The sequence below is a fragment of the Citrobacter sp. XY323 genome (assembly GCF_025106035.1).
In the GTDB taxonomy this organism is placed as follows: Bacteria; Pseudomonadota; Gammaproteobacteria; order Enterobacterales; family Enterobacteriaceae; genus Citrobacter; species Citrobacter braakii.
Map to the genome: position 1 here is coordinate 57,672 of NZ_JANYUK010000003.1, position 57,544 is coordinate 115,215.

55 protein-coding genes and 2 tRNA genes (1 of these 57 running past the window's edge) are annotated in these 57,544 nt (G+C 52.1%); 32 read left to right on the forward strand and 25 right to left on the reverse strand.

All coding sequences use genetic code 11. The features are described from left to right. Positions 1-17: the end of a YdiH family protein gene (locus tag N0B36_RS06085; protein WP_029139522.1), read on the forward strand. It extends 172 nt beyond the left edge of the window; 17 of the gene's 189 nt are visible here — the last part of the coding sequence; its start codon lies off the left edge, out of view; the stop codon is at positions 15-17. Between the two features lie 67 nt (positions 18-84). On the opposite strand, the gene N0B36_RS06090 is transcribed toward N0B36_RS06085, so the two are convergent. Next, positions 85-936, reverse strand: coding sequence for a Vmh family MBL fold metallo-hydrolase (locus N0B36_RS06090; protein ID WP_101700835.1), 852 nt, complete (start codon positions 934-936; stop codon positions 85-87). A 122-nt stretch (positions 937-1,058) separates the two neighbouring features. Between N0B36_RS06090 and N0B36_RS06095 the strand changes: the two genes are divergently transcribed. Beyond that, entirely contained in the window at positions 1,059-1,946 is an 888-nt protein-coding gene (locus N0B36_RS06095) for a LysR family transcriptional regulator (RefSeq protein ID WP_029139523.1), read from the forward strand. Positions 1,947-2,647: 701 nt separating this feature from the next. On the opposite strand, the gene N0B36_RS06100 is transcribed toward N0B36_RS06095, so the two are convergent. After that, positions 2,648-3,127 (reverse strand): DUF2778 domain-containing protein, encoded by a 480-nt coding sequence (locus N0B36_RS06100; RefSeq protein ID WP_181220490.1) that lies wholly within the window; start codon positions 3,125-3,127, stop codon positions 2,648-2,650. Further along, positions 3,124-3,606: an Hcp family type VI secretion system effector gene (locus N0B36_RS06105; RefSeq protein WP_016156368.1), complete on the reverse strand. Its 483-nt coding sequence runs from the start codon at positions 3,604-3,606 to the stop codon at positions 3,124-3,126. Before N0B36_RS06105 ends, N0B36_RS06100 begins: the two co-directional genes overlap by 4 nt. Before the next feature lie 724 nt (positions 3,607-4,330). Here N0B36_RS06105 and sufA point away from each other — a divergent pair. The 7 genes from sufA (at position 4,331) to N0B36_RS06140 (ending at position 10,973) form a co-directional block, all read left to right on the forward strand. After that, entirely contained in the window at positions 4,331-4,699 is a 369-nt protein-coding gene (sufA, locus tag N0B36_RS06110; protein WP_016152905.1) for a Fe-S cluster assembly scaffold SufA, read from the forward strand. Between the two features lie 8 nt (positions 4,700-4,707). Next, entirely contained in the window at positions 4,708-6,195 is a 1,488-nt protein-coding gene (sufB, locus tag N0B36_RS06115; protein ID WP_016152906.1) for a Fe-S cluster assembly protein SufB, read from the forward strand. A 16-nt stretch (positions 6,196-6,211) separates the two neighbouring features. Continuing rightward, on the forward strand, positions 6,212-6,958 hold the full coding sequence (gene sufC, locus N0B36_RS06120; protein ID WP_016152907.1) for a Fe-S cluster assembly ATPase SufC: 747 nt from the start codon (positions 6,212-6,214) through the stop codon (positions 6,956-6,958). Then, entirely contained in the window at positions 6,933-8,204 is a 1,272-nt protein-coding gene (gene sufD / locus N0B36_RS06125; RefSeq protein ID WP_200046535.1) for a Fe-S cluster assembly protein SufD, read from the forward strand. Before sufC ends, sufD begins: the two co-directional genes overlap by 26 nt. Then, the gene (gene sufS / locus N0B36_RS06130; protein WP_259686192.1) at positions 8,201-9,421 is read left to right on the forward strand and encodes a cysteine desulfurase SufS; all 1,221 of its coding nucleotides are present in this window, start codon (positions 8,201-8,203) and stop codon (positions 9,419-9,421) included. Before sufD ends, sufS begins: the two co-directional genes overlap by 4 nt. Positions 9,422-9,433: 12 nt before the next feature. Next, positions 9,434-9,850: a cysteine desulfuration protein SufE gene (sufE, locus tag N0B36_RS06135; RefSeq protein ID WP_103766237.1), complete on the forward strand. Its 417-nt coding sequence runs from the start codon at positions 9,434-9,436 to the stop codon at positions 9,848-9,850. A 118-nt stretch (positions 9,851-9,968) separates the two neighbouring features. Beyond that, positions 9,969-10,973, forward strand: a complete 1,005-nt coding sequence (locus tag N0B36_RS06140) for a L,D-transpeptidase family protein (protein ID WP_016152911.1) — start codon at positions 9,969-9,971, stop codon at positions 10,971-10,973. Positions 10,974-11,041: 68 nt separating this feature from the next. On the opposite strand, the gene lpp is transcribed toward N0B36_RS06140, so the two are convergent. Then, positions 11,042-11,278, reverse strand: coding sequence for a murein lipoprotein Lpp (gene lpp / locus N0B36_RS06145; protein ID WP_003029373.1), 237 nt, complete (start codon positions 11,276-11,278; stop codon positions 11,042-11,044). A 309-nt stretch (positions 11,279-11,587) separates the two neighbouring features. After that, the gene (pykF, locus tag N0B36_RS06150) at positions 11,588-13,000 is read right to left on the reverse strand and encodes a pyruvate kinase PykF (RefSeq protein WP_016152912.1); all 1,413 of its coding nucleotides are present in this window, start codon (positions 12,998-13,000) and stop codon (positions 11,588-11,590) included. A gap of 576 nt (positions 13,001-13,576) precedes the next feature. Between pykF and N0B36_RS06155 the strand changes: the two genes are divergently transcribed. From N0B36_RS06155 to N0B36_RS06165, 3 genes are read left to right on the forward strand one after another with little or no spacing between them, the layout of a single operon-like run. Then, a complete protein-coding gene (locus tag N0B36_RS06155; protein WP_016156371.1) occupies positions 13,577-14,599 on the forward strand; it encodes a methionine ABC transporter ATP-binding protein in 1,023 nt (340 codons plus the stop codon). Then, positions 14,592-15,260 (forward strand): methionine ABC transporter permease, encoded by a 669-nt coding sequence (locus N0B36_RS06160; RefSeq protein ID WP_016152914.1) that lies wholly within the window; start codon positions 14,592-14,594, stop codon positions 15,258-15,260. The genes N0B36_RS06155 and N0B36_RS06160 overlap by 8 nt, the downstream gene beginning before the upstream one ends. 21 nt (positions 15,261-15,281) lie before the next feature. Next, positions 15,282-16,094 (forward strand): MetQ/NlpA family ABC transporter substrate-binding protein, encoded by an 813-nt coding sequence (locus N0B36_RS06165; RefSeq protein ID WP_003029358.1) that lies wholly within the window; start codon positions 15,282-15,284, stop codon positions 16,092-16,094. A 74-nt stretch (positions 16,095-16,168) separates the two neighbouring features. Here N0B36_RS06165 and ttrA read toward each other — a convergent pair whose 3' ends face one another. Genes ttrA through ttrB form a run of 3 tightly spaced genes read right to left on the reverse strand, consistent with a single transcriptional unit; the run spans position 16,169 to position 20,990 of the window. Further along, the gene (gene ttrA, locus N0B36_RS06170; protein ID WP_259686193.1) at positions 16,169-19,240 is read right to left on the reverse strand and encodes a tetrathionate reductase subunit TtrA; all 3,072 of its coding nucleotides are present in this window, start codon (positions 19,238-19,240) and stop codon (positions 16,169-16,171) included. After that, positions 19,233-20,255, reverse strand: coding sequence for a tetrathionate reductase subunit TtrC (ttrC, locus tag N0B36_RS06175; RefSeq protein ID WP_200049857.1), 1,023 nt, complete (start codon positions 20,253-20,255; stop codon positions 19,233-19,235). Before ttrC ends, ttrA begins: the two co-directional genes overlap by 8 nt. Continuing rightward, positions 20,256-20,990, reverse strand: a complete 735-nt coding sequence (gene ttrB, locus N0B36_RS06180) for a tetrathionate reductase subunit TtrB (protein WP_019076686.1) — start codon at positions 20,988-20,990, stop codon at positions 20,256-20,258. A gap of 227 nt (positions 20,991-21,217) precedes the next feature. On the opposite strand from ttrB, the gene ttrS reads away from it, so the two are divergent. From ttrS to ydhT, 9 genes are all read left to right on the forward strand, one after another. Then, complete coding sequence (gene ttrS / locus N0B36_RS06185) at positions 21,218-22,951, forward strand: tetrathionate respiration histidine kinase TtrS (protein ID WP_259686200.1); 1,734 nt, start codon at positions 21,218-21,220, stop codon at positions 22,949-22,951. Further along, positions 22,926-23,510 carry a tetrathionate respiration response regulator TtrR gene (ttrR, locus tag N0B36_RS06190; RefSeq protein ID WP_016152919.1) on the forward strand — a complete coding sequence of 195 codons (585 nt, stop codon included), beginning with the start codon at positions 22,926-22,928 and terminating at the stop codon, positions 23,508-23,510. The genes ttrS and ttrR overlap by 26 nt, the downstream gene beginning before the upstream one ends. A 92-nt stretch (positions 23,511-23,602) precedes the next feature. Then, a complete protein-coding gene (gene fumD / locus N0B36_RS06195) occupies positions 23,603-23,812 on the forward strand; it encodes a fumarate hydratase FumD (RefSeq protein ID WP_003029345.1) in 210 nt (69 codons plus the stop codon). 482 nt (positions 23,813-24,294) lie between these two features. After that, the gene (locus N0B36_RS06200) at positions 24,295-24,921 is read left to right on the forward strand and encodes a ferredoxin-like protein (RefSeq protein ID WP_038640293.1); all 627 of its coding nucleotides are present in this window, start codon (positions 24,295-24,297) and stop codon (positions 24,919-24,921) included. A gap of 119 nt (positions 24,922-25,040) precedes the next feature. Then, positions 25,041-27,143: an aldehyde ferredoxin oxidoreductase gene (locus N0B36_RS06205; protein WP_019076689.1), complete on the forward strand. Its 2,103-nt coding sequence runs from the start codon at positions 25,041-25,043 to the stop codon at positions 27,141-27,143. A gap of 10 nt (positions 27,144-27,153) precedes the next feature. Further along, entirely contained in the window at positions 27,154-27,819 is a 666-nt protein-coding gene (locus N0B36_RS06210; protein WP_016156378.1) for a YdhW family putative oxidoreductase system protein, read from the forward strand. A 64-nt stretch (positions 27,820-27,883) separates the two neighbouring features. Continuing rightward, positions 27,884-28,552, forward strand: a complete 669-nt coding sequence (locus tag N0B36_RS06215) for a 4Fe-4S dicluster domain-containing protein (RefSeq protein ID WP_016152923.1) — start codon at positions 27,884-27,886, stop codon at positions 28,550-28,552. Continuing rightward, positions 28,549-29,334, forward strand: coding sequence for a thiosulfate reductase cytochrome B subunit (gene phsC, locus N0B36_RS06220; protein WP_259686194.1), 786 nt, complete (start codon positions 28,549-28,551; stop codon positions 29,332-29,334). Before N0B36_RS06215 ends, phsC begins: the two co-directional genes overlap by 4 nt. Positions 29,335-29,385: 51 nt before the next feature. Then, complete coding sequence (gene ydhT / locus N0B36_RS06225; protein WP_369707199.1) at positions 29,386-30,150, forward strand: protein YdhT; 765 nt, start codon at positions 29,386-29,388, stop codon at positions 30,148-30,150. A gap of 9 nt (positions 30,151-30,159) precedes the next feature. On the opposite strand, the gene N0B36_RS06230 is transcribed toward ydhT, so the two are convergent. The 5 genes from N0B36_RS06230 to N0B36_RS06250 form a co-directional block, all read right to left on the reverse strand. Further along, positions 30,160-30,837: an amino acid ABC transporter permease gene (locus N0B36_RS06230; RefSeq protein WP_016156380.1), complete on the reverse strand. Its 678-nt coding sequence runs from the start codon at positions 30,835-30,837 to the stop codon at positions 30,160-30,162. After that, positions 30,827-31,612 carry an amino acid ABC transporter permease gene (locus N0B36_RS06235; RefSeq protein WP_259686195.1) on the reverse strand — a complete coding sequence of 262 codons (786 nt, stop codon included), beginning with the start codon at positions 31,610-31,612 and terminating at the stop codon, positions 30,827-30,829. Before N0B36_RS06235 ends, N0B36_RS06230 begins: the two co-directional genes overlap by 11 nt. Next, positions 31,612-32,430, reverse strand: a complete 819-nt coding sequence (locus N0B36_RS06240; protein ID WP_200051752.1) for an amino acid ABC transporter ATP-binding protein — start codon at positions 32,428-32,430, stop codon at positions 31,612-31,614. Before N0B36_RS06240 ends, N0B36_RS06235 begins: the two co-directional genes overlap by 1 nt. A gap of 1 nt (position 32,431) precedes the next feature. Continuing rightward, positions 32,432-33,265 (reverse strand): ABC transporter substrate-binding protein, encoded by an 834-nt coding sequence (locus tag N0B36_RS06245; protein WP_200079907.1) that lies wholly within the window; start codon positions 33,263-33,265, stop codon positions 32,432-32,434. 204 nt (positions 33,266-33,469) lie between these two features. Next, entirely contained in the window at positions 33,470-33,610 is a 141-nt protein-coding gene (locus N0B36_RS06250) for a hypothetical protein (protein WP_016152930.1), read from the reverse strand. 331 nt (positions 33,611-33,941) lie between these two features. On the opposite strand from N0B36_RS06250, the gene N0B36_RS06255 reads away from it, so the two are divergent. Continuing rightward, the gene (locus tag N0B36_RS06255; RefSeq protein ID WP_016152931.1) at positions 33,942-35,423 is read left to right on the forward strand and encodes an APC family permease; all 1,482 of its coding nucleotides are present in this window, start codon (positions 33,942-33,944) and stop codon (positions 35,421-35,423) included. Between the two features lie 21 nt (positions 35,424-35,444). Here the strand turns inward: N0B36_RS06255 and N0B36_RS06260 are convergent, their stop codons facing one another. Then, the gene (locus N0B36_RS06260; RefSeq protein WP_016152932.1) at positions 35,445-36,143 is read right to left on the reverse strand and encodes a cache domain-containing protein; all 699 of its coding nucleotides are present in this window, start codon (positions 36,141-36,143) and stop codon (positions 35,445-35,447) included. 24 nt (positions 36,144-36,167) lie between these two features. After that, the gene (locus tag N0B36_RS06265) at positions 36,168-36,893 is read right to left on the reverse strand and encodes a FadR/GntR family transcriptional regulator (protein WP_016156385.1); all 726 of its coding nucleotides are present in this window, start codon (positions 36,891-36,893) and stop codon (positions 36,168-36,170) included. A gap of 315 nt (positions 36,894-37,208) precedes the next feature. Here N0B36_RS06265 and N0B36_RS06270 point away from each other — a divergent pair, with 315 nt between their 5' ends. The 4 genes from N0B36_RS06270 (at position 37,209) to N0B36_RS06285 (ending at position 42,314) form a co-directional block, all read left to right on the forward strand. Continuing rightward, the gene (locus tag N0B36_RS06270; RefSeq protein ID WP_259686196.1) at positions 37,209-38,636 is read left to right on the forward strand and encodes a gamma-aminobutyraldehyde dehydrogenase; all 1,428 of its coding nucleotides are present in this window, start codon (positions 37,209-37,211) and stop codon (positions 38,634-38,636) included. 11 nt (positions 38,637-38,647) lie between these two features. After that, a complete protein-coding gene (locus tag N0B36_RS06275) occupies positions 38,648-39,121 on the forward strand; it encodes an ester cyclase (RefSeq protein ID WP_016152935.1) in 474 nt (157 codons plus the stop codon). A gap of 88 nt (positions 39,122-39,209) precedes the next feature. Then, positions 39,210-41,102, forward strand: coding sequence for an NAD(P)/FAD-dependent oxidoreductase (locus N0B36_RS06280; RefSeq protein WP_053389351.1), 1,893 nt, complete (start codon positions 39,210-39,212; stop codon positions 41,100-41,102). A gap of 3 nt (positions 41,103-41,105) precedes the next feature. Beyond that, entirely contained in the window at positions 41,106-42,314 is a 1,209-nt protein-coding gene (locus N0B36_RS06285) for a cytochrome c (protein ID WP_259686197.1), read from the forward strand. A 47-nt stretch (positions 42,315-42,361) separates the two neighbouring features. Here the strand turns inward: N0B36_RS06285 and N0B36_RS06290 are convergent, their stop codons facing one another. Further along, entirely contained in the window at positions 42,362-43,837 is a 1,476-nt protein-coding gene (locus N0B36_RS06290) for a PLP-dependent aminotransferase family protein (RefSeq protein ID WP_216404134.1), read from the reverse strand. Positions 43,838-43,943: 106 nt separating this feature from the next. Here N0B36_RS06290 and puuE point away from each other — a divergent pair, with 106 nt between their 5' ends. The 4 genes from puuE (at position 43,944) to N0B36_RS06310 (ending at position 48,177) form a co-directional block, all read left to right on the forward strand. Beyond that, complete coding sequence (puuE, locus tag N0B36_RS06295; protein ID WP_016152939.1) at positions 43,944-45,206, forward strand: 4-aminobutyrate transaminase; 1,263 nt, start codon at positions 43,944-43,946, stop codon at positions 45,204-45,206. A gap of 175 nt (positions 45,207-45,381) precedes the next feature. Next, a complete protein-coding gene (locus tag N0B36_RS06300; RefSeq protein WP_216404135.1) occupies positions 45,382-46,437 on the forward strand; it encodes an ABC transporter substrate-binding protein in 1,056 nt (351 codons plus the stop codon). After that, the gene (locus N0B36_RS06305) at positions 46,424-47,428 is read left to right on the forward strand and encodes an iron ABC transporter permease (protein ID WP_216404033.1); all 1,005 of its coding nucleotides are present in this window, start codon (positions 46,424-46,426) and stop codon (positions 47,426-47,428) included. Before N0B36_RS06300 ends, N0B36_RS06305 begins: the two co-directional genes overlap by 14 nt. Next, entirely contained in the window at positions 47,425-48,177 is a 753-nt protein-coding gene (locus tag N0B36_RS06310; protein ID WP_103766252.1) for an ABC transporter ATP-binding protein, read from the forward strand. Before N0B36_RS06305 ends, N0B36_RS06310 begins: the two co-directional genes overlap by 4 nt. Here the strand turns inward: N0B36_RS06310 and N0B36_RS06315 are convergent. The 6 genes from N0B36_RS06315 to N0B36_RS06340 all read right to left on the reverse strand — a co-directional run bounded on the left by N0B36_RS06315 (position 48,146) and on the right by N0B36_RS06340 (position 52,262). Further along, positions 48,146-48,886: a substrate-binding domain-containing protein gene (locus N0B36_RS06315; RefSeq protein WP_216404032.1), complete on the reverse strand. Its 741-nt coding sequence runs from the start codon at positions 48,884-48,886 to the stop codon at positions 48,146-48,148. The genes N0B36_RS06310 and N0B36_RS06315 overlap by 32 nt on opposite strands. Positions 48,887-49,085: 199 nt before the next feature. Continuing rightward, positions 49,086-49,162 (reverse strand) — tRNA-Val (locus N0B36_RS06320). A 4-nt stretch (positions 49,163-49,166) separates the two neighbouring features. Continuing rightward, a tRNA-Val gene (locus N0B36_RS06325) sits at positions 49,167-49,243 on the reverse strand. 199 nt (positions 49,244-49,442) lie between these two features. Further along, a complete protein-coding gene (locus N0B36_RS06330; protein WP_016152944.1) occupies positions 49,443-49,925 on the reverse strand; it encodes a glutathione peroxidase in 483 nt (160 codons plus the stop codon). 267 nt (positions 49,926-50,192) lie between these two features. Continuing rightward, a complete protein-coding gene (gene gap, locus N0B36_RS06335) occupies positions 50,193-51,203 on the reverse strand; it encodes a type I glyceraldehyde-3-phosphate dehydrogenase (protein ID WP_046274911.1) in 1,011 nt (336 codons plus the stop codon). A 78-nt stretch (positions 51,204-51,281) separates the two neighbouring features. Continuing rightward, on the reverse strand, positions 51,282-52,262 hold the full coding sequence (locus N0B36_RS06340) for a GlxA family transcriptional regulator (protein WP_103766255.1): 981 nt from the start codon (positions 52,260-52,262) through the stop codon (positions 51,282-51,284). A 248-nt stretch (positions 52,263-52,510) separates the two neighbouring features. Here N0B36_RS06340 and N0B36_RS06345 point away from each other — a divergent pair, with 248 nt between their 5' ends. Continuing rightward, on the forward strand, positions 52,511-52,981 hold the full coding sequence (locus tag N0B36_RS06345; protein ID WP_046274913.1) for a GNAT family N-acetyltransferase: 471 nt from the start codon (positions 52,511-52,513) through the stop codon (positions 52,979-52,981). A 98-nt stretch (positions 52,982-53,079) separates the two neighbouring features. On the opposite strand, the gene N0B36_RS06350 is transcribed toward N0B36_RS06345, so the two are convergent. Together N0B36_RS06350 and N0B36_RS06355 are read right to left on the reverse strand one after the other, a co-directional pair. Beyond that, a complete protein-coding gene (locus N0B36_RS06350) occupies positions 53,080-54,273 on the reverse strand; it encodes an MFS transporter (protein ID WP_259686198.1) in 1,194 nt (397 codons plus the stop codon). Positions 54,274-54,414: 141 nt separating this feature from the next. After that, entirely contained in the window at positions 54,415-55,551 is a 1,137-nt protein-coding gene (locus N0B36_RS06355; RefSeq protein ID WP_259686199.1) for an alpha/beta hydrolase, read from the reverse strand. 172 nt (positions 55,552-55,723) lie between these two features. Here N0B36_RS06355 and N0B36_RS06360 point away from each other — a divergent pair, with 172 nt between their 5' ends. Further along, positions 55,724-56,614, forward strand: a complete 891-nt coding sequence (locus tag N0B36_RS06360) for a LysR family transcriptional regulator (RefSeq protein WP_181628704.1) — start codon at positions 55,724-55,726, stop codon at positions 56,612-56,614. Positions 56,615-56,665: 51 nt separating this feature from the next. Here the strand turns inward: N0B36_RS06360 and N0B36_RS06365 are convergent, their stop codons facing one another. After that, a complete protein-coding gene (locus N0B36_RS06365; RefSeq protein ID WP_016156401.1) occupies positions 56,666-57,178 on the reverse strand; it encodes a GNAT family N-acetyltransferase in 513 nt (170 codons plus the stop codon). Between the last annotated feature and the right edge of the window lie 366 nt (positions 57,179-57,544).

Genomic DNA, 57,544 nt, shown 5'->3' on the forward strand with positions numbered 1-57,544 from the left:
GCATGGGCGTTCATTGATTCCGGTATGCTTATCGTAATGAAACCCCGACACGCGTTCGGGGTTATTTTTTGCGTTAAATCTCGATCACCACTTCATCTCACCAGTATTAACCTTCGCACTTAGCTCCAGAGAACTTGCGTCTGCAAGACCTGGCCATGCCGCGGTGATGGTTTTAATCACATAATCCGAACCTTTCTTCGCCCCTAACGCCTGCTCAAACGATTGCAGATAGTCCTGTGTGAAGCGAATCGCTTTATCGCCCGCAGGGCGTTCGCCGATGTAATGCCCCGGGACCACCTGGGTGGGTTGTAACTTCTGCATTTCGCTCAGTACGCTACGCCACGCGCTACGCTGTTCTGCAGATTGCGTATCCGCCGTCCAGACGTGTATACCAGACGCCACGCCGGTACCGCCAATAATGGCACGGTTCGCCGGGATCCAGACGTAGGCTGCATAATCATTAGGGTGGCGCAGCTCCAGCGTTTCACCATCAACCGTGAAATGCGTTTGCGTTGTCGCTTGCGGAACGGTGAGCGATGTTGGCGCACCATCCTTCATTTGCGGACCCCAGAATTGCAGTTTGGCCTCTTTGGTGGCACGGATATGGTCTACTACGTGCGGTGTTGCCAGGACTTTTACCTGTGGGAAGGCTTTGACGATAGGCTGCAGTCCGAAATAGAAATCCGGATCGCCGGAGGTGATCACGATGGCCTTCAGCGTTTTACCGCTGGCGCGAATCATCTGCACCAGCTGTTCACCATCTTTAGTACTGAACTGTGCGTCAAACAATATTGCTTCTTTCGGTCCTGAAACCAGCGTTGAAGAGACCGGGAAAATAGCCTTGTCCTGTGGATTGTAGACGTCCAGCTGTAGCGTCGCGGCAAAGGCTGAAGAGGCGAACAGAGGTAACAGCAGGGCCAGCGTTTTAACTTTCATGCCAGGTATCCTTGTGCAGGAAATTGTCTTTTGATAGTTCCTGTATTTTAAGGAAATTCGGATCTGTTAGAATTCCCTTATTAGGACATGCTGAGTTTCATAAAACGATCGGATGGGATGCAATGGACAGAGTGATGGCGGCAACGGTATTCAACCATATCTGTGATTTGGGCAGTCTGAGCGCCGCCGCGCGTGCGCTGGGGCTTTCCCGTCCGATGGTCAGTCGTTACCTCGACGAGATGGAGAAATGGGCGGGTGCAAGGCTTATCCATCGCTCGTCGCGCCGTCTGACGATCACGCCAGCGGGTGAAGAGGCATTAGTGAAAACGCGTTCTCTGGCGCAGCTTTCGCTGGATATTGGTGCCGCCAGCGCCGCGCAAACTCCCTCTGGCACGCTACGTGTGGCCTGTGCGCATTTTACAGCTATGCATATTTTAGCGCCGGTACTGCCCGCGTTTCTGACGAAGTATCCGCAACTGCGTATCGAGGTGGAGATCAATAATCAACCGGTAAGCCTTGTGGGAGAACGCATTGATGTGGCGATCCGTATAACGGAAAATCCTGAACCTGGAACTATCGCCCGTCGCCTTGGCGACTGTAAATCGGTACTGTGCGCGTCTGTAGAGTACCTGCATCAGCATGGCACCCCTGAGACTATCGACGACCTTACGCGGCATAATTGTCTCTACTATAGCGGGTTTGCCGGAAAATCCTGGCACTTTCTGGATGCCCAGGGGCGGGCTGCCGCTGTTGCGATTAAAGGCAATTTGAGCGCCGGGATCTCTTCGTTGCTCTGTGAGTCGGCGTTGGCGGGAACGGGTATTGCGCTGGTGCCGGAACTGGAGGCGCGGGAAGGGCTGGCACAGGGAAAGCTGGTTAGACTCTTGCCCGAGCTTCAACCAAAAAGCCTGCCAATTTATGGTTTATATCTTTCGCGGGAGCATCAGCCTGCAGGACTGCGCCTGTTGCTGGACGCGCTCAGTGAAAAACAGCGCCTAATAATTGATTGAATACGCTTATAAAATAGTCAAATCGCAATTTGTGTTAAACAAAACATATCCGGAAGTGAGATTATTCTTATCGCCCCTTCAAGAGCTAAGCCATCGTGAGTGCCGGAGATAAGCGCCGGATGGGGCCGGAACCCTTAAGCCTGCCAGCAAGCAGCCTTAAGGGTTTTTTGTTGTTTGTTCATAATTTGAATTTTTTCCCTCCCGTCATTCCTACGTATCTCTAAATAGATAGTAATTCTGTAAAATGAGTATATATCTAAATCTAAAGAATTTTCTTTAACCAGCCTTGCGATTGAGGACAGTGCTGTAGGCAACTGGCTATCAACGACGCATACTGACTAGATGACCTTGTTGCCAGCCAGTAGAGTTGTGGAATGTGAACTCGCCTAAATTGGCAGTGGGGTAGGTTCGATACTGAAAACAGTGGGACTGAAGTCCCACTGTTAAGCATTTTCATTTAATTTTTGCATCTTTCCATTATCATCGACATGAACAATATAAAAATTCCGTTCAATAATAATGCGCCCATAAAGATAACGGTCATGTGTGTATTGTCCCAGACGCTGGGGTCCATCTCTTTCACATCGGGATAGATTAAATCAAATAATTTATTTTCAGGTAAATATTTGAAAATAAATAAAAAAAACAAACCCAAGATATTGCAAATAAATACCATGTGATGACTTTTTTAATATGTTTCATTAATACACCTGAATAGTGCCGTATGCACGAAGGCTGGGGGTAATCAGCATTTGTGGAGTACTTAAAAGTGCTTCCCGGAGTATGTTGTAATGAGCTCTACTGGGAAGAGTTATACAGCCATTACTGACGCCATTATACCCCGCTGGGTGCAATCTGAAATACCCACGGCTGACCTTGTTATAGAACGTAACGTCATCTAATTTTTCATCCTCTCTGAATAATCCGAACCAGATATCGCGGTCTGAACCGCTAATCTCTGACGCAGTATAATCTTTAATTGCGCTGAAAATCCCGCCTTTCGGACGCGAAACAATATAGTATTTACCGGGAGGAAGCGGCCCGATATCCTTAATTGCTACCGATTCAGGGTTGTTTCTATGCTCCCCACTGTTACCTGAATATGCAGGGAAGAAGCCAACTCCGGGGCAGCTAAGATTTGATAGCTGCCCACCGTTTAAATGAAATGTGCAACGAATCACCGTTCACTCCAGGAATCAGAAAATATTATATTCCCGTCGCAGTGTTTCCAGGTTATTCGTTCATATCTAAGAGCAATACTTTCAAGGTGATTGTGTTTTTCAGTGGCTGCGTTTTTCACGTCATGCATTAGAGGACAAATTGAAACCACCTTCACTGTTTCGAGTAGCATATTGAAGTATTCAACTTCCTGTCCTGCATCATTGATTTTGTACCATTTAAATTCGGCCTCTTTAAGGGTTTGTCCAGTGGCTACTGCTTTGTAAAAATATGGACTGGAGCTATCAAACTCCTTTTCAAATATAAGAGCGGTGTGTACTCGTGTTCCTGTTATTTTCCCTGTGTTGTTGTCGGTAGGGAGGTGCAGGCCATGACTAAACCCTAAGATCTCAATGCTCCCCACACGGTCGCGAACATCTACAGAACCCTTGATGTCTGCTCCTCCATCATCTTTTAACCACAAATACGCAGGTATAGCCATTTAAAACTCCATTTCACATACGCAAGGAAACTGTAATAAACGACATGACGCATGAATACGCAAGGCAATAAATGTCATACATTTTTATTATGTTTTATTGATATTTATGATAGAAATAAAAAGCTTAGAATTAAAAAAGAATAGTAATGGTGCACATATAAGAATAGTGAGATTTTGAAGCGAAATATATTGCTTAATTCTGATATTGAGAAAGTCTTTGTAATGCTATCAAGCAGGATCTTAAAAGTAGACGCGCAAACCGTACTGTCGATTTTGTTCGGAAGGCGTTGTGGTGTTTTGGATAAATCACGCGCAGAGGGCGCATGAAAAAGGGTGAAGTTTGGGGGGCAAAAACGCGCTGGGGCGCAATTTAGAGGATTAACTAGTCCGTTTTTGTCTATAACAAGAAGAGATTAAGTTAATGATTATACAATAGTCGTATGATTTCATTAAATTTTTAAAACTTATCACTTAAATAGACATTATCTATACATCTTTTAGCCTTTGACCTGTCTGTACGATTCAATTGTTAAAATCCATTATTAATCAATGCATTGAACAAAAAAATCCATCCCTGTTAACCCACGCAGCAGGGTCTATGCTTAGTAAAAGGGGGCAAAAAGGGCGATTAACCCGAATGCCCCTGCTGTTGAGGGGTTGAAGTGATAATCATTATCACTAACATGTTGTTATAGCTTGAAAGCTAGTGACTCGAGGTAACCCTATGGAATTGCATTCAGGAACATTTAACCCGGACGATTTTGCCTGGCGTGGTCTGACGTTAACGCCAGCGGCTGCGGCGCACATCCGCGAGCTGGTGGCAAAGCAACCCGACATGTTAGGCGTGCGTTTAGGCGTGAAGCAAACGGGATGCGCGGGATTTGGCTACGTGCTGGACACCGTTCGCCAGGCGGAAAAAGACGATCTGCTGTTTGAAACGGAGGGGGCCAGACTTTATGTACCGTTACAGGCGATGCCGTTCATCGACGGCACAGAAGTCGATTTCGTGCGCGAAGGATTAAATCAGCTATTTAAATTTCATAACCCGAAAGCCCAGAACGAATGCGGCTGTGGCGAAAGTTTTGGGGTATAGGCGGTACTATGTCTCGTAATACTGAAGCAACTGACGATGTCAACACCTGGGCTGGCGGGCACCTTAATTACAAAGAGGGCTTCTTCACCCATCTACAAACCGATGAGCTGGCGAAAGGGATTAACGAAGATGTCGTGCGCGCGATTTCGGCAAAACGTAATGAACCCGACTGGATGCTGGAATTTCGCCTGAATGCCTTTAAAGCGTGGCTGACCATGGAAGAGCCGCACTGGCTAAAAGCGCATTACGATAAGCTGAACTACCAGGAGTACAGTTATTACTCCGCGCCGTCCTGCGGTAATTGCGATGAAACCTGCGCGTCTGAGCCGGGCGCGGTGCAGCAAACGGGGGCGAATGCGTTTTTAAGTAAAGAAGTTGAGGACGCATTTGAGCAGCTTGGCGTGCCGGTCCGCGAAGGCAAAGAGGTGGCGGTTGATGCCATTTTTGACTCGGTGTCGGTGGCGACAACTTATCGCGATAAACTGGCGGAACAGGGCATTATTTTCTGTTCGTTTGGTGAGGCGATTCACGATCACCCTGAGCTGGTAAAACAATATCTGGGTACGGTTGTCCCGGGTAATGACAATTTCTTTGCGGCGCTGAATGCGGCGGTGGCCTCCGACGGCACGTTTATTTATGTCCCGAAAGGTGTGCGTTGCCCAATGGAACTGTCGACCTATTTCCGTATAAATGCGGAAAAAACCGGTCAGTTTGAACGCACCATTCTGGTTGCGGATGAGGGCAGTTACGTCAGCTATATCGAAGGCTGTTCAGCCCCGGTACGCGATAGCTACCAACTGCATGCCGCGGTGGTGGAAGTCATCATCCACAAAGATGCCGAAGTGAAATACTCGACGGTACAAAACTGGTTCCCTGGTGACGGTAACACCGGCGGCATTTTGAACTTCGTCACCAAGCGCGCTCTGTGCGAAGGCGAAAACAGCAAAATGTCGTGGACGCAGTCGGAAACCGGCTCGGCCATTACCTGGAAATACCCAAGCTGTATTCTGCGCGGCGACAACTCTATCGGCGAATTCTACTCCGTCGCGTTGACCAGTGGTTACCAGCAGGCCGATACCGGCACCAAGATGATCCACATCGGCAAGAACACCAAATCGACCATTATCTCGAAAGGGATCTCTGCGGGACACAGTCAAAACAGCTATCGCGGCTTAGTGAAGATCATGCCGACCGCAACCAACGCCCGCAACTATACCCAATGCGACTCGATGCTGATTGGCGCGGATTGTGGAGCGCACACCTTCCCGTATGTGGAGTGTCGTAACAATAGCGCCCAGCTTGAGCATGAAGCCACGACCTCGCGCATTGGTGAAGACCAACTGTTTTACTGTTTGCAGCGCGGCATCAGCGAAGAGGATGCCATTTCGATGATCGTCAATGGTTTCTGTAAAGACGTGTTCTCTGAACTGCCGCTGGAATTTGCCGTTGAAGCGCAAAAACTTCTCGCCATAAGTCTTGAACACAGCGTCGGTTAAAATTTAAGGAAAGCACATGTTAAGCATTAAAAATTTACAGGTCAGTGTGGAAGATAAGGCGATCCTGCGTGGGCTGAGCCTGGATATTGGCCCAGGAGAGGTACACGCCATTATGGGGCCGAACGGCTCCGGGAAAAGTACGCTTTCCGCAACGCTCGCCGGGCGCGATGACTACGAAGTCACCGGCGGGACGGTAGAATTCAACGGTAAGGATTTACTGGAACTGTCACCCGAAGACCGGGCCGGTGAAGGGATCTTTATGGCATTTCAGTATCCGGTAGAAATCCCCGGCGTCAGTAATCAGTTTTTCCTGCAAACGGCACTGAATGCGGTGCGCAGCTACCGTGGCGAAGAGTCGCTGGACAGGTTTGACTTCCAGGATCTGATGGAAGAGAAAATCGCGTTATTGAAGATGCCGGAAGATTTGTTAACGCGTTCGGTCAACGTTGGTTTCTCCGGTGGCGAGAAAAAGCGTAATGACATTTTGCAAATGGCGGTGCTGGAACCTCAGCTGTGCATTCTTGATGAGTCGGACTCCGGGCTGGATATCGACGCGCTGAAAGTCGTTGCGGATGGCGTGAACTCGCTGCGCGACGGGCAACGTTCATTCATTATTGTCACCCACTATCAGCGCATCCTGGATTACATCAAACCCGATTATGTGCACGTTCTCTACCAGGGGCGAATTGTGAAATCCGGCGATTTCACGCTGGTCAAACAACTGGAGGAGCAAGGTTATGGCTGGCTTAGCGAACAGCAGTAACGTGCTGCAACAGTGGCATCATCTGTTTGAAACGCAAGGGGAGACGCGCTCGCACCATGCCCAGCAGCACCTGCAGCAGATGCTGCGTCTGGGACTGCCAACGCGTAAGCATGAGGACTGGAAATACACGCCGTTGGAAGGATTAACCAACAGCCAGTTTGTCAGTCATGTCACTGAGATAACGTCCGCCCAGTGTGAAGCGTTAGCGCCGGCTATTGATGCTGTCCGCCTGGTGTTTGTTGACGGGCAATTCTGTCCAACGCTCAGCGACAGCGCAGAAGGTAGCGGGTTTAACATTACCGTTGATGATGTGCGCCAGTCGCTACCGGCGGCTATCCAACCGGAAGTCTTTCTGCACCTGACCGAAAGCCTCTCCCGCAGCGTAACGCACATTCAGGTGAAGCGTAACCAGCGACCGGCAAAACCGTTGCTGCTGCTGCACATTACCCAGGGGCTGGCGGGCGATGAGGTGAATACGGCGCACTATCGCCACCATCTGCACCTGGCAGAAGGCGCAGAAGCCACCGTCATTGAACACTATGTCAGCCTCAGCGAATATCGCCATTTTACCGGTGCACGATTAACGATGAACGTCGCGGCAAACGCACACTTGCGTCACATCAAACTGGCGTTTGAGAATCCGCTCAGCCACCACTTCGCGCATAATGATATTCAGTTGGGCGCTGATGCCACGGCCGCCAGCCACAGCTTTTTACTCGGTGATGCGGTGTTGCGCCATAACACCAGCACCCAGCTTAACGGCGAAAACACCACGCTTCGGCTTAACAGCCTGGCGATGCCGGTGAAAAATGAAGTCTGCGATACCCGCACCTGGCTTGCGCACAACAAGGGATATTGCAACAGTCGACAACTGCATAAAACGATTGTCAGCGATAAGGGGCGCGCGGTATTCAATGGCCTGATCAACGTCGCTCAGCACGCCATTAAAACCGACGGTCAGATGACCAACAATAATTTGCTGCTCGGAAAACTGGCGGAAGTGGATACCAAGCCGCAGCTTGAAATTTATGCCGACGACGTGAAATGCAGCCACGGGGCGACGGTAGGGCGGATCGACGACGAGCAGATGTTCTATCTGCGTTCGCGGGGGATCGGCCAGCAAGATGCCCAACAAATGATTCTCTATGCGTTTGCCGCTGAGCTGACGGAAGCCCTGGGCGAGGAAACGCTGAAACAACAGGTCCTGGCACGGATCGCCCAACGCTTGCCGGGAGGCGTAGCATGACATTTCCCATTGAAAAAGTGCGGGCTGATTTTCCGGTCCTGACGCGCGAAGTGAACGGTTTACCGTTGGCGTATCTGGATAGCGCCGCCAGTGCGCAAAAGCCCAACCAGGTGATTGATGCCGAAGCCGAGTTTTACCGTCACGGCTATGCCGCGGTCCACCGCGGGATCCATACGCTGAGCGCGCAGGCCACGGAAAAAATGGAGAATGTGCGCAAGCTCGCCTCGCTGTTTATCAACGCCCGTTCAGCTGAAGAACTGGTGTTTGTTCGCGGCACAACGGAAGGTATCAACCTGGTAGCTAACAGCTGGGGCGGCAGCAATGTGCGGGCGGGCGATAACATTATCATCAGCGAAATGGAGCACCACGCCAATATTGTGCCCTGGCAAATGTTGTGCGCCCGCGTAGGTGCAGAACTGCGCGTTATTCCGCTCAATACAGAGGGTACGTTGCAACTGGAAACGCTGCCGACGCTGTTTGACGATCGCACGAAACTGCTGGCGATTACCCATGTGTCTAACGTGCTGGGCACGGAAAACCCATTGGTTGAGATGATTGAGCTGGCGCATCAATACGGTGCGAAAGTGCTGGTGGATGGCGCACAGGCAGTTATGCATCATCAGGTGGATGTGCAGGTGCTGGATTGCGACTTCTATGTTTTCTCTGGGCACAAGCTCTACGGGCCAACCGGTATTGGCGTTCTGTATGCCAGAGAGTCGTTGCTGCAGGAGATGCCGCCGTGGGAAGGCGGTGGGTCGATGATTGCGACGGTGAGCCTGAGCCAGGGGACGACGTGGGCCAAAGCCCCCTGGCGGTTTGAAGCCGGAACGCCAAACACCGGGGGGATTATTGGACTCGGCGCGGCTATTGAATATGTTTCCGCGCTGGGGCTTACTGAAATCAGCGAATATGAACAATTCCTGATGCGCTATGCGCTGGAACAGTTGTCGGATGTGCCGGATTTAACGCTCTACGGGCCGGATAATCGTCTGGGGGTGATTGCGTTTAACCTCGGCAAACATCACGCCTATGACGTCGGGAGTTTTCTTGATAACTATGGCATCGCCGTGCGGACAGGGCATCACTGCGCCATGCCGCTGATGGCCTACTATAACGTTCCTGCGATGTGCCGGGCGTCGATTGCCATGTACAACACCCACGAAGAAGTGGATCGCCTGGTAACGGGCCTCAAGCGTATTCATCACTTACTGGGATAACAGGGAGGCGTTATGGCTGCGCTACCGGATAAAGAAAAGTTGTTGCGTAATTTTCTGCGTTGCGCTAATTGGGAAGAGAAATACCTGTACATTATTGAACTGGGTCAGCGTTTGCCGGAATTAAACGACGTCGATCGTAATACGGAAAATAGCATCCAGGGCTGTCAAAGTCAGGTATGGATTGTCATGCGTCAGAATGCTGAAGGAATTATTGAATTACAGGGCGACAGCGATGCGGCAATTGTGAAAGGGCTTATCGCTGTCGTATTCATTTTATATGACCGCATGACGGCCCAGGATATTGTGAATTTTGATGTGCGTCCGTGGTTTGAAAAAATGGCGCTCGCACAGCATCTCACACCGTCTCGTTCACAAGGGCTGGAGGCGATGATTCGGGCTATTCGCACCAAAGCCGCAACTCTTAGCTAAACTGATAAAACACGTCAATTTTCAGCTCGACGTGAAAGAGTGAGGTAGTGCAACGCAGTGACTCGTAGGCCGGATCGGGCGCTCGACGCCGTCCGGCAGGAACGCCAGGGGGGTGAGTATGAAACGCGCGTCTGTTATTACGTTAATGCTAATCGGCGCTTACAGCGCTATTCAGGCCGCATGGGCGGTCGATTATCCTTTGCCTCAGGCGAACAGCCGTCTTGTTGGGCAAAATCAAACTTACACCGTGCAGGAAGGCGATAAAAACCTACAGGCGATTGCCCGTAAGTTTGATACCGCCGCAATGCTGATCCTTGAAGCCAATAATACGATTGCCCCCGTACCTAAACCCGGAACGCTGATTACTATTCCCTCGCAATTACTGCTACCGGATGCACCACGAGAAGGCATTATTGTGAATCTGGCGGAACTGCGTCTGTATTACTTCCCGCCGGGAGAGAATATTGTTCAGGTTTTCCCAATTGGTATCGGTTTGCAGGGGCTGGAAACGCCGGTAATGGAAACCCGGGTTGGGCAGAAAATCCCGAATCCGACCTGGACCCCTACAGCAGGCATCCGTAAACGCTCTTTGGAGCGCGGCATAACATTACCGCCGGTAGTACCTGCCGGGCCAAATAACCCGTTAGGACGCTTTGCACTGCGTCTGGCGCATGGAAACGGTGAATATCTGATCCATGGCACCAGTGCGCCTGACAGCGTGGGACTGCGCGTAAGTTCTGGGTGTATTCGCATGAACGCGCCGGACATCAAAGCACTGTTTGCTCAGGTCCGGACAGGAACGCCGGTTCGGGTGATTAATGAGCCGATAAAATATTCGATAGAGCCGAACGGAATGCGCTATGTCGAGGTGCATCGACCGCTGTCGCCGGAAGAGGAGCAAAACGTCCAGACCATGCCGTATGTGCTGCCAGCCGGTTTTACCCAGTTTAAAGACAATAAAGCCGTGGATAACAGTTTGGTGGAAAGAGCCTTGTATCGTCGTGCGGGCTATCCGGTCACCGTAACGGCCGGGCAAGCGTCGGTCGTAAGCAATGGCGCGGAAGTGAAGTCTGCACAGAATGGCGTGCCGGGAGAGGATGCAGAGGTGCGCGCTACGCAATAACAGGGAAGGGAAATTCAGAGCAAAAAAAATGGCGCACAATGTGCGCCATTTTTATTACACAGATACTATTACTTGCGGTATTTAGTAGCTGCGTTGTCCAGACGCTGGTTAGCGCGAGCTGCGTCATCTTTAGCAGCCTGAACGTCGGAACGCATTGCGTTCACGTCGTTGCTCAGCTGGTCAACTTTAGCGTTCAGAGTCTGAACGTCAGAAGACAGCTGATCGATTTTAGCGTTGCTGGAGCAACCTGCCAGCAGAGTAGAACCCAGGATTACCGCGCCCAGTACCAGTTTAGTACGATTCATTATTAATACCCTCTAGATTGAGTTAATCTCCATGTAGCGTTACAAGTATTACACAAAGTTTTTTATGTTGAGAATATTTTTTTGATGGGAATGCACTTATTTTTGATCGTTCGCTCAAAGAAGCATCGAATTGTGCAAAAACGGCTAAAAACCCGAGTGAAAACAGAAAGCTTCCATCGGATTCATCTTAGATAATCACGGATTAGATAGTGAAATCCGATTTGATTTTTTATTAATTGTAGCTATCGATAAAATAAAAAAAGCGCCACCAGGGCGCTTTTTTAAGCAAATTAATTCGCGTTGGAATTATTACAGCACGTGAACGGATGCCGTGTTGGTCGTGCCGCTCGGAACCAGTGCACCGGAAACCATCACCACAACGTCACCTTTCTGAGCCAGACCGCTTTCCAGAGCGACTTCTTTACCCAGACGATAGAAATCATCGGTAGAGCTGATTTCTTTAACCACCTGTGCAACTACGCCTTTGCTCAGCACCAGCTGACGCGCGGTAGTTTCGTTGGTGGTCAGCGCCAGGATGGTGGCATCCGGGAAGTATTTACGTACTGCGCGAGCAGATTTACCGCCCTGGGTTGCTACAACGATCAGCGGAGCATCCAGTTTTTCTGCAGTTTCAACCGCGCCACGGCAAACGGCTTCGGTGATGCGCAGTTTACGGCTGTCGTTGTTGAAGTCCAGACGGCTGGTCATCACGCGGTCGGTACGCTCACAGATGGTTGCCATGATGGTGACGGCTTCCAGCGGGTATTTACCTTTTGCAGACTCGCCAGACAGCATTACTGCATCGGTACCGTCGAGGATGGCGTTCGCTACGTCACCGGCTTCAGCGCGGGTCGGACGCGGGTTTTTGATCATGGAGTCCAGCATCTGGGTCGCAGTGATAACGACTTTACGTGCACGGATACATTTTTCGATGATCATCTTCTGCGCGAAGATAACTTCTTCAACCGGGATCTCAACGCCCATGTCGCCACGAGCAACCATGATGCCATCAGATGCTTCGAGGATTTCGTCGAAGTTGTTCAGGCCTTCCTGGTTTTCGATTTTGGAGATGATCTGGATGTTTTCGCCGCCGTGCGCTTTCAGGTGCTCACGGATTTCAACGACGTCAGAACGTTTACGGATAAAGGATGCTGCAACGAAGTCAACGCCTTGCTCGCAACCGAAGATCAGGTCCTGTTTGTCTTTTTCAGCCAGTGCTGGCAGCGCGATGGAAACGCCCGGCAGGTTAACGCCTTTGTTTTCGCCCAGGTCGCCGTTGTTCAGCACTTTACAGATAACTTTATTACCTTCGATAGCGGTAACTTCCATGCCGATCAGACCATCGTCAACCAGAACGGTATTGCCGACGGACAGATCTTTAGTGAAGCCTTCATAAGTAACAGCAACGATTTCGTTGTTGCCGACCACAGATTTGTCGGTGGTGAAGGTGAAGGTCTGGCCCGCTTTCAGGGAAACGTCGTTACCGCCTTCCAGTTTGATGGTACGGATTTCCGGACCTTTGGTGTCGAGCAGGATTGCGGCTTTCTTGCCGGTTTTGCTCATGACGTTGCGCAAATTCTTGATGCGCTGACCGTGTTCTTCATAGTCCCCATGGGAGAAGTTCAGACGCATGACGTTCATGCCCGCGTCCAGCATTTTGGTTAACATCTCTTCGGATTCGGTTTTCGGACCGATGGTGCAAACAATTTTCGTCTTTTTCATGACAGTCTTAGTCTTTAAGTTGAGAAGGATATGGAAATCTGGCTCCCGCCGCGCACGGACGGGAAGCTAAACCTGAGTTACGAAAGTTGTGATGCCTCGCACTAAGGATAGGTGACATCGAAAGAGCGTGCAGAGGAATGTGTGCTTGTGTTTCAGCCCAACGGGATGGTGAGTTTTGTAGTCGTTGAGTTTTACAGGTCAATGTGCTGAAACCATTCAAGAGACAATTGGCGCGCATTATACGCTGAAAATTATCAAAAAGGAAAATGGAAACATCGTTTCAAAACACTTCTGTGCAGTTTTACAGAAAATATTCATTAATTTGTTTCCAGGTATGGATAAAGAGGTTATTCGCAGCAGCATTTGTTGCGCAACAAGGTGTAATTGTCATCCCAATCCCTGACTTTTTGTGTATAACGCCGACCAAACCAACATATTTCTAAAAGTTATATCAAATGCGTTTTAATTCATTTTAAAAGCCAATCTCACTGATTACACTCGTTTGGACATCCATACTGCTAAACAGCCAAAAGCGCTAGCAGCAGAACAATAAGCAGCAGCGGATACCTAAACGACATGATTGTCCTGAAAAATATTTCGAAAGTGTTTACGCCAGGCAGGCTTGCCATTACCGCTGTCGATAACGTCAACCTGACGGTTGAACAGGGACAGATTTACGGAATTATTGGTTACAGCGGGGCGGGGAAAAGCACCTTAATACGCTTACTTAATGGTCTGGAAAAACCGACTTCAGGCAGCGTAACGATTAACGGCCACGATATCTCTGCCGCCCGTGGGGAATCTTTACGTCAGGCGCGACTGAAAATCAGCATGGTGTTTCAACACTTCAATTTGCTGTGGTCACGAACGGTTAGTGAAAATATTGCGTTCTCTATGCAAATTGCTGGAGCACCAAAAGCATCAATTAAAGCGCGAGTTGCTGAACTGATTTCGCTGGTGGGGCTGAGCGGTCGTGAAAATGCGTATCCGTCCCAGCTTAGCGGTGGGCAAAAACAGCGGGTAGGAATTGCCCGTGCGCTGGCGAACAATCCTGACGTTCTGCTGTGTGATGAAGCCACCTCGGCGCTGGATCCGCAAACTACCGATCAGATCCTCGATTTGCTGCTCGATATTAATCGCCGCTTCAAATTAACCATTGTGCTGATCACGCATGAAATGCACGTGGTACGCAAAATCTGCGATCGCGTCGCGGTAATGGAAAACGGCAGGGTCGTTGAGGAAGGCGACGTGCTCAACGTCTTTACCCATCCCCAACAGCCGATCACCCGACAGTTCGTTCGTCAGGTGAGTCAGTACACCGAAGAAGACGAGTTTAACCCACAGTTGGCCCGCGAGCTGGGCGGTGTGGTGATCAAGCTAACGTTTACCGGGCAACGTACGCATCGGCCTGTGGTTGGCGAATTGACCCTGCGCTATGGCCTGCCGTTTAACATTTTACACGGCAAGATGACGCAAACCGCACACGGTGTGTTTGGTCAGCTTTGGGTGCACGTTGTGGCCTCTGAGGAACAATTGAACAATATTTTGGCCGATCTGCGCCAGAGCGACATTGAAGGCGAGGTGATAAACCATGGCTGAAGAACTGTTTCCTCATCTGAAGTGGGAGCAACTGCTGGCAGCAACCCAGGAAACGCTCTACATGACGGTCCTTTCTGGCGCAGCGACCTTTGTCCTGGGCGTTGCACTTGGTCTGGCGCTGTTCCTGACCGCACGCGGCGGACTGTTTCACAATCGCGCGGTGTATAGCGTTATTTCGCTGGTGGTGAATATCTTTCGTTCCATCCCGTTCATCATTTTGATCGTGCTGCTGATCCCGTTTACCAAAGCGATGGTTGGCACCATTCTCGGCGCTAATGCCGCGTTGCCTGCGCTGATTGTAGGGGCGGCACCGTTTTATGCGCGTCTGGTCGAAATTGCCCTGCGTGAAGTCGACAAAGGGGTTATTGAGGCGACGCGTTCGATGGGCGCACGGCTAAGCACGCTTATTTTTCGGGTTTTACTGCCGGAATCCTCTCCTGCTCTGGTGTCCGGGATCACCGTGACGCTGATTGCGCTGGTCAGCTACAGCGCGATGGCAGGGGTGATTGGTGCCGGTGGTTTAGGGAATTTGGCCTATCTGGAAGGATTCCAGCGCAACCACAGCGACGTCACGCTGGTGGCGACGGTGACGATTTTGCTCATTGTCTTCATCATCCAGCTTTGCGGCGATGTGATCACCTCTCTGTTAGATAAACGCTAATAAAATACGGAAACCATTATCATGAAAAAATCACTGACGTTACTCGCCGCAGCAACCTTAAGCGCCCTGAGCTTTGCCTCCTGGGCCGATACTCTGACCGTTGGCGCCTCAAACGTGCCGCACGCGGAGATCCTTGAGCAGGCTAAGCCTATTCTGGCGAAGCAGGGGATCGATTTAGAGATTAAACCGTTCCAGGATTACATTCTGCCCAACACCGCGCTGGCTGGCCGTGAGATTGATGCTAACTACTTCCAGCATATTCCGTACCTGAACAGCGTGATTAAAGATCATGCGGGCGATAAAACCTATGATTTCGTCAGCGCCGGAGCGATTCACATCGAGCCAATTGGGATCTATTCGAAAAAAGTGAAATCGCTTAAAGATCTGCCGGAAGGCGGCAAGGTCATCATGCGCGATGCGGTATCTGAGGAAGGCCGTATTCTGTCGATTTTCGAAAAAGAGGGCGTAATCAAGCTGAAGCCGGGCGTGGATAAAGTCACCGCGCGCATTAGCGATATAGTCGAGAACCCGAAAAAACTGAAGTTCCTGCCTAACGTGGAAGCCGCGCTGTTACCGCAGATGTATAACAACGACGAAGGCGATGCGGTGGTGATTAACGCCAACTACGCCATCGACGCCGGGCTGGATCCGGTAAAAGATCCTATCGCCGTCGAAAGTGGTGAAAACAACCCGTATGCCAACATCATTACAGTGCATCGTGGCGACGAGAAGAAAAAAGATATCGTGGCGCTGGTTGATGTCCTGCACTCAAAAGAGATCCAGGACTGGATCCGCACCAAATATAAAGGTGCGGTGATCCCGGTAAATAACTGATCCGCTGGCGTTGCCTTATCCGGCCTACGACGTTCTGTAGGCCGGATAAAACGCGTTGGCGTGGCCATCCGGCGCTAGAGTTTCACTCGCTCAATCCTCGCTGGTAAACCCTGGCGCACCGCTGCACCTGACACCCAGTCAAGCCAGGTATTGGCTACCTGCCGGGTAGGATCCGCAAAGCCCAAATCGTTGAGATTAATCCCCGACCTTATTTGTGCGTCAAACGCCATCGGCTTGCCGTCGAGCGTATGCTGCGACGCGCCCATTTCTTTATGCCCATAACCGTGTTCAATGGCGATCACGCCCGGCATCACGCCATTAAGCAGGCTTATCTGCGCCTGCGCCTGACCGCCAGGCGTGGTGATACGCACCATATCGCCATGCGCTAAACCATATCGTTGACCATCCTGCGGATTAAGCGCCACCAGATTAACCGGCTTCAGATGATGCAAACGAGGGATCACCGCCGTGGCGCTGGACATGGTATTGGATTTAAAAGAAATCAGTTTCAGCGGCCACTCTTGTTCCGGGAACAACTCCTCGACCGCACGCCCATCTGACAGTCGTGAAGGATACCAGGCCGGGCAGCCGCTGTAGCGCTCGCCGGTAATTGCATGGCGGTGCGCGGCGACGTCCGCATTCCAGATTTGTAGCGGTTTTCCCCACGCATTGCCTATCCGATTCTCAACCCGCCCGCTGTTGTCTGGCGCAAAACGCCCACCGCGGGAGTAGATAAACGCCACCCGGCTGATTTCATCGGTTTTCAGCGTTTGGGTCATCACTGGCACGATCCGCTGTACCCCAGTCAGCGCTATGTCTTCCGGTTGCGCTTCAGCGACCGGCGCTTTGCCCATAAACGCAATATTGGCGGCGAGTCGCAGGTAGTAATCTTCCGCACGATTCAACGGATAGTGATTGCCCTGCGGATCGGTAATCGCATTGTTACCAAATCCGGGGAGCCCGATACGTTTTGCCACTGCGATACAGAAAGATTCCATCGAGGCGGGTTGACCATCAGCGGTACTGCTGGTTGCCGCTGTCACTACCGGCCAACGCGCGGTGGTGGCTTTACTGGCAACGCCGGCCCACGGGGCGCTGAATCCCCAACTTTCGAAGTTGTGGGTATCTGGCACGATGTAATCGGCCAGCGCCGTGGTTTCGTTCATAAAGGCGTCAATAGCGATAAACAGCGGCAGACGCGCAGGATCCTTGAGCTTTTCTTCCGCCACGCCGCGCAACCCTGCGATGCCGTAGAACGGGTTGGTCATGTTTGAGATCCAGGCTTTCAGCGGATAAGGGTAGCCTTCCAGCGCCGAGACGAGGAGTTCGGTAAGCTGGCCTGCGACAAACGGATACCACGGGGCTTTGGCCGGGAAGGGCGATTGTCCGGCCGCCACCTTATTGCGATACTCTTCGGAAGACTCATAAGCAGTTTTACTGCGCGCGATGCTTAATCCTTTTGGTTTTACCTTCCCGGCGAAGCTGTCCATGTTGTAGCGCGGACCGTCGATGGCGCCATTGAACTTGCCGCCGCCGACAAATACGCCGCCTTCAAGACTGAGATTGCCAATCAGCGCATTGAGCATCATCACCGCCCAGGCGTTATAAAATCCATTGCCTGCCATCATTCCACCGTGCGTAATCACCGCCGCCTGGCGGCCATGGCGGGTAAACGCGTCGGCTAGGGCGCCAATGTCAGCTTCAGACACACCGCATTGCTGGCTGTACTGCGTCAGCGTTAGTTTCCCAGCGGACTCTTTCAGACACTGGAAGCTGCTTTTTACCGTCACCGTCTGACCGTCTGCCAGCGTGACCTGGCGGGTGACGAACAGCTGCGCGCGTGGGCAACTGCTGGCGGCGACAATTTCGCCGGCCTCGTTAATGACCACCGGCACCTGAGCGGCGTTTGCGCTCAGGTGCGCGAGGGTTAAATGCTGTCCGGCAAGGGTTGGAAGCTCATCGGTAATCACCAGATGCGTGGCGTTAGTCCAACTTTTTTCCCCGGCCTGCTGCATGGCCTGTACGCCGGGAATGGTGAGATAATCGGCGTTATAACGCTGTTTTTCGATAATCCAACGGATCATCCCCATCGCCAGCGCGGAGTCACTTCCCGGTCGTACAGGCTGCCAGTGGCCGCGATTGTCAGCCTGCACCGTGGTCAATGGCAGGGCCGGCGCCACCACCACATAACGGAAGTCGTCGCGTAAACGGGCGCTGGCCAGTTGGCGAGCCTGGCGCTTAAACGGGTTACCGGATTGCGCCGGAGACGTTCCCATAAATAGCGCGAATTTGACGTTGTCCCAGTCGGGCTTCACGTGGGTATTTTTATCCAGATCGCCCATTAACGCACCGGAACCGGCCCGGTATGCCAGACCACAGTAAGCGCCATGAGCGCCGAAGTTTTTACTGCCAAAACTATTTAATGCAAAGCGGCGCAAAAATGAATCACGTCCTTCATCGCTGGTATTGGTGACCAGCAGTTGATTGGATTTAGGGCCAAAGCCGGGATGCCTGGCATCAAGTGGCGTGTTGGTGTCATGGATTGCCCGCAAGCCGTCAACGTGGCCTTCACCAAACAAGTCGCCGCCTTCCACCACCTCTTTGATCAGCTGTTCGAAGCTGATGCTCTGCCATTTTCCCTCACCGCGTTTGCCGACACGTTTCATGGGCTGGAGAATGCGTAACGGGCTGTATAAACCTTCAAGTAAGGTTGCGCCACGGGCGCAGGCCGTGGAACGCGCGTCAAGACCCGTTTCGCCCGCCAGTTGTTCCATTGCGGTGGCAAAGGGGACGGAGGCGTCAATATGGTGCTCGTGAGACAATGGGTGATAGGGGTTGCCTGCAATGCGCAACACCTTGCCTTGTTCGCTGTCAACGCGCACCCGCACGCCACACTGCGTCCAGCAGCCGAAGCACTGCGTCATGGAGATAACCTGCTGCGGGTTCTGCTGCCAGCGCGGCTGGGCATTGGCTTCGGGGATGAGGGCGTTACCAAAGATGCGGTCTCGGGTAATTTTGCCCGAGGAGCCGTCCAGCAAACCGTCTATCGCGCGCTTTGCCACATCCCGATAACTCAGGCCAAAAGTCACCATGCCACCTACGGCAAGGCCTACTTTAAGCCACTGACGACGGGTTAAATTAGCCATGTTGCATTCTCCTTGCGATCGCGTTCAGGGCTTCACGAACAATAATGATCAGTGCTATCCACAGGCCGAAGGTGCCCACAATGGCCAGCCAGCCATCGGTACCACCGGGCAGGGTGTAAGGATTAAACAGCGCGTTAAATTTCGGTATGGTCTGCACCTGGATAAGTAACGTCCAGCGCATCAGCCAGCACAGCGCCATCGCGCTAAATGCAAGTAATATGCGCAGCGGCAGTGATAAGGGGTTACGGAGCACCAGCCCGCACAGGACAAGCGAAACAAGCCATAGCGCAACCCAACCGATGGCGTAGTGTCGTGCTAACGGGGCAACGTTCAGCCATTGGCGAATAGCCGAACCGGAAAGCGTATTGCCGCTCACCCATATCACCACGACCAAAGCCAGTACCATCAGGGTGACTGTCTGCCCCCACGCCAGTTTGCGGGTCAATGTTCCCTCGCTTTTTGTCGCGGCGATGAGCAGGGCGAGAAACGTTTGCAGCGCGCTGAGGAACATCGCAACCGGAAAGGCGTAGCTGAACCAGACAGGACGCGCCTGCACTACCGACACTTCGCGGCCGGTGTATACCAGCAACCCGATGGCTGACAAGGCGCTACCTATCGCCAACCACTTAGTGACACTGTAACTTTTAAGCGTTAACCGTTTAACATGCTGCGCCAGAAACCACAGACCTAAGAAGCCGGTAAATAGAGGTAAAAACAGCGCGCCCCAGGGCATCCAGGACCATGGCGTCGGCCAGGCGTAGAAATGCCAGACGCGGGCGGTTTGGTGTAAGTCAGCGGTCAGCGCCAGCGGCGCGGTAATCGCGCAGGTCAGGGCGATTAACAGCGTCAGGTTTTCCAGTTCCGGCATCTCTTGTTTACGCCAGTGAAGTACGCAGGCGAACAGCGCGGCGCAGGCGGCAATGCCGATGAAAAAGAAATATTGTACGGCCCAGGGTAACCAGCTTACGTCCTGGGGATGGGCCAGAACCTCTTCAATAACCAGTGAATGGTTCATTTAAACCTCCTGCCAGAGAGCGGGTTGAGCACGTCCCATCAACGGGGTTACAAACGCTTCGTCCAGACCCAGATAGAACACGTGCGGTGATGTCCCGTTTTCCGGTTTCAGGACTTTGATGGCGTCATGGTGTTCACGCAGCATTTGAGAAATCCGGCTGTGCGGATCTTTGATATCGCCTATGATGCGCGCGCCGCCGACGCAGGATTCCACGCAGGCCGGGAGCAGGCCAGCTTCGAGGCGATGAACGCAAAAGGTACATTTATCGGCGGTTTGTGTTTCATGGTTGATGAACCGCGCATCATAAGGGCAGGCCTGCACGCAGTAGGCGCAGCCCACGCAGCGCGTGTTGTCGACCACCACAATGCCGTCTTCGCGTTGGAAGGTAGCCTGTACCGGGCAAACGGGCACGCAGGGAGGATTATCACAATGGTTGCACAGCCGCGGCAGCAGGACGTTGGTGACGCTCTGCTGACCTTCAATCTGCACCTGGTACTGGTTAACGAGGGTGCGAAATTCACCCTGCGGCGTCTGGTTTTCAATGGCGCAACTGACAGTACAGGCCTGGCAGCCGATACAGCGTCGCAGGTCAACCAGCATGGCGTAGCGATGCTGAAGTGAGCCTTCATGGCGTTCAGGCGAGAAGGGAAATTGCGCCTGAGCCAAGGGTACCAGTGATGCGCCAGCGGTCAGGACGCCCAGTTGCTGGAGAAACTGCCGTTTACTGCTGTCCATATTTTCTCCCGTCACGATGCAACAACGAAACATTGGTCACGCCGTTGGTTTGCGTGTGATGAATAAAGAATCTTGATGATTTACAGTGTAAAAATCGTGACGGGGGGTACTCTATTGTGGTTAACCACATACCCGGCTTGTTGTTGATCTAAAACAACATAATTGACAGGGATAATTGAGTGGGACGCAACGTAGCAAAATGTCTGACGGTGCTGGTATCGCTATGGATGCTAAGCGGTGTGGTCAGGGCTCAGACATGGAACATTGGCGTTTTGGCGATGCGTGGGGATATCTCCACGCGTAATCACTGGCAGCCGCTGGAGACCCTGTTGAATCAACAAATTCCCGGCGAACAGTTTCACATTCAACCACTGGACCTGCGACAGATGCAGGAGGCGGTGAATCGTGGAACGGTACAATTTGTGGTCACTAATCCGGCGCAATTTGTTCAACTAAACAGCCGCGCTGCGCTACGCTGGCTGGCGTCACTCCGTTCTACTCGCGGGGGGAAAGCCACCAGTAATGTGATTGGCAGCGCGATCCTCGTCAGGCGCGATAGCGGGATAACCTCCGCACACGATCTGATCGGCAAAACGGTGGGTGCCATTGACGCTCAGGCATTTGGCGGCTATTTGCTGGGATATAAAGCGCTCAGCGATGCCGGGCTGCGCCCGGAGCGCGATTTGCGCCTGACGTTTACCGGATTTCCCGCCGATGCCTTACTCTATTTATTACGCGAAAAAGCCGTGCAGGCGGTGATTGTGCCGGTGTGCCTGCTGGAAAAAATGGACGAAGAAGGGCTTATTCGTAAAACAGATTTTACGGCGGTGCTTAACCATCCAACGTCGATACCCTGTTTAACCAGTACGCCGCTCTATCCTGACTGGTCATTTGCGGCACTGCCTGCGGTAAGCGACGAGCTGGCCGATCGCGTCACGCGGGCCCTGTTCAATGCGCCGCAGAACTCGACGTTTCGCTGGGGGGCGCCCGCCTCGACCCGCGAGGTGGAAGCGTTGCTGCGCGATGTCCGCCAGCATCCGCAGCAGCGCCAGTTGTGGCTGGATGTCAAAAGCTGGTTTATTCAACATCGGCTGGCGATGGGGGCCGCGGCTCTTGTACTGTTGTTGCTGACGCTCAATTACATCTGGGTGATGTTGCTGGTCCGCCGACGCGGCAGGCTGTTGGAGCGAAACAACGTATTGTTGCGCAAACAGGAACAGGAGCTGGAAACCGCTCGCCAAATGAGCGTGCTTGGCGAGATGACGTCGGGTTTTGCCCACGAGCTCAATCAGCCACTATCGGCTATCCGTCATTATGCGCAGGGCTGTCTGATCCGCCTGCGTAATCAGGATCAACAGCATCCGCTGCTGCCCGCGCTGGAGCACATTGATACCCAGGCGCAGCGGGGGGCTGATACGCTGCACAATCTACGCCAGTGGGTCAGCCAGGCACAGGGCAATCCGGTGATGACCGATGACTGGCAGGTCGTCAACGTTCATGATGCTATCCATCACGTCTGGCAATTATTACGCATGCCCCAGCAATTTCCGGCGGTAGCGCTGCAAACGCAGATCGGTAAGGCGTTAACATTAACGTTGCCGAGTGTTCTCCTCGAACAGGTACTGGCCAATGTGGTTCTCAACGCCGCCCAGGCGGGGGCAACCACCGTGTGGTTTAGCGCTCAGCGTGAGGATGGTGATGTGAGTATTCAGGTGCAGGATAACGCCGGAGGTATTGATGAGGTGCAGCTGTACCAGGCTTTTCAGCCGTTTATGACCACCCGTAAAGAGGGCATGGGGCTGGGGCTAGCCATTTGCCAGCGGCTGGTGCGCTATGCAAACGGAGACATTGAGATCAAAAATCATCAGGCTCCAGATGAAAAAGCGGGCGTTGTAGTGACATTACATTTTAAGCAAAACCCGGAGGGAGGCCGTCGTGGCAATCATTCATCTGCTGGATGACGATATTGCCGTCACCCAGGCTTGCGCGTTTTTACTGGAAAGTCTGGGATATGAGGTGTGTTGCTGGGAGCAAGGCGAAACATTCCTCGCTGAGGCAAATCTGCACCAGGTGGGCGTACTTTTGCTGGATATGCGTATGCCTGTACTGGATGGGCATGCTGTGCATGAAGCCATGCGCCAGCGTGAGAGTACGCTGGCGGTGGTATTTCTCACCGGGCATGGCGATGTGCCGATGGCGGTTGAGCAAATGAAACGCGGTGCGGTCGATTTTTTGCAAAAGCCGGTTTCCGCCGCGCCTCTGCAAGCGGCGTTAGAGCATGCAGTGCAGATTTCTCACGCCGCCTTTTCGCGACAAGAGATCGTGGTTTGCTATCAGCAGCTTACGCCAAAGGAGCGAGAGCTGGCGCGACTGGTAGCAAAAGGGTTAATGAATCGGGAAATTGCTGATGCCATGAATATTGCCGTGCGCACGGTTGAGGTTCATCGGGCGCGGGTGATGGAAAAAATGCAGGCGGGGAGTCTTGCTGAACTGGTTAATCGACTGCAGAGGATTCAGTAAATTTATGACATTTATTTGATTTTCATTGAATTTTGTCTAATCCGTCAGACTGATATATGCTGTTGGTTTGAGTTAATGACGAGCGGGAAAAAATGGGAAATCAGACCAAAGACGATGAGTTGTACCGTGAAATGTGCAGAGTAGTCGGTAAAGTAGTGCTGGAAATGCGCGATCTGGGACAAGAGCCTAAGCATATCGTCATTGCGGGAGTACTGAGAACCACCCTCGCCAACCAGCGCGTGAAGCGCAGCGAGTTAGAAAAACAGGCTATTGAGACCGTCATTAAAGCATTAGCCGGTTAATCCACAAAAAGAGGATGGTGGTCTCGTTCGCCGTCCTTTTATTCTCGTCACGTTAATCTATCAATATATATAATTTAGTGCTGCAATTAGAGGAGTAATCTCCGCTGTATATTAATTTATATCCCGGATGATATATAAAAATATATATGCGAGTAGAGTCACAAATATTTGCAAAGCATGTGAAATATTATTTCAACTTATCTTAATGATAATAAATCTCACTCCGCATTTATTATTTCACTTCCGTTTTTTAATTGATGACGATCAAAACTATGAGCGCTGAATAACCACATTATCTTTACGCCTAACCCTAAAGGATTAGATTCATTCAGTTTAACCACCGTCATTTTACGCGATCAGGTTAGGGCAAAAATTTACGTGTTGTTGGCAACATTAACCGCCCGAAATGGCTTGAGTTGCACGGGTTTAATTTAGCCTGGAGGGGTTGCTAACACAGCGTTTGCGAAGAGGATGCGAAATAAATGAATCAGGTTGATCGTCCATTTTTAGATTGTGGTTTAACGCGGCTTGAATTTCTGCGGATATCAGGAAAAGGTTTGGCGGGATTAACCATCGCCCCTGCACTGTTATCACTTTTTGGCTGTAAGCAGGAAGATATCGACAGCGGTACCGTGGGGCTTATCAATACGCCGAAAGGGGTGCTGGTGACCCAGCGAGCGCGCTGTACTGGCTGCCACCGCTGTGAAATTTCCTGTACCAACTATAACGATGGTGCCGTGGGGACTTTCTTTTCCCGTATAAAAATCCATCGCAACTACTTCTTTGGCGATGATGGCGTCGGGTCCGGTGGCGGACTGTATGGCGATTTAAACTATACCGCTGATACCTGTCGTCAGTGCAAAGATCCGCAATGCATGAAGGTCTGCCCCATTGGCGCTATTACCTGGAAACAGGAAGACGGCTGTATTGCGGTGGATCATAAACGTTGTATTGGCTGCAGCGCTTGTACCACCGCCTGCCCGTGGATGATGGCGACCGTGAATACCGAAACAAAAAAATCCTCAAAATGTGTGTTATGTGGGGAGTGCGCCAATGCTTGTCCGACTGGGGCATTAAAAATTATCGAGTGGAAAGATATTACTGTTTGATAGATAGCAGGTATGCCTGATACGCGTCATTAATTGCCAAAAATATCGCAGTTTTGCAAAAAAAACTGCCTGAAGGATGGCGGGTATATCTATTAAACCTTCTTGCAAAGGAAAACATGATGGCTAATGGTTGGACAGGTAATATTTTACGGGTCAATCTCACCACGGGGAATATCACCCTTGAAGATTCCAGTAAATTTAAAAAATTTGTCGGCGGGATGGGCTTTGGTTATAAAATTATGTACGACGAAGTCCCGCCAGGCACCATGCCTTTCGATGAAGGGAATAAACTGGTTTTCGCCACCGGGCCATTAACGGGCTCTGGTGCCCCTTGTAGCTCCCGCGTCAATATCACCTCCTTATCGACTTTTACCAAAGGCAATTTAGTAGTGGATGCTCATATGGGCGGCTTCTTCGCTGCGCAAATGAAATTCGCCGGTTACGACGCCATTATTATCGAAGGCAAGTCCGCGACGCCTGTCTGGATCAACATTAAAGACGAAAAGGTCAGCATCGAAAAAGCCGATTTCCTGTGGGGTAAGGGAACGCGCGCCACAACCGAAGAGATTTGCCGCATTACCAGCCCGGAAACCTGCGTCGCCGCTATTGGTCAGGCGGGTGAAAATCTGGTGCCGCTCTCCTGCATGATCAACAGTCGCAACCACAGCGGAGGCGCCGGTACTGGCGCGGTAATGGGGTCGAAAAACCTGAAGGCTATTGCGGTAGAAGGGACCAAAGGGGTCAATATTGCCGATCGCAAAGAGATGAAGCGGCTCAATGATTACATGATGACCGAGCTCATCGGTGCCAACAACAACCACGTTGTGCCAAGCACCCCGCAGGCCTGGGCAGAATACTCTTCGCCAAACTCGCGCTGGACGGCCCGTAAGGGACTGTTCTGGGGCGCGGCAGAAGGGGGACCAATCGAAACCGGGGAAATCCCGCCGGGTAACCAGAATACCGTGGGTTTCCGTACCTATAAATCCGTGTTCGATCTGGGGCCAGCCGCTGAGAAATACACGGTCAAAATGAGCGGCTGCCATTCATGCCCCATTCGCTGTATGTCGCAGCTCAATGTCCCGCGGGTGAAAGATTTTGGCGTGCCAAGTACCGGCGGTAACACCTGCGTGGCGAACTTTGTCCACACCACCATTTTCCCCAATGGCCCGAAAGATTTCGACGATAAAGACGATGGGCGCGTGGTGGGAAATCTGATTGGTCTGAACCTGTTTGACGATTATGGCATCTGGTGTAACTACGGGCAGTTGCACCGTGATTTTACTTACTGCTATTCGAAAGGCGTCTTTAAGCGCGTACTGCCAGCTGAAGAGTATGCGGAGATCCGCTGGGATCAGTTGGAAGCGGGCGATCCTCATTTTATTAAGGATTTTTACTACCGATTGGCGCATCGCGTGGGGGAACTCAGCCATCTTGCGGACGGATCGTATGCCATTGCTGAACGCTGGAATTTGGGCGAAGAGTACTGGGGTTATGCCAAAAATAAACTGTGGTCGCCGTTTGGTTTTCCTGTCCACCATGCAAACGAGGCCTCTGCACAGGTGGGAGCGATCACCAACTGTATGTTTAACCGTGACTGTATGGCGCATACCCATATCAACTTCATCGGTTCCGGTTTACCGCTGAAATTACAGCGCGAAGTGGCGGGCGAGCTATTTGGTTCGCAGGATGCATACGACGAAACCAAAAACTACACCCCAATCAATGCCGCCAAGATCAAATATGCCAAATGGACGCTGCTGAAAGTCTGTCTGCATAACGCGGTTACGCTGTGCAACTGGGTGTGGCCGATGACGGTTTCACCACTCAAGAGCCGTAACTATCGCGGCGATTTGGATCTGGAAGCAAAATTCTTCCAGGCGGTCACCGGCGATGAAACCACGCAGGAGAGTCTGGACCTGGCCGCTGAACGCATCTTTACCCTGCACCGTGCCTATACGGTCAAATTGATGCAAACCAAAGATATGCGCAATGAGCATGATCTCATCTGCTCCTGGGTGTTTGATAAAGATCCGAAGATCCCGGTCTTCACTGAAGGGACCGACAAGATGGACCGGGAGGATATGCGTCAGTCGCTGACGATGTTCTATCAGGAAATGGGCTGGGATCCAGAGCTGGGTTGCCCAACGCGTGAAACCCTGAACCGACTCGGACTTGAAGATGTAGCCGCTGATTTGGCTGCACAAGATCTGTTGCCGGCGTAAGGAATGCGAGATGACTAACGTGAGCGACGTTCTGACCCCCGTTGAGGCGTTTCCTGACGAAGTGGATAGCCGAAAGAGACAGTGGCTGCAGGCGTTTCACCCGCCTGTAGAACAGATGAATGCGCCCCAGGTTCAGGAACCAGCCAGCCCGGAGTTGATTGTGGCAGATTTTATCCGTCAGCATTCAGCATCGGGGCAACTGGTGGCGCGCAGTGTCTTTTTGCTGCCGCCTTATTCGGTTCCTGAAACCGATCTTTCCGCGCTGCTGGATGTGCTGGGCCAGGACGCGAATGGTGCGGATATCACCTGTGTGCAGGGTGCGGAAGAAGCATATTTCTATTCGACGCAAACCATGACGGCAAATTACGCCGACATGTGTGTGCAGGTGGTGGAAAACGACATCTGCCGTGCGATTGCCGAGGCGGTACGCTTCGACTGTCGAACGTATCCTCGCCCTTATAAGGTCGCCATGTTGACGCAACCGCCGTATCGCTTTGAGTCTCAACAGATTGCCGCTGCGCTCACGGCCATGGAAACGCATCCCGATTATGCAGATATACGGACTGTGGAATCGTCAAATGCGGAGCCTTATTTGTTCAGCGAACGTTTTATGAGTTATGGCAAAGCGTACGGCCTGTGCGAATGGCTTGAGGTTGAGCAGTATCAGAACCCCTGAATTATTCAGGTTGATGTCATGGAACGTGTGGACGACCACTGTCACAGTATTAGAGGATAACCCGATGTCCTTCACCCGACGAAAATTTGTCATTGGCATGGGGACGGTGATTTTTTTCACTGGCCCAGGTCAAAATCTGTTAGCGAGTACCAGGAGTTCTAAAGACGTACATTACGTCATGATTCACGATGAATCACTGTGTAACGGATGTAATATCTGCGCCCGCGCATGCAGGAAAACCAACCATGTTCCTGCGCAGGGTAGCCGTTTGTCGATAGCTCATATTCCGGTTTCGGACAACGACAACGAAACGCTGTATCACTACTTCCGTCAGTCCTGCCAGCACTGTGATGATGCCCCCTGTATTGAGGTGTGTCCGACCGGCGCCTCATGGCGAGATGACAACGGCATTGTGCGGGTAGACACGTCTTCCTGTATCGGCTGCAGTTACTGTATTGGCGCGTGTCCTTATCAGGTGCGCTATCTCAACCCGCAGACCAAAGTGGCGGATAAATGCGACTTCTGCGCTGAATCTCGTCTGGCGAAAGGTTTCCCGCCGATCTGTGTTAACGCCTGCCCGGAACATGCGCTGATTTTTGGTCGCGAAGATAGCCCGGAAATTCAGACCTGGTTGAGAGAAAATAAGTATTACGAGCATCAACTTGCAGGCGCCGGGAAACCCCATCTGTATCGTCGGTTCGGTCAACATTTGATTAAAAAGGAAAATGTATGAACGCGTCGCAGAATGCCGAACAGTTTCACGCCCAGCTTGCGCAGTATGTTCCCCTGTTTTCACCGGACTACTGGCCTGTGTGGTTGGTCATCGCCGGGTTAATGCTGGTGGGGATGTGGCTGGTGCTGGCGCTACACGCCATGCTGCGCTTTCGGGCCGCACATAACGCGTCGGCAGGGCATGGTGAGAAAGTCTATTTATACTCGAAGGCCGTTCGTTTGTGGCACTGGTCGAATGCGCTGCTATTTCTGCTACTTCTGGTCAGTGGCCTGGTCAATCACTTCTCCGTCGTCAGTGCGTCGGTGATGAAAAGCCTGCTTACCGTGCATGAGGTCTGCGGCTTTTTGCTGCTCGCCTGCTGGATTGGCTTTGTCCTGATCAATCTGATTGGCGGCAACGGGCATCACTATATTATTCAACGTCAGGGCTGGATCGGACGAGCGCAAAGACAAACGCGTTTTTACCTGTTTGGCATTATGCAGGGCGAGTCACACCCATTCCCGGCATCAAAGCGTTCTAAATTCAACCCGCTACAGCAGGCGGCCTATGTTGGCGTGATGTATGGCTTACTGCCACTGCTGTTGATCTCAGGGTTGTTATCGCTCTATCCGACGGTTGTCGGTGACCTGTTCCCCGGCGTGCGTTACTGGTTGCTCCAGGCGCACTTCGCGCTGGCAATAATCAGTCTGTTTTTCATTTTTGGGCATCTTTATCTCTGCACGACAGGTCGTACGCCGGGCGAAACCTTCAAGTGTATGGTGGATGGCTATCACCGGCATTAAGCGATGATGATTACGCGAAGTGACTTACGGGCCTGGCGCGTTGGGCCCGTAATGTATCGCTGGTTTCTACGCGCGTTTCCAACTGGCGGAAGCTACGCTGATGTCCATCGTGCGCTCCAGCGGGAAGGGTATACAGACTGGGCAAATAGTCTGGTGGAATACGGCTGGTCAAAATGGCGGGAAGAGGCGAGTTTTGCCCAGCAGGATATTCGCGCGATGGGGAATATTTCCCGTGTGCAAACGGCGGGGGAAATCAGCCCTCCGCTGGCGAGTGCGGAAGATAATGCCCGATTCAGTTGTGCAGGCGATAACGTTAAAATCACCAGCGCCGGGTATGCCGCACAGATCGCCAGCGCAGGTTACAGCGCACGTATTGGTAGCGTAGGCTATAACGCGCATATCGGCAGTTCAGGCGATCGCGGGCGAATTGCGGTTGCGGGAAATTCGGCACGTATCAGTAGCGTGGGTGACGGGACGCGTATCGCCAGTACCGGCATGCGCGTACGCATCAGTTCGCTCGGCGACAGAAACCGGATTGCCTGCGGTGGTGATTTAACCCAGTTGGCCTGTTTTGGCGCAGAGTCTAAAATCGCCAACTGCGCCGACAACATCCACATTATTGCCAGCGGAGAGAACGCCGTTGTTGCCAGTACCGGTGTTGTCGATTCGATAATACTCGGTCCCGGCGGCTGCGCGGCGCTAGCCTATCACGATGGCGAGAGAATGCGTTTTGCGCTTGCCGTTGAGGGGGAAAATAACATTCGGGCGGGCGTGAAATATCGGCTCAACGAAGACCACCAGTTTGTGGAATGTTGAGCCGTGATCTCATTTTAACGCGAAGCGGCGTTGGGTGATTTTCTCCAGGCTCAGGCACAGCAGGTAATAGACCAGTCCGGTAAAGATAAAAATGGCTGCCGGATAGATTTGTACCCGGCTGTTAACCTGACCCGCAACCGTTGTGAGTTCCGGCACGTTAACGATAAACGCCAGCGACGTGTCCTTCAGTAATCCAATAAAAATCCCCGTCAGCGATGGCAGTACGTTACGCAGCACCTGCGGCAATAAGATAAGCCACAGGGCCTGATACGGGCGAAAACCCTGAACCACGGCAGCATCATATTGCCCGCCAGGCAGCGCGCTAATTCCTGCATACACTGAGTGCATGACGGAGGCGGCGGTGAACCATGCCAGCGCCAGCGTCACGGTAACGGCTCCGGGGAGATCGCTTCCGGTCAGCATGGGTAGCAAATACCACATCCAGAAAATCACAAAGATTAGCGGAATGCCGCGAATAAACTCCGCCCAGATAAACAACCCGTTGCGAACCGTGCCTGGAAAACGCCAGGCGCAGCAGGCAAGAACTATCCCACCAGGCAAGGCCAGCAGCGCCGCGCCGAGAGCCATCAACAACGTGAGCAGAACGCCGCCGGGTTGTCCCTGGGCCACCCGTCCCCACAGGAGATAATCAAGATTGTCGGTAATGACCGAAATATTAGCGATCATGCAGTATGCTCCTGACGCTGAAGATACGCGTTTTAACCTTTAACGATTTACCCGATGCCGGCCGTGGGCCAAGACGCGTAAGCAGCATACCCAGAACGATGCCTGTGAACAGATAGAGCGCAGTGCCAACAGCAAAGGCTTCCAGCGCGTGCGCGTTGTAGCTCTCAATTTGCCGCACCTGGTAGGTTAGCTCAGCAAATCCAATACCACTGGCAAGCGAGGAAAGTTTCATCAGGTTAAGGTATTGCCCAACAATGGGTTGCCAGGCGTTCGCCAGTCCCTGAGGGAGCAGAATGTGACGAAACGTCGCCCAGGATGAAAAACCCTGCGCCACGGCAGCCTCACGTTGTCCGGCAGAAACCGCCTGTAAACCAGAGGCGATCTCCTCGACCAAAAATGCCGAGGTAAATACGCCCAGCCCCCATGCTGAACAGATAAACTCTGGTGTTAACCACCAGACATCGCCTGGCAGAATAGACCAGGGATGCTCTGCATTGATGAAGGTAATGACGTTGCGGGGCAGCCAGTTCCATGCGGCAAAATACCAGAACATCAGTTGCACCAGTAAAGGCGTGTTGCGAAACACCGAAACCCATACACTGACCACCGCTTTGTTGAAGCGATTGCCCGTCAGACGCAGGCCGAGTAGGAAGATGGCAATGAGCGTGGCGAGTACGACACCTGCCAGTGTCACCCAGAGCGTGGTGAGAAAACCGGAAATTATCCATTGCAGAGGTTGCCCGCTCAGCACTCCCTGCCAGTCCATTGCAAGCATTATAGCGATGACTCCTGGTGTAACGGGTCGAGCACTTTTTTCAGGAAACGCTGGGTTCTCGGGTGCTGTGGCCGGGTGAAAAAATCCTCCGGCGCGGCCACTTCAAGAATTTCACCGCCATCGATGAATACCACGCGATCGGCAATCTCACGGGCAAAATGCATTTCATGGGTCACGACGATCATGGTGATACCGCTGTGGGCCAGGTTTTTCATCACCTGTAATACTTCGCCGATCATTTCCGGATCCAGCGCGGAGGTGGGCTCATCAAACAGAAGGATTTGCGGCGATGAGGCCAGCGCGCGGGCGATGGCCACGCGCTGTTGCTGCCCACCGGACAACTGTGCGGCATAGGCGCTCGCTTTTTCTGCCAGTCCCACCTGATCCAGCAATTCGAGTGCCCGACGCGCCGCTGCCGCCTTGTTCCAGCCGTGAACATATTCCAGCGCCAGCGAGATGTTCTGATGCGCTGTCAGATGCGAATAGAGATTGAATTGCTGAAAAACGAAACCGATACGGCTGCGTAACTGGCGTAATGCTGCCCCGCGCAACTGACTAATTGGTTTGTCATCAATGAAAATCTCGCCACCGCTGAGCGACTCAAGCTGATTGATAAGGCGTATAAGCGTGGATTTTCCCGAGCCAGAAGGGCCCAGAATAGTCACAACTTCACCGGGTTCAACTGACAGGCTGACGCCGTTAAGTACGGTGTGAGTGTCAAACTGTTTGATGACATTGCGCAGTTCGACGCTTGCCTGGCGCAAATGGGTAAAATCCACCGCGGAAACTGCACAACGATGAAACAGGGCTGAGAGCATATTACTTCGCTTCTATTTTAAAGGCGCGGGGTTGCGGGTTTTTGGTTTCAGGGCCAAACCAGACATCATAAATTTTTGCCGCCTGCCCGGTAGATTCCAGCCTCAAAAGCTCATCATTGACGGCTTTTAACAGCGCTGGCTCACCTTTTTTCACTCCCACGCCAATCTCTTCTTTGCTCAGCAGGTCTGGCAGAATTTTGAAATCTGCTTTATCCGGCGCACCGCTTAATAGACCGGCCAGAATCGTACTGTCCTGGGTGATGGCCTGAACATTGCCATTGCGTAGCGCGGTTAACGCCAGTGGAATATCGTCGTAGGCCAGCACACGCGACTGCGGGAAGCGCTGATGGAGCGCCTGCTCACCGGTAGTGCCTTTCACCGCACCGATTCGCGCTTTGCTGTATGCATCGAGCTGGTCCGGGGATTTGGCCGGTACCAGGAACTGCTGCCCGGTAACAAAATAGGGGACGGAGAAGTCAATGACCTGCGCCCGCTCAGGCGTAATCGTGATATCCGCCACGATTAAATCGGCTTTACCGGATTGTAATAACGGAATGCGGTTTGCCGGATTAGTCGCTACCAGTTCCAGTTTTACGCCGAGGGATTTTGCCAGCGCTTCAGCAAAATCAACGTCATAGCCGACAATCTTATGCGTTTTGGCATCGACGGAACCAAACGGTGGATTCGCGTCGAATGTCGCAACTTTTACTACGCCTGCGCCTTTGATATCGGCCAGTTGGTCAGCCTGAGCCTGCGAGGCGGCAATGCCGGTGGCCAGCAGCACGCCGAGTGCCAGCAGTGTTTTTTTAGCGCGGTAAGTTTTCGTTGCCATCATGATGTAAATCCCTGTCGTTTTTGGTTTGTGCTTTTTACGCTCCCATAACTTACGTTCAGGACAAAATAAGAAAAAATTCTTATCTATTTACAAAATGTTATTAGTGAAAGCGGTGTTAACAATGGGTAAACGCAATGGGAAATGTAGATAAGAGTAGGGGCATAGTCTGGCGGTAAAAAAACCGGCATTGCGCCGGTTTGGAAATCAGATTTTACAGGCGTCGCCGCAGTCATTATCAGCAATAATGTCCTGCGCTTTCTTGTCTGCATCTTCCAGACGTTCAGCATTACGCTCTTGCGCTTCTTCCAGTCCATCAAAGACCAGATTATCGAGATCAATTTCCATCATTCACCTGCTCAGGTTCAGCGTTTAACATCACATTATTATATTGCAAAAATGTTGCTTAACAGCAGCGATTCTTGCTACTTAGCGTCGAACTCAATTCGGGGTGCCTGTTTCCCCGCCAATTGGCCAACAGTTAGCAATTGCTAAAGAACCGTGAAGCGTAAATACCGAATAATGCTTGTGCCCTCGACTGTTTAATTCCCACCTTTTCATTAACGTGATGCGCGATCATTTTTAACAAATTAGCGACAAAATCACTATACATATAACTTAATATCTTTTATACATTAATTGTTCAACCCTGCGACTATTCCACAAAAGAGAAAGCTATATGGAACAGACACCTGATAAGAAAAACGATAATTTTCAAAAAGATGGCAAAGAACAGTTCAATCGCTCGATCGGTCTTATTTCAAACTTTGCGTTGGGTTTTACCTACCTTTCGCCGCTTACCGCCGTCTATTCGCTGTTTGCACTGGCCGTAACGCTGGCGGGGCCGCCCGCAGTCTGGTGGATTTTAATCGTCGCATGTGGACAACTTTTGGTGGCGTTGGTGTTTGGTGAGGTGGCTTCCCAGTATCCGATAACCGGCGGGCTTTATCCGTGGGCCAGAAGGTTATGGGGCAAGAAATATGCGTGGATCGCTGCCTGGATTTACCTGTGGGCCCTGGTGGTCACCATTACGTCAATCGCGGAATATACGTCAACATTTGTTGAGTCGCTCTTCCACTATGGTCAGACGCCAGCCACTATGTTGGCGACTTCCGTCCTGCTGCTGCTTTTGATGATGGCTGTTAATATGTCCGGGACTAAAAATCTGGCTCGGGTCGCAAAAATTGGCTTCTGGTGTGAAATCGTTAGCGTGATTGCGCTGGGAATTTATCTGCTGATATTCCACCGTTCGCAGCCATTCTCCGTAATTTTTGATTCGATGGGCGTGCTGGCGCATGACGGCAGCTATTCCACCGCATTTATGTCTGCCGCGCTGATGGGGCTGTTTATGTTCTTTGGCTTTGAGGCCTGCGGTAACGTTGCGGAAGAGGTACAGAATCCAAGTAAAAAGATCCCGGTTGCGATGATTTTGAGCATCGTATTTGGTGCGATTTCGGCGATTATTTCCGTCATGGGATACCTCCTGGCTTCACCAAATCTGGTCAGTATCGTGAATGGCAAAACGTCTGATCCCATTCCGGCCATCCTTAATGAAGCACTTGGTGAAACTGGCGCAACTATCTTTATCATCGTCGCGATTGTGGCGATGCTGTCGTGCATTTTGTCTCTGCAGGCTGCGTTAAGCCGCCTTATCTTTTCTTTCTCCCGCGACAGAATGCTGCCGGGAAGTGAGTGGATGTCAAAGATCTCTAAAAATGGCGTTCCGGATAATGCGATGGTTGTTAGCTGTCTGCTGCCAGTCATCATCTGCGTTTGGGTCTATTTCCAGCCAGACAATCTGTCGCGTATTACCGCGTTTGCCGTCATCGGTATTTATATCTCGTTCCAGATGGTTGTGCTTGCCGCACTGCGCCAGCGCCTGAAAGGCTGGAAACCGGCCGGGGAGTGGACCATTGGCGGTTGGGGCGTGATTGTGAACGTGCTGGCGCTAGCCTATGGATTGTGTGGGATCTGGTTGTTGGCGCAACCGGCAGACAGCAGCGATTTCATCGACCGTTGGACGGTACTGTTCGGCCTGGCGATTGTCGTTGGCTCCGGGCTTATCTATATGTTCCTGACCCGACCGTTTGGTCGCTCTGCTGCGCCGGAAAACGACGCCATTGCCTACGCTAACAAGCTGAATATGGGGCAGGATAACTAAAAACTAAGGGCCTTCGGGCCCTTAGTTTTGATAGTGATAAAGGATAAAGTAGTCGCTCTGATAAACAACGGTACTGTTTGCGGGAGAGAGTAATTCACCCACGCGAAAACGTGGCCAGCTGGAAAAGATAATTCTGTTTTCCAGATTGGTCAGAATGACATAGTCAGGATGAGCGCAGGAGAGCAGTTCGGCCTCTATCTGACTGACCAGCAGATCGACGGCGGCAACGCCAAGAAACTGATCGTTGTAGTAGATCGGCACTGCCGAGGTCAGGGTGTAGGAAATATTGCAGATGTAGTCGACGTAGGGACCGTGGATATAGGCTTTTCCTGCCGGAGGTGAGTGCTTAAACCACTCGAAGGTTCTGAAATCCAGACGTTGCTGGGTGGCCTGATCTAAATCGAGGTGCGCCTGACTCAAACCATTATCTTTCTTATACCACCATTCCAGCAGCCAATACTCTTTTGTGGTGGCAGTGCTCTCAATATGGCTGGCGAACCCGGCCCCTGAACAGTAATGATTGTTACTGAGGGTGCGCTTGATGTGTTGCTGAACGGTAGATCTCACCGATGGATCGAGGACAACTTCTGCTGAGGCCTTTTGCACCCCGGAAATCGCCTCATGGATGCTCCTCGCCAGCGCAACGGTAGAATCTACGGTAGAGGCGGTAATATCATCAATCTTACGAATTAATGCGCTTAAGGATGTCGAAGAGCTCATTGTCTGTCCTGCCTTCACTGATTGTCAGTTCGAGTTATATTTCAGCTTTTTTTCAATAAGGTAATAGGTAAACGTGTCGATGATCCGTGTGGCAAGCTGCACGGATTCTGCCTCGTTGTGAGCCGCCAGCGCATCGGCCAGTGCCGAGTAAAGCGCAATAATTTCGGCATGAATGTTGTCTGCGCGATAAAGTATCGCCACCAGCGATGCCCATTCAGCCTGGACCTGCAGCTCCTGATTGGCCAGTCGCGCGGAATGTGAACTGGCAGCTATCGCCAGTAGACAGCGCATATCGGCCTGGGTCATCAGCTCTGGTGAGTTTGCCTTGCTGAGCACCTCAACAAACTCGCGAAATTTGGCGATATCCGCGCCGGTCATCCGTCTGGAAGCCAGCCTTGCGCTATGGCTGATAATGGCGCAATGCATTTCGCCCAGGTCAGAAAGATAATCCGTACTGATCGCTTTGAACGGATGCAGGGCGCTGTTTTTGCCATCAATATTTTCGCAAACGAAGCTCCCGCCATTTCGACCACGAACCGTATGGATAAGATTATTAGCCCGAAGCGTGTTTAGCGCTTCTCTGATAGTGATATGTGAGACACCCATCATCTTTGCCAAATCAGTTTCGTTGGGGAGCTGTTCTTTTGGCTCCAGCAACCCCGTGATAATGGCGTTTGACAGGCGCTGCACTATCTGGTCTGAACGACTGACCTGCCCGATAGGCGCAAATATGACCGCGTGAGTAATCATAATCTTTTCTGCACTCAATTCCCTGAAACAACGACCATTTTTAACACATGCCCGTCGGGCAAGGAAGGTAAGAATGGCCGAGTTATTTTACATGCCTATGCGCAACGTCACTGCACAAGCGGATGTGTGTCCCGATAACCTCATGATGAGCTGAGCATAAAGCCTCGGCTCACAATGAAAAGCCTTATCCCGAAAATGTAAAAATTAAGTTAAAAATGCGAGGCTTATCATAGTGTCAATGTTGCGCATTTGAAAATCTTTTACAATATATATATTACATAAGATTCTTTATGTATTAACGGGCAGGAGACAGACATGAAAACCCTGAAGCATTTTATCAATGGGCAATACGTAGCAGGTCGTAGCGAAGATACCTTCGAACTGGTGAGTCCGGTCGACGGCGAAACGTACGCATTATCACCCAACGCCAATGCGGAAGAGGTGGAGCAGGCCTACTCGGCGGCGGAGGCGGCGTTTAGCATCTGGCGAAAATCGACGCCGGCACAGCGGCAAAAGGCGTTATTGCAGCTGGCAGATGAGATTGAACGAAACGTTGAGCGGCTGGTGAACGCGCAGAGTCAGGAGACCGGTCAGCTTCGCCATTTTATTGAGAAGGAAGAGATCGCGGCATCCTGCGATGCCATCCGCTTTTTTGCCGGTGCGGCGCGCTGTCTTGAAGGGAAAGCGGCAGGGGAATATTCCGCTGGGTTTACCTCGACTATCCGCCGTGAACCGCTGGGTATCGTTGGTCAAGTCACGCCATGGAACTACCCGTTCATGATGGCGGTATGGAAGATTGCGCCAGCGCTGGCAGCAGGCAATACGGTCGTATTAAAACCCAGCGACACCACGCCGGTCAGCACGCTGCTGTTGGCTGAACTGGCCGCGCCGTTGTTCCCAAGAGGGGCGTTTAACGTCGTATTAGGTAAAGCCAGCACCGGTTCGCTGGTGGTTTCAAACCAGAAGGCCTCACTGGTTTCGATTACCGGTTCGGTCCGCGCGGGCCTACAGGTTGCGGCTTCGGCAGCGGCGAACCTGACCAAGGCGCATCTGGAATTGGGCGGGAAAGCGCCTGCGGTGGTGTTTGCTGATGCAGATATGGACAAGGCGATCGCGACGATCACCACGGCAGGTTTCTTCAATGCTGGCCAGGATTGCACGGCGGCTACGCGTATTCTGGTCGAACAATCCATCTACGCTGAATTCCTGGAAAAGCTGGTTCAGAAAACGAAGAGTATTAAATTTGGACCGCCAGCGGATCAGGCTGCGCTATATGGCGCATTGAACAGTAAAAACCAACTGGAGCAGGTGAAAGGCTTTATTGCGCGTTTACCGGCACATGCAAAAATTGAAACGGGTGGGCGTGCCGGGCCAGGTCCGGGCTTCTATTTTGAGCCGACGATCGTCTCCGGATTGCATCAACATGACGAAGCTATTCAGCATGAAGTATTTGGACCGGTAATGACTATTCAGCCGTTTTCGACTGATGAAGAGGGTCTACACAAAGCGAATGATGTGGAATATGGTCTGGCCGCCAGCGTCTGGACCAGTAACCATGGTCGCGCACAGCGCTACAGCATTGACCTCGATTTTGGCACCGTGTGGATTAACAATCACATTCCTCTGTGCGCCGAAATGCCGCACGGCGGGTTCAAAAAATCGGGTTATGGCAAAGATCTCTCATCCTATTCGCTCGAAGAATATACCCGGGTGAAACATATCATGTGTGACATTTCTGAATAGAGAGGATGTCGATGAAAACATTAAACATAGCGGTGCTTTCATTCGTGATGTTCTCGGGCTATAGCCTGGCAGAAAGCACATCGCTGAATACCGTTAAAGAGTATATGGCGGCCTGGAATGCACACGATGCTTCGCGAGCCGCGCAATATCTTGCTGATGACGCAGTCTATTATGATGCCGCCGCTGGCGAACCGATAAATGGCAGAGAAAAAGCTGAAAAAGAGGTTATCGGTGCCTTTATTAAGGCGGTGCCAGATCTGAGCTGGAAAATGGTCGGCAAACCCGTTTACGACGAAGATACCGTGGCGTTTCGTTGGGAATTTTCAGGCAAAAATAGTGGTGAATGGGCAGGGAGTCCGCCGACAAATAATCCGATAAAATTTGAAGGTGTCAGCTATATTCATGTTAAAGCAGGTAAAATCACCTGGCAGGGTGATTATTATGATTCTAAAAAACTGGATGAAGAGTTAAAGCCAGGGAAATAGTCGGCTGTACCCCTTTATTACTATGAAGGGGGACATCTCTTATTTGTGTCGTATTTAGGGCAGTGTGTAGCAATAAGGAAAAAAGTTAATGGCAATTACCAGACGTGATTTTCTCAACGGCGTCGCGGTGACTATTGCGGCGGGGCTTACCCCGCTGGAATGGGTCAGGGCGGCAGGAAAGGGAAACGCATTTATAGATGGAAATTATTATCCGCCAGGGCTGACGGGGCTGCGGGGTAATCATCCTGGATCGTTTGAAATGGCGCATGCAGTAGGCCGCGAGCATAAACATTTTGATTTAAACGCTCTGCCCGTTGAGGAAGAGTACGATCTGGTGATTGTGGGCGGCGGTATTAGCGGGCTGGCTGCCGGTTGTTTCTGGCGCCAGCTTGCCGGGCAAAATAGCCGGATCCTGATCCTCGATAACCATGACGATTTTGGCGGGCACGCCAAACGTAACGAATTTACGAGCTCAGGTAAGAAATTACTCGGCTATGGCGGTAGCGAAGCATTCCAGTCGCCCGCGCACAATTTCAGCCCTGAGGTGCAAAAACTGATGGAAACCGTGGGCGTCAGCGTCACGCGGTTAAAAGAGAGCTTTGACGTAAACTTCTACCCCGACTGGCAGCTCAGTCGTGGCGTTTTCTTCGACAAAAAGAATTTTGGCGAGACAAAAATCGTCAGCGGCGATCCAGGGCGCGCGGTATCTGATGATATCCCGCCGAACAGGCTAAATGGCCGTAAAATTGAAGACTTTATCAATGATTTTCCGCTAAGTGAGCACGACCGAAAGGCGTTGATCGACCTGCACGTCCATCCTGGCGATTATCTTCCGGGCATGACGGTCGATGAGAAAATGGAATGGCTGGATACCCACAGCTACAGTGAATTTTTGGCCACAAAAGTTGGTTTGAGCAAAATGGCGCTGCTCTATTTTCAGCAGCGTTCTAATGACTTCTTTGCCATCGGCATTGAAGGCATTTCCTGTAGCGATGCCAGAGCGTGCGCATTACCCGGCATGGAGGCGCTGGGAATACCGCCGTTGGACGGCGAGTCGCTGGCCGACCTCGAAGAGCCGTATGTTTACCATTTCCCTGACGGTAACGCCGGGCTGGCCCGACTGTTAGTCAGGTATATGCTGCCGGATGCGCTACCGGGTAACACGATGGAAGACTCTGTCCTTGCCAGACTGCATTACGAAAAGCTGGATCTGCCGGAAAACACCACGCGCCTGCGTCTGAACAGCACGGTGATTAATGCGGCCAACACAAAGGATGGCGTGGTGGTGACCTATCTGCGTGACGGCAAAATGCATCGCGTGCGCGGTAAAAACACCATCATGGCGGGCTATAACATGATGATTCCGTATCTGGTGCCTGAGATGCCGGAACAGCAGCAGGCGGATCTCAAACTGAACGTGAAGGCACCGCTGGTGTACACCAACGTGGTGGTCAAAAACTGGCAGGCGTTCAAACAGCTTGGCGTGCATGAATTTTACTCTCCGGCGGCACCTTACAGCCGGATTAAGCTCGACTATCCGGTCAGCATCGGCGGGTATCAACACCCGGCCTCACCGGACGAACCGATGGTCATTCACATGGTCTATGTGCCTACTTATCCGGGCAGTAATCTGTCGGCCAGAGAGCAATTCCGTCTTGGGCGAGCGTATTTACTGGGGACCACATTTGCGACGCATGAGGAGATGATTCGCTCCCAGTTACAGGAAATGTTTGGCTCAACGGGCTTTGATAATCAACGCGATATCTCCGCCATTACGGTTAACCGCTGGGCGCATGGCTATGCGTATTACGCCAACGCGTTGTTCGATGATATGGATAAAATGCCAGAAATTATCGAGCGGGCGCGTCAGCCAGTTGGTCGCATTGCCATCGCTAATTCCGATTCTGACTGGGGCGCTTATGCCCATACGGCCATCGACCAGGCATGGCGTGCGGTTAATGAACTCAAGGATATGGGGTGATCTATGCGTAATGTAACCGTTCTTGCCGCCTGTTTGTTTACCGCCTCTGTGAGTGCAGCGGAATCTAATGGCGAATATATCGCCCGTATCTCTGACTGTGTGGCCTGTCATACCACCGAAGGGGGCGCGGCGATGGCGGGTGGCAAAAAGTTTCCTACTCCGGTAGGGGATATTTATTCGACCAACATTACTCCAGACAAAACCCAGGGTATTGGTAATTACTCATACGAGGATTTTGACAAGGCCGTACGTCAGGGAATTGCCAAAGATGGTCATCCGCTCTATCCGGCCATGCCTTATCCCTCTTACGCGAAACTTTCTGATGACGATGTACAGGCGTTGTATCGCTATTTTATGCATGATGTCACCCCCTCTGCGCAGCCCAATAAAGAGAATGCCATTCCGTGGCTACTCTCCGCCCGCTGGCCGCTGCATATCTGGAACTGGCTGTTTACCGACGCGCCAGCGACGACTGTAGAGCGTGCGAAAACGGATGACAACGCTGCGTTGGTAAAACGGGGCGCTTATCTGGTGGAAGGTCCCGGACACTGCGGTTCTTGCCATACCCCGAGAGGCATGGCGATGAACGAAAAAGCGTATACCAATGCTGATGCAGAGTACCTGAGCGGCGCGATGATCGACGGCTGGTATGCGCCTTCGCTGCGCGGCACGGGAATGTCTGAGCAGGAATTAAAATCGCTGTTGCTGACCGGTAAAAGCAAGCATGCCGCGGTTTCAGGTTCGATGGCAGAAGTCGTCACGCAGAGTACACAGTATCTGACCGATGACGATGCCACGGCTATCGCGCAATATCTGCTGAGCCTGAAAAGCGAGAAGCCTGAAACGGTGCGCGTAGCGGCAACTACGGCGTCCTGGTCGAATTCACCCGAGGCGGGCAAAGTGACCTATAACCGCTACTGCTCCACCTGTCACGGTCTGGAGGGGAAAGGTACGGATGATAACGCACCTTCTTTGATCAACAATCCGCTGGTGATGGTTGATGACCCGACGCCGTTATTCAGAGTGATTGCCCACGGCGCAGAAACACCGACAACACGTGGCAGCGTCTCCTTTAAGATGCCGGCTTACGGTGGCATGTTAAGCGACAACGAAATGCGCGACGTGATTAATTACGTGCGTAAAAGTTGGGGAGAAGGGAACGGCGAAGTAAGCCAGGAGGACCTGGCAGGGATTAAAAAAGCGTCACATTAAACAGCATGTCGGATGGACAAGGTGCTTGCAGCGCCATCCGGCAGTGCTTAAACGGCGTTTACTCTGATAATACCCACCAGTCGGGTAAACGCCGCCGCCATTTCATGCTCTTCGATACTGGCAAATCCCAGCAGCAGGCCGCTGCGTTTCTCTTCATTCACGTAATAGCGAGACAGCGGGCGCACCAGCAGCCCTCGCGCATTTGCCTGTTGGGCAATAACAACGTCATCGCTCCCGACGGGCAACTGTAGAATCATGTGCAGCCCGGCGTTGCTGCTGAAGGAGCCAAGATACTGCTCGCCCAACTGGCGACTGATAAGCTCCACCAACGTCTGGCGGCGACGACTGTACAACTGGCGCATTTTACGAATGTGCGCCGCGTAGTAACCCTCGCGGATAAACTCCGCCAGCGCTGCCTGAATCAGCAAATGTCCACCACGATAGAGGTCGTTATGAACCTTCTTCAGCGGCGCGGCGAGCGGTTTGGGCAGTACCACATACCCGAGCCGCAGTGCGGGATAGAGTGTTTTACTGAATGTCCCGATATAGATGACCGGCGTCTCTTCTTCCAGTCCCTGCAATGATGGAATTGGCTGGCCGGAAAAGCGAAATTCGCTGTCGTAGTCATCTTCCACTATCCAGCTTCGCGTTTCACGTGCGCGAAAGAGAAGTGCCCGACGGCGGTTGAGGCTCATTACCGAACCGAGCGGATATTGATGTGACGGTGTCACAAAAATCAGCTTTGGCGCAGATTCGCCAGCCTCCGGCGGCACCATACCTTGTTCATCAACCGGGATCGCCGAAAAGTTAACCGCATTGATGCGCAGAATATTTTTGATTCCCCAGTAGCCCGGCTCCTCAATCCAGGCGTTATCCCCCGGGTTGCATAGCGTCCGGGTCACCAGATCCAGCGCCTGGTGAATACCTTCAGTAATCAGAATTTGCTCCGGTGAACACCGCACCCCGCGTGCGGTGCGCAGATAGTCTGCCAGCGCTTCTTTCAGCTCAGTCACGCCGCCTGCGGCATCGTAAGTGAGAAACTCCGGGCGCAAGCGCCTCGCCAGCCGATCCTGAATTTTTTTGAGCACCCGGTGAGGGAAATGCTCCACATCAGGTACGCCTGGAATAAAAGCGCCCCATTGACGAGGGCTGGCGCTGGCATGGCCCAGCAGCTCAAGGCAGCGGGCAGATAAGCGGGTGTGATCCTCCAGTGTGGCGGCAACGGGCTCTTTGTGGGGACGCAGGTCAAGATTGTCCAGCACGCTGTCGGTGACAAATGTGCCGCTGCTGGTGCGCGCGGAAATATAACCTTCGGCCTGCAATTGCTCGTAAACCCGCAGGACGGTATTGCGCGATAGCGTCAGTTCGCCTGCCAGGTCACGCGACGGAGGCATTCGGGTAGCCGGTTTCAGGCTACCTTCGAGGATGCAACTGCAGATGGCGGCATACAGGCGACGATGCAGCTTTTCATCGGTCTGCTGGCTAAATGCCTGCTTGATCACATCTCCGGCAAGTGAACGCATTTGGATCCTTAAAATAAAACGATTTGGCTCTCGATTAAAGTACCAGATGGCGTCTAAATTTAAAGGGTAATTCAACCTAAATGTATTAATGGACAAGGTGTAGAGAATGAACAATAAAAACCTGCAACAACGTCGTCTGGATGCCACCCCGCGTGGCGTGGGTGTAATGTGTGATTTTTATGCCCAGTCAGCAGAAAACAGCACAATTACCGATATCGAAGGCAATCAGTACATTGATTTTGCCGCCGGGATTGCCGTGCTGAACACCGGACACCGTCATCCTCGCCTGGTGCAGGCAGTCGAAGCGCAACTGCAGGCTTTTACCCATACGGCTTATCAGATTGTCCCGTACGAAAGCTATGTGTCTTTGGCGGAGAAAATCAACGCCGTTGCGCCAATCGACGGCAAGCGCAAAACCACATTCTTCACCACCGGGGCTGAAGCGGTCGAAAATGCGGTGAAAATTGCGCGCGCACATACCGGCCGTCCTGGCGTTATTGCTTTTGGCGGCGGTTTTCATGGGCGTACCTACATGACGATGGCGTTAACCGGCAAGGTGGCACCGTATAAAAAAGGGTTCGGCCCGTTCCCTGGCTCCGTTTACCACGCGCCGTATCCTTGCGAGTTGCAGGGGATTTCTACGGCGGACTCCATCAAAGCGATTGAGCGCCTGTTTAAAGCCGATATCGATCCCACCCAGGTCGCGGCGATCATTTTCGAACCCGTCCAGGGTGAAGGGGGCTTCGTGGTGGCGCCGCCGGAGTTTGTGGCTGCCATCCGCCGTATTTGCGACGAGCATGGCATCGTGATGATCGCCGATGAGGTGCAAAGCGGGTTTGCCCGTACGGGCCAGTTGTTTGCGATGGACCATTACGCTGACAAAGCTGACCTGATGACTATGGCAAAAAGCCTTGCAGGCGGCATGCCGCTGTCTGGCGTCGTGGGCAAAGCTGAAATTATGGATGCGCCTGCGCCGGGTGGTCTGGGCGGAACCTACGCCGGAAACCCGCTGTCAATTGCGGCAGCTCATGCGGTGCTGGATATTATTCGTGATGAACAGCTGTGCCAGCGTGCGGCAGCTCTTGGCGAACAACTGCGCGCCACTCTGACTGACGCGCAAACCGGGTGTCCTGAACTGGCCGAAGTGCGCGGCTTAGGCTCTATGATCGCCGCTGAATTCTGTGACGCAGCGACGGGAGAACCCAACGCTGCCGCCGCACAACGCGTGCAGAAGAAAGCCCTTGAGCAAGGATTACTGCTGCTGACCTGCGGTCAGTATGGCAACGTTATTCGTTTCCTTTATCCGCTGACGATCCCGCAGGATCAGTTCGCCAAAGCGCTCGATATCATTAAAGCGGCAACCAAATAATCCGTTAGTCATAGTGTTACCCACAGCCGACGGTGGTCATCACCGTCGGCTTTTTTGTCGGCATAAATTGATCTTCCTCGTGTGTCGTGCGGTATTTATCGCGAATGGGTTGCCTGTTATATCGTTATATAATTTAATACACATCGTTTTTACTCCGCTATCCAGATGGTATCCCATGTTAACTTTCCGCTCTTTTGTGCTGGTATGCGCCAGCATGTTGTTTGCGTTTTCTGCCCAGGCCGACCGTACGATCACCGACCAGCTTGGTCGTCAGGTCACGATTCCGGACCACGTCGACAAAGTGGTCGTGCTGCAACACCAGACGCTGAATATTCTGGTCCAGCTTAATGCTCAGCAGGACATTATTGGCGTGATGTCGAGCTGGAAAAAACAGCTCGGGCCTGAGTTTGCGCGCTTTATGCCGGCAATTGCCACATTGCCGACGCCGGGCGATCTCACCAGCGTGAATATTGAAAGCCTACTGGCGATTCATCCACAGGTGGTTTTTGTCGCCAACTATGCGCCAGCGGAGATGATCCAGCAGATTCAGAACGCCGGTATTCCGGTCGTGGCAATCTCATTGCGCAAGGATGCAGCCGGGCAACAGAATAAAATGAACCCGACCATGGCCGATGAAGAGCAGGTCTACAACGAAGGGTTAAAGCAGGGGATTCGCCTGATTGCGGATGTCGTGGGGCGCAAACCGCAAGCTGAGACATTGATCGACTACGTTTTTGCGACGCGGGCAAAATTCAATGCGCCGGTCGCAAAAATCCCGGATGCGCAAAAAGTCCGTATTTATATGGCTAACCCCGACCTGATGACTTACGGCTCCGGGAAGTACACGGGACTCATGATGCAGCACGCGGGTGGGCTAAACGTGGCGGCTGCCAGTGTGAAAGGCGCCCGTCAGGTTGCGCTGGAACAGGTATTGGCGTGGAACCCGCAGGTAATTTTTGTTCAGGATCGCTACCCGCAGGTGGTAACGGAGATCCAAAACGATCCTAACTGGCAGGGGATTGATGCGGTAAAAAATCATCGCGTCTGGTTGATGCCTGAGTACGCCAAAGCCTGGGGCTATCCGATGCCTGAAGCGTTGGCGATTGGTGAGCTGTGGATGGCCAAAAAACTGTACCCGGACGCCTATAAAGACGTGGATGTTGATGCGCAGGCGCAAGACTACTATCAGCGTTTTTATCGTGTGAACTGGCAGCCTGATGCAGTTAAGTAAGCGCATTTTACTCCAGCAACCACTCTTAATCGCGACGGTCCTGTTGCTGGGCCTTGGTTCGTTGTGCCTCGGACAATATCCGCTGTCGTTAAGAGAAGTCTTTTATCACCTGATGCACTATAGCGACGCTGAAGGGATTGCCGGTCAGGTTATCTGGACGGTCAGGCTACCGCGAATTCTGATGGCGCTGCTAGCGGGTGGGGCGTTGGGGTTATGTGGCGCGACGCTGCAAGGGGTATTTCATAATCCGCTGGTCGACCCGCATATTATTGGCGTGACGTCCGGGGCCGCTTTTGGCGGAACGCTGGCTATTCTGCTCGGCCTGTCGCCGTGGTTGATGATGGGTTCAACGTTTTTCTTCGGTCTGACGGCGCTGGTCCTGGTGTATGCCATTGCTGCGCTGCAGGGGCTGGAGAATACGCTGGTGCTGATCCTGTCGGGTATCATTTTGAGTGGTTTTTTTGCCGCGCTGGTGAGCCTGATTCAGTATCAGGCTGATACCGAAGAAACGTTACCCAATATCGTGTTCTGGCTGCTCGGCAGCTTTGCGACGGCTAACTGGCATAAAGTTCTGCTGTTGGCGATTCCAGTCGGTATCGCTGCGACAGTTTTGTACCAGCTACGCTGGCGGATAAACCTGTTATCACTCAATGATAAAGATGCCCGTTCGCTAGGCGTCGCGGTAGTTCCTCTGCGACGCAGCGTTTTGCTGTGCTGCGCTTGTTTAGTCGCCGCTCAGGTAGCGGTCAGCGGCAGTATCGCCTGGGTTGGGTTGGTTATTCCGCATCTGGCGCGTTTGCTGGTGGGGGTTGATCATCGTCGTCTACTGCCGTGCGCCTTCTGGATGGGAGGCGGTTTTATGATTGTGGTGGATGATATTGCGCGTACCCTGATGCACGCGGAGATACCGCTTGGGATCATCACCGCATTATTCGGCGCGCCGCTGTTTGCTTTTTTACTCATCCGCTCCAGCCGCCGGGGGACATCATGAAACCTGCCGCATTGCGTGTAAATACGCTTACCTATGGATATCGCACGCCGCTATTTGAGCCGCTTACATTCAGTTGTCAGAAAGGTGAGATCTGGGCTGTGCTGGGACGTAACGGTCTGGGTAAAAGTACGCTGCTCGATACGCTAACCGGCACGCTGCCAGCTTTGGACGGCAGCATTGAAATTGACGGCGGGATCGGGATTGTGGCGCAGCATTGCCACCTGCCATTTCCTTATACGGTGAGCGACGTGGTGCTGATGGGGCGGGCACAGCACGTGAAGCTTTTTGCGCAACCCAGCCAGCAGGATCAACTAAGAGCGACCCAGACGCTGGAGCAGTTAAATATTGCCCAGCTTGCTTCCCACTCGTTTAGCTCACTTTCCGGGGGGCAACAGCAACTGGTGATGATAGCCCGGGCGCTGGTGACGGAGTGTCAGACGCTGCTGCTTGATGAGCCGTGCTCCGCGCTGGATCTCGCCAATCAGCAGGTGGTGCTTCAGCTCATCAGCGATCTGGCCCATCTACAGGGATGCAGCATTCTTTTTTCGACCCACGATCCGCTGCATGCGTTACAAATAGCCACCCATACTTTGCTGCTGCTCCCCGAAGGAAAATGGCGGGCAGGGCCAACGGACAGCATTGTGACGGAAGAGAATCTGTTCCTGGCCTATGGCTTACCGCTGCGAAAACTCAGTCTGGAGAACCACCCGACTCCGTTTATCGCACCGCTGTTTTCTGTTCGTCGTTAAGAGGTAAGAATCCGGCGGCGGTAAGAAACGCCTGACCGCCGTTGGAGAGCATGAATTTAACCAGCGCCATCACCTCGTTGGATGCATCGAGCACCGCCAGTTGGTATTCGCAGCGAATATTGTGCTCATCAGGGATAGCTACATAATGCACGTCGGGTTGGGCGCGCAGCGTATTCGCGTAATGCGCGTAGCCGATAAACAGATCGGCCAGTCCCTGGCAAAGGATCCAGGCGCTCGCCAGTTCACCAGACGGGATTTTCACCGTATCACGCCCACCAACCAGCGGGATGGCGCGCGCCCGAAGCTGTTGTCCGAGTCCTGGCTCCAGTACATCCATATTGTCGAAAAATGCCCAGGTATAGTCTCCGGAAGGGTCGCAGCCGGGCGTGGATGTACCTATTCGTAGCGTTGGGTCGCGGAGCAAATCCAGCCAGGCGCCGTTTCGGTTGCTGACCAGACTCAGTTGATTCCAACTAAAGGTTTGCGTGAGGACAGCTTTTTGCAAAACCAGCAGGCGTTGCGGGTGCTCCCGATTGGCTGAGGCAAAGAGCGCACACGGTTCACCGGCTTCAATACGCTCGCGTAATAAACCTGCCGGACCATATTCCACCTTCACGTCTATTCCGCTATGGCGCGAGAACTGGCTTATTAAAGGGGCAAATGCCAGGCGTAAACTGCCCGCGGCAAACAGAATAATGGAAGAGGGCATGGTATCCGATCTCTGACGAAAAAGGGTTTGCGAAGAGGATAAATGATACGCGCTGAGCATAGAGTTTAGAAGGCTTTGGCGCATCGCTTTGTGCCAGCATCATACGGAGTAATGATTAAGCTTAAGGCTACGAACAGGGGAATAAAAAGAAATTATGAGGTGTAACGAAGGGAAATAGCACCAAATCATAGAAATAATTTGGTGCGTCCGAGTGGACTCGAACCACCGACCCCCACCATGTCAAGGTGGTGCTCTAACCAACTGAGCTACGGACGCAAGATGGTGCGTTCAATTGGACTCGAACCAACGACCCCCACCATGTCAAGGTGGTGCTCTAACCAACTGAGCTATGAACGCAACGTTGTAGGTGACAACGGGGACGAATATTAGCGGCACAGACCGAATGAGGCAAGAGGGAAATAGCATTTTTCTTCCTGAACTCACGCGATTGCAGAGTAATTAAGCAAGTTGATTATATTTTGTTGATTTTGCAGCGTGTTTTTTATTCAGGCTGTGCGCTGGGGCATAATGGGGACGGTTTGAATGACAGGTGCGCTCAGACTTTAAGCGCAGCAAGGATCGCGGTTTCTATTTTCTCAGGGGTAGTGAACGGCGCAAAACGCTTGAGCGGTTTGCCGTCACGCCCGATCAGGAACTTAGTGAAATTCCACTTGATACGCCCACCCAGCACGCCGGGTAATTCGTTTTTCAGGTAACGAAACACCGGATGCGTAGCCGCACCGTTGACTTCCACTTTCTCAAATATCGGGAAGCTCACACCGTAGTTGATGTGACAGGTTTGCGAGATTTCGTCGGCCCCGCCGGGCTCCTGATTACCGAACTGGTTGCAGGGGAAACCAAGCACCACCAGACCCTGCGCGGCGTACTTCTTGTAAAGCGCTTCGAGGCCTGCATATTGCGGCGTGAAGCCACAATGGCTAGCAGTATTGACCACCAGAACCAGTTTGCCAGCGTAGTCGGCCATAGAGACGGGCTCACCATGCAGACGGGTGGCTGTAAGTTGATAAAAGGTGATCATGCCGGAATCCTCAAATAAGATCGCATTACTCATTTTATTATGGTCGCAACTGTCTGATTAATAAACTGACCGTTGAAGTGCTGGCGATTTATTATTTTGTCGGGTTATCGCTAATGTTTTTAAACGCGTCACCCCAGCAGCATCGTTAGGTGACGACTAAAAATGGGGGGCGTGACGTTGTGCGCGATTGTCACTGCGACAAACACGTGACAGATATAAAAAAATCCACGCCTGGCGTGGATTTAGAGAGAGTGTGAGAGCAGGGGATTAACGTTCGTGCTTTGCCATTAGCAGTGCCAGGTCGACGAGGCGATTAGAGAATCCCCATTCGTTGTCGTACCACGCCAGAATTTTGACCATATTGCCGCCAATCACCAGCGTTGACAGGCCGTCGATGATGGATGAGCGCGGGTCACCCTGATAGTCGCTTGAGACAAGCGGTTCATCGCTGTAGCCGAGGATCCCTTTCAGTGGCCCTGTCGCGGCGGCGTCACGAAACGCATTATTGACCTCCTCTGCTGTAACATCCCGCTCAAGCGTTACGGTCAGGTCGACAATGGACACCACCGGAACCGGTACGCGCAGCGAGTAACCGGTTAAGCGACCATCCAGCTCCGGGATGACTTTGCCAAGCGCCTTCGCGGCACCGCTGGAGTAGGGGACAATCGACAATGCAGCGGCGCGGGCACCACGAAGATCTTTTTCCGGCTGGTCGTGCAGCGCCTGGCTGTTGGTATAGGCGTGGGTGGTATTCATCAAACCATGCTTAATGCCGAAATGTTGGTGCAAAACCTGTGCGGCAGGTGCCAGACCGTTAGTGGTGCAGCTACCGTTGCTGACGACAAAGTGTTTATCCGCGGAGTAGAGGTGATCGTTAACGCCCATCACGATGGTTAAATCATCGTTCTTACCGGGGGCGGAGATAATCACTCGTTTTGCGCCACCGCTGTGGATATGCACCGCCGCCTTGTCACGTTCAGTGAAGAAGCCGGTTGCTTCAATGACAATATCGACTTCACGCTGACGCCATGGGATGTTGGCTGGGTCGCGTTCGCTGAACACGGTGATGGATTTACCGTTAACCACCAACTGCCCCTCACCGGCGGTGACGTCGGCGTCGAGTTTACCGAGCAGCGAGTCGTATTTCAGCAGATGCGCCAGCGTTTTACTGTCTGTCAGATCGTTGATTGCCACGATCTGGATCTCCGGGTTACCCAGTGCAGCACGCAGTACGTTACGTCCGATACGGCCAAAACCGTTAATACCGACCTTTACCATGATGAACTCCTTATCTGTTGTCTCTGGAGTCAATTTAGGCCGGTCACGAGTTGGCGTAAATGACAAAAAAGGATCACTTTACGCCATTTTACGACAATGAAAGCGTTGGCGATATTCACCAGGCGTCAGGTGAAGCTGTTTTTCAAACAGCCGTCGCAGGTTAATGCTGCTACCAAATCCTGTTTGTTCGGCGATACGCTCCAGCGTCTCGTTGGTCTGCTCCAGACGCTGTCGTGCAGCGGCCAGACGAGCTTCGGCCACGTAGCGTGCCGGTGATGCGCCCGTTTCTCGGGTAAACACGCGGGTGAAATTACGTGGGCTCATGGCGACTTTTTCCGCCAGTTTATCCACACTCAGATCGGCGGTGAGGTTCTTAAGCAGCCAGGCGAGCAGATCGTTAATCGGGCCCAGGGTACTGGTCTGCTGAAGGTTGTAGCGGCTAAACTGGAGTTGTCCCCCGGGACGGCGCAGGTACATGACGAAATCCTGAGCGACGTCGCGCGCCAGACTGAAGCCGTAATCCTCTTCAACTAACGCTAACGTCAGGTCAAAGCCGGAACTGACGCCACCTGATGTCCAGATATGTTCGTCCTGGATATAGAGCGGACCGCTTTCGACGCGCACCTTTGGGAATTCTGCCTGCATAGTTTCCAGTAGCTTCCAGTGGGTGGTGGCTCGTCTGCCGTCCAGCAGCCCGGTTTCTGCCAGCAGCATCGCGCCGCCGCAAATGGATGCAATGCGGCGGGCGTGGGGAGCGGCAAGGCGTAGCCAGTCAACCACTGCAATTCCTTCCTGCGGGTTTTGACCTCTGCCAGTGATGATGATGGTATCGAGAGGTTCGCGAGGGTCTATCTCATGCAGGCGGTGATCTGCCAGTAGATTTAAGCCGGACTGACCATGGATCACCTGATGCGGTTGCGTTGTCGCTAACTGAACCTGGTAACACGTCTCCGTAGCGCCTTTGGGATGCAGGCGGTTGGCCTGCATCAGAATGTCGGCAATACCGGCGGACTCAAACAGCATACCGCCATCGGGAACAATAATGAGTATCTTCTTCATGTCCTGAAAAGTAATCTTTTTACACAATAAGTCAATATTACATACTCAACTGGAAAAAGCCTTACCCGTGGCGCAGCGACATTACCGCCACAGGCCGATGGTTTGATGTTGACTCAACGGCGTTGCCTACTCAATTCACTTGATTAAGGATAGCGTTGCATTGACCCGATGAACTCACCGTTAGGAGCTGACGCTCCGCTGCACCAAAAATGGTATTGTTCTACAAGTCACACTCCTGACGAGGTTTTATGAAAATCAGAAGGTTTAGTAATGGAGATGAAATTTCGTTATTCAGCGTCTTTTTATCTTCTGTACATACCCTCGCATCACACTACTACACACAGGAACAAATAGATGCGTGGGCCCCAACGGATATCGACCCGGAACAATGGGCCAATCACATGAAGGAATTACGCCCCTTTGTTGTTGAAGTGGATGGTGAAATAGCTGGATATGCAGATCTTCAGCCAAATGGGTACATTGACCATTTCTTTGTCTCGGGAACCTACCCGAGACAGGGAGTAGGGACACTACTGATGAATCGCATTCATGAAGAAGCCAGACAACGTGGAATTGGCGAACTGACTTCAAATGTCAGTAAGGCTGCGGAGGCGTTCTTTCTACGACACGGCTTTCATGTTGTGGAACGTGGGTTTCCTGCCTGTCGCGGAGTGACATTACAAAATGCACTGATGCGAAAATATTTGGTGAAAAAATAGAAGATAACTGGGCTAAAGGTCCGCGATCAGCGAGGGCGGACACTCGGCTCTCTGCCGTATGCCATGACAGAGAGCACGCCAGAAATGAATGGATAGTTCTAGTTTGCTTTGCTGTTTTGACGGGATGTGACAATCGTCATTGCTGCCGCCGCCAGAAGTAAGAAACCACTCAAGCCAAAAGTACTGCGCCATCCCAGAGTGTCGAATACCAACCCACCTGCCGTTGAACCCAGTGCAATCGATAGCTGGATCACCGCAACCATTAAGCCACCACCCGCCTCTGCATCTTCGGGTAGTGCCCGCGCTATCCATGTCCACCATCCCGTTGGCGCAGCCGTTGCTAGTAGTCCCCACAGGCTGAGCAATACGGCAACAGCCCAGATGCTGTGTCCAACCAGCAGTAACGCCCCGGCAGTCGCAGCCATAAGCAGGGGGATCATGATTAAAGTCTGATAAAAACTTGTGATCAGGAATATTGATACGGCCAGTGTGCCGACAAAACCCGCCACGCCTATTGCGAGCAAAATCAGAGAGAGACCAGAAGGGCCTACGCGGGTTACGGTTTCAAGAAAGGGGCGCACGTAGGTAAATAAGGCAAACTGCCCCATGAAGAAGAGCCCGCAGGCCAGGAGTCCCGCAGGGACAATGGTGATGCGGAACAGACGAAGCATAGATCTCTGGGATTTTTGTTTTTTATCGTTTTCCATCGATGGCAGGCTGACCCACTGCCAGATGAACGCGGCTATAGCCAGGGGAACGAGGCATAAAAAAGCCCCTCGCCAGCCCACGGTCGTCCCCAGATAGCTGCCAAGCGGTGCCGCTACAACGGTAGCCAGCGCGTTCCCACCGTTAAAAATCGCCAGCGCGCGGGGAACCTGATGCTGCGGAACGAGCCGAATGGCGGTTGCAGCAGACATGGACCAGAATCCACCAATGACCACCCCAAGCAGGGCCCTCCCCAGCATATAAACCGGATAGCTGGGTGCCAGGGCGACGACTATCCCCGATATGGCCATTAAAACCGTCAGCCCCTGCAGGAGATGTTTTCGGTTCAGATCTCCGGCAATATGGGAGATAGTCAGGCTGGTAATGACCGCCAGCGCGCCAGAGATTGCAATTCCCTGGCCAGCCAGCCCTTCGGTAATGTGTAAATCACTGGCAATAAGCGTAAGCAGGCTGACCGGCATAAACTCGGAAGCGATCAGCACAAACACGCACAGCGTCATGGCAAACACGCCCCCCCAATGCGCATGCTTTTTTTCGTAATGTGGTTTTAGTCTTACTGTGGACATTATCAGATCTCTTAATATCGAATCGGCCTGGTTCAGGCGCAGTCCGGACAGACGTCATTCAGGAAATCACGTCAAAACATGGATGAAAATGATCTACAGGCGTTTTACAGCCGCCTGCAAATATCAGGCGGCTTGGGGCGGTTATCTTAGGTTGGTATTGAAAAACTGCTCAAATTTAGCAAACGGAATCTTACCCGCAACGTTGTCGTACAGATCAACATGATTTGCCCCCGGGACAATCACCAGCTCTTTCTCATTGCTGCCGATCGTCCTAAAGGCATCTTCAGCAAAATAGCGTGAATGGGCTTTTTCGCCGGTCACGATAAGCGTGGGGATAGTGACTTCATTGGCGTAGCTCAGCAGCGGCATATTCATAAATGACAGCGGCATCGTCGCATTCCAGGCCCCGGTTGAGTTGACCGAACGCGCATGGAAACCACGCGGCATGCGATAATAATCAAAGAATTCTTTCAGAACCGGATTGGGATTTGCGGGTAACGTTTCTGGCAGAATACGTTTCGACGTACTGACGTCCCCCTTTTCATCAACATAAATGTCATGCCCGCCGGGCGCGAAAGCTCCGTTCTTCGCATCTTCCCAGCGCTGTGCGTTCAGATACTGTAATACGGCGCGACGATCCGCAGTGGTATAACGGTCTTTACCATCACCTACGCCATGCCCCATCGCACGGCTCATGTCATACATCACACTGGTCGCCACCGCTTTCACGCGGGTATCCATCGCGGCGTCGTTTAAGGCCATCCCGCCCCACCCGCAGATACCCAGTAATCCGATACGATTTCGGTCAACCTCTTTTTGCAGGCCAAGGAAATCAACAGCCGCGCTGAAATCCTCGGTGTTGATATCCGGAGAGGCAACGTTACGTGGATAGCCACCGCTTTCCCCCGTATATGAAGGGTCAAAAGCCAGGGTAACAAATCCCTGCTCAGCCAACGTCTGCGCATACAGACCGCTGGACTGCTCTTTTACCGCGCCGAAAGGCCCGCTGATGGCAATGGCAGCCAGTTTGCGCTCGCCGCGATCCTTTGGAATGTAGAGATCACCGACCAGGGTGATCCCGAAGCGGTTCTGAAAGGTCACTTTACGGTGATTAATTTTCGTACTTTTAGCGAAGGTTTTATCCCATGTCTCGACCAGTGAAACTGGCGCGTTCGGATTGGTTGTATTGGCATAACTCATCGTTGTAACTCCACTTAATGATGCGCAGAGCAGCATGGCTGGTATCGCGGCTGTCAGTTTTTTGGTGAAGGCAGTCATCAAAATCCCCTCATAAAACGTGATAGATACAGGTTTCATACGGACAACACTGCTGTGCTTTGTTGCAATGCGAGCATTATAGTGAGCAGTAATAGTGCTTATTAGAGGGGTAAAATTGCTAGAATTAATACCATATTGTTCTAAATGGTGATGCGATAGCGAGGGAAACGTGATGGCGAAACGGGAAAACTATAATGATTTATACCTGTTCATGCAGGTGGTGCGGGAAGGGAGTTTTACCGCTGCGGCGCAACGACTCGGCCTGGCACAATCAGGTATAAGCCGTTCCGTACGCGAACTTGAAGAAAGACTGGGCGTTCAGCTTCTGGCTCGCACTACGCGTAGGCTATCGCTCACCCATGCCGGCGAACAACTCTACCGGACCATTGAGTCAGGATTCGACGCTTTAGATATGGGGCTTGCCACGCTGGCCCATTATCGCCAGTCCCCGTCAGGTACGGTACGGATTAATGCCAGTCAGCACGTTATTGATAAACTGCTCCTGCCAAAGCTTGCGGTGTTTAAGCAACGCTATCCTGACATCCGGCTGGAACTCATTAGCGAAAGTCGGTTTGTCGATATTATTGCGGAAAGATTCGATGCCGGTGTACGTCTCGGACCGGAAGTTGGCGGTGGCATGATAGCGGTCCGTATTTCCCCCGACATGGAGATGGCCATTGTTGGTACGCCAGAACACTTTCGCCGCTATGGCTTTCCACAAGTCCCGGCAGATTTGGCGGTTCATCCCTGCATCGCTTATCAATTTGGCGATGGAAGCCTCTATACATGGGAGCTTCAACAGGATGGTAAAAAAATAACGCATCAGCCGCAGGGACAATGGGCTTTTGCTGACAGTTATATGGAAGCCAAAGCCGCCAGACTGGGGCTGGGGCTGGCTTATGTTCCGGAAGAACTGGTGTCCGATGATTTAGAAGAGGGTTCGCTCATCAGAGTTTTACAACGCTACAGTCAACGCCTGGAAGGCTCATTTCTCTATTATCCGCACCGCAATGTGTCTCCGGCTCTGCGAGCAGTTATCGATACACTGAGAATTTATGAATGAAGGCCAGGCTGCACACGTGTCAGGGTAACGGGTCTGAGCGAGGAGCGGGCCTTATATACACATCCCCATTAACTTGAGTATGCTCCTCTGTGAATTTGTTTCGAAAATGATGTCGCTGATGTGTTTCATTCCCTGCTTTTTATAGAATTTTTGAGCACGTTCATTTTGTTCAAGAACCTCCAGCCATAAATATTTTTTCCCCTGACTTCGGGCAAGATCTATGACTTTATTAAACATTAGTTGACCGTAATGCTGATTCGTTTTGGTTGGGGCAAGGTAGAGTTTATTAAGTAAAACACCGCTGATGTCTGTATTCGGGATAGTTGCTTGCCATGTCAGCTTCACAAAACCAATCGGCTGCTCGATTTCAACTATATACCAGCTAATGTTTTTATCATTAATACTCTGCTCAATAACAGGAAGTGAATATTCACCCTCCAAATAATTATCAAATTCTGATTCTGACTTCCACATATGCTTAAAGTGCGCAGTATAGAAGCGGTAGCCAAGCTCATTTAGTAATCCCGAATCGGCTAATGTTGCTTGTCGTATGATTAAAGACATGGGAGAGGCCCTTACTTTATGAGAGAAAAATGATCTTAAATTTGTAATATATACGGCCTGTTAAGTCTATATGTCCGTTGTGACTGTCTTACCCTCAAACTTTGAATACGCAATCTAAGGTCTGAAGTTGGTGGAGCTCGACCATTAAGTTATTTTTTATCGATGTTAGCTTCTGGCTCGAAGCAGACAGGCCAACTGATTGCCTGGTCTGCTTTGAGCGAAAATGAAAAGACATCTTCCGAACTTGCGGCTGTTCATTCAGGATTTTACAAACAAGCTCATTATTCCTACTGCCAGGGCGCTATAGAAAAGCAACTGATACAGATTCGTCGGCACGTCTGTCCATTTTCTAACGATGCCCAGCGC

Coding starts and splice junctions, on each gene's coding strand:
- N0B36_RS06090 (WP_101700835.1), bottom strand. CDS start 936: ATGAAAGTTAAAACGCTGGCCCTGCTGTTACCTCTGTTCGCCTCTTCA.
- N0B36_RS06095 (WP_029139523.1), top strand. CDS start 1,059: ATGGACAGAGTGATGGCGGCAACGGTATTCAACCATATCTGTGATTTG.
- N0B36_RS06105 (WP_016156368.1), bottom strand. CDS start 3,606: ATGGCTATACCTGCGTATTTGTGGTTAAAAGATGATGGAGGAGCAGAC.
- sufA (WP_016152905.1), top strand. CDS start 4,331: ATGGAATTGCATTCAGGAACATTTAACCCGGACGATTTTGCCTGGCGT.
- sufB (WP_016152906.1), top strand. CDS start 4,708: ATGTCTCGTAATACTGAAGCAACTGACGATGTCAACACCTGGGCTGGC.
- sufC (WP_016152907.1), top strand. CDS start 6,212: ATGTTAAGCATTAAAAATTTACAGGTCAGTGTGGAAGATAAGGCGATC.
- sufD (WP_200046535.1), top strand. CDS start 6,933: ATGGCTGGCTTAGCGAACAGCAGTAACGTGCTGCAACAGTGGCATCAT.
- sufS (WP_259686192.1), top strand. CDS start 8,201: ATGACATTTCCCATTGAAAAAGTGCGGGCTGATTTTCCGGTCCTGACG.
- sufE (WP_103766237.1), top strand. CDS start 9,434: ATGGCTGCGCTACCGGATAAAGAAAAGTTGTTGCGTAATTTTCTGCGT.
- N0B36_RS06140 (WP_016152911.1), top strand. CDS start 9,969: ATGAAACGCGCGTCTGTTATTACGTTAATGCTAATCGGCGCTTACAGC.
- lpp (WP_003029373.1), bottom strand. CDS start 11,278: ATGAATCGTACTAAACTGGTACTGGGCGCGGTAATCCTGGGTTCTACT.
- pykF (WP_016152912.1), bottom strand. CDS start 13,000: ATGAAAAAGACGAAAATTGTTTGCACCATCGGTCCGAAAACCGAATCC.
- N0B36_RS06155 (WP_016156371.1), top strand. CDS start 13,577: ATGATTGTCCTGAAAAATATTTCGAAAGTGTTTACGCCAGGCAGGCTT.
- N0B36_RS06160 (WP_016152914.1), top strand. CDS start 14,592: ATGGCTGAAGAACTGTTTCCTCATCTGAAGTGGGAGCAACTGCTGGCA.
- N0B36_RS06165 (WP_003029358.1), top strand. CDS start 15,282: ATGAAAAAATCACTGACGTTACTCGCCGCAGCAACCTTAAGCGCCCTG.
- ttrA (WP_259686193.1), bottom strand. CDS start 19,240: ATGGCTAATTTAACCCGTCGTCAGTGGCTTAAAGTAGGCCTTGCCGTA.
- ttrC (WP_200049857.1), bottom strand. CDS start 20,255: ATGAACCATTCACTGGTTATTGAAGAGGTTCTGGCCCATCCCCAGGAC.
- ttrB (WP_019076686.1), bottom strand. CDS start 20,990: ATGGACAGCAGTAAACGGCAGTTTCTCCAGCAACTGGGCGTCCTGACC.
- ttrS (WP_259686200.1), top strand. CDS start 21,218: ATGCTAAGCGGTGTGGTCAGGGCTCAGACATGGAACATTGGCGTTTTG.
- fumD (WP_003029345.1), top strand. CDS start 23,603: ATGGGAAATCAGACCAAAGACGATGAGTTGTACCGTGAAATGTGCAGA.
- N0B36_RS06200 (WP_038640293.1), top strand. CDS start 24,295: ATGAATCAGGTTGATCGTCCATTTTTAGATTGTGGTTTAACGCGGCTT.
- N0B36_RS06205 (WP_019076689.1), top strand. CDS start 25,041: ATGGCTAATGGTTGGACAGGTAATATTTTACGGGTCAATCTCACCACG.
- N0B36_RS06210 (WP_016156378.1), top strand. CDS start 27,154: ATGACTAACGTGAGCGACGTTCTGACCCCCGTTGAGGCGTTTCCTGAC.
- N0B36_RS06215 (WP_016152923.1), top strand. CDS start 27,884: ATGTCCTTCACCCGACGAAAATTTGTCATTGGCATGGGGACGGTGATT.
- phsC (WP_259686194.1), top strand. CDS start 28,549: ATGAACGCGTCGCAGAATGCCGAACAGTTTCACGCCCAGCTTGCGCAG.
- ydhT (WP_369707199.1), top strand. CDS start 29,386: ATGTATCGCTGGTTTCTACGCGCGTTTCCAACTGGCGGAAGCTACGCT.
- N0B36_RS06230 (WP_016156380.1), bottom strand. CDS start 30,837: ATGATCGCTAATATTTCGGTCATTACCGACAATCTTGATTATCTCCTG.
- N0B36_RS06235 (WP_259686195.1), bottom strand. CDS start 31,612: ATGCTTGCAATGGACTGGCAGGGAGTGCTGAGCGGGCAACCTCTGCAA.
- N0B36_RS06240 (WP_200051752.1), bottom strand. CDS start 32,430: ATGCTCTCAGCCCTGTTTCATCGTTGTGCAGTTTCCGCGGTGGATTTT.
- N0B36_RS06245 (WP_200079907.1), bottom strand. CDS start 33,265: ATGATGGCAACGAAAACTTACCGCGCTAAAAAAACACTGCTGGCACTC.
- N0B36_RS06250 (WP_016152930.1), bottom strand. CDS start 33,610: ATGGAAATTGATCTCGATAATCTGGTCTTTGATGGACTGGAAGAAGCG.
- N0B36_RS06255 (WP_016152931.1), top strand. CDS start 33,942: ATGGAACAGACACCTGATAAGAAAAACGATAATTTTCAAAAAGATGGC.
- N0B36_RS06260 (WP_016152932.1), bottom strand. CDS start 36,143: ATGAGCTCTTCGACATCCTTAAGCGCATTAATTCGTAAGATTGATGAT.
- N0B36_RS06265 (WP_016156385.1), bottom strand. CDS start 36,893: ATGATTACTCACGCGGTCATATTTGCGCCTATCGGGCAGGTCAGTCGT.
- N0B36_RS06270 (WP_259686196.1), top strand. CDS start 37,209: ATGAAAACCCTGAAGCATTTTATCAATGGGCAATACGTAGCAGGTCGT.
- N0B36_RS06275 (WP_016152935.1), top strand. CDS start 38,648: ATGAAAACATTAAACATAGCGGTGCTTTCATTCGTGATGTTCTCGGGC.
- N0B36_RS06280 (WP_053389351.1), top strand. CDS start 39,210: ATGGCAATTACCAGACGTGATTTTCTCAACGGCGTCGCGGTGACTATT.
- N0B36_RS06285 (WP_259686197.1), top strand. CDS start 41,106: ATGCGTAATGTAACCGTTCTTGCCGCCTGTTTGTTTACCGCCTCTGTG.
- N0B36_RS06290 (WP_216404134.1), bottom strand. CDS start 43,837: ATGCGTTCACTTGCCGGAGATGTGATCAAGCAGGCATTTAGCCAGCAG.
- puuE (WP_016152939.1), top strand. CDS start 43,944: ATGAACAATAAAAACCTGCAACAACGTCGTCTGGATGCCACCCCGCGT.
- N0B36_RS06300 (WP_216404135.1), top strand. CDS start 45,382: ATGTTAACTTTCCGCTCTTTTGTGCTGGTATGCGCCAGCATGTTGTTT.
- N0B36_RS06305 (WP_216404033.1), top strand. CDS start 46,424: ATGCAGTTAAGTAAGCGCATTTTACTCCAGCAACCACTCTTAATCGCG.
- N0B36_RS06310 (WP_103766252.1), top strand. CDS start 47,425: ATGAAACCTGCCGCATTGCGTGTAAATACGCTTACCTATGGATATCGC.
- N0B36_RS06315 (WP_216404032.1), bottom strand. CDS start 48,886: ATGCCCTCTTCCATTATTCTGTTTGCCGCGGGCAGTTTACGCCTGGCA.
- N0B36_RS06330 (WP_016152944.1), bottom strand. CDS start 49,925: ATGATCACCTTTTATCAACTTACAGCCACCCGTCTGCATGGTGAGCCC.
- gap (WP_046274911.1), bottom strand. CDS start 51,203: ATGGTAAAGGTCGGTATTAACGGTTTTGGCCGTATCGGACGTAACGTA.
- N0B36_RS06340 (WP_103766255.1), bottom strand. CDS start 52,262: ATGAAGAAGATACTCATTATTGTTCCCGATGGCGGTATGCTGTTTGAG.
- N0B36_RS06345 (WP_046274913.1), top strand. CDS start 52,511: ATGAAAATCAGAAGGTTTAGTAATGGAGATGAAATTTCGTTATTCAGC.
- N0B36_RS06350 (WP_259686198.1), bottom strand. CDS start 54,273: ATGTCCACAGTAAGACTAAAACCACATTACGAAAAAAAGCATGCGCAT.
- N0B36_RS06355 (WP_259686199.1), bottom strand. CDS start 55,551: ATGACTGCCTTCACCAAAAAACTGACAGCCGCGATACCAGCCATGCTG.
- N0B36_RS06360 (WP_181628704.1), top strand. CDS start 55,724: ATGGCGAAACGGGAAAACTATAATGATTTATACCTGTTCATGCAGGTG.
- N0B36_RS06365 (WP_016156401.1), bottom strand. CDS start 57,178: ATGTCTTTAATCATACGACAAGCAACATTAGCCGATTCGGGATTACTA.